This is a genomic window from Sedimentitalea sp. (assembly GCF_039973035.1).
In the GTDB taxonomy this organism is placed as follows: domain Bacteria; phylum Pseudomonadota; class Alphaproteobacteria; order Rhodobacterales; family Rhodobacteraceae; genus Sedimentitalea.
The window spans coordinates 1-56868 of the sequence record NZ_JBDWLR010000078.1 but is presented as its reverse complement, the minus strand read 5'-3'; the positions used below and the strand labels follow the sequence as shown (position 1 = coordinate 56868).

The 56868-nt window shown below is 58.3% G+C and carries 54 protein-coding genes (1 of these 54 only partly in view); 30 read left to right on the top strand and 24 right to left on the bottom strand.

The window, feature by feature from the left end; genetic code table 11:
- A protein-coding gene (locus tag ABJO75_RS18760) for an EthD family reductase (RefSeq protein ID WP_348124187.1) crosses the window boundary here: on the bottom strand, window positions 1-295 show its 5' portion. The gene continues 14 nt to the left of window position 1, outside the view; 295 of the gene's 309 nt are visible here — the first part of the coding sequence; the start codon lies at window positions 293-295; the stop codon falls past the left edge of the window.
- Window positions 296-618: 323 nt separating this feature from the next.
- Here ABJO75_RS18760 and ABJO75_RS18755 point away from each other — a divergent pair, with 323 nt between their 5' ends.
- The 7 genes from ABJO75_RS18755 (at window position 619) to ABJO75_RS18725 (ending at window position 8546) form a co-directional block, all read left to right on the top strand.
- Window positions 619-1644 (top strand): AraC family transcriptional regulator ligand-binding domain-containing protein, encoded by a 1026-nt coding sequence (locus ABJO75_RS18755; protein WP_348124185.1) that lies wholly within the window; start codon window positions 619-621, stop codon window positions 1642-1644.
- Window positions 1645-1826: 182 nt separating this feature from the next.
- Window positions 1827-2834: a type I glyceraldehyde-3-phosphate dehydrogenase gene (gap, locus tag ABJO75_RS18750; RefSeq protein WP_348124183.1), complete on the top strand. Its 1008-nt coding sequence runs from the start codon at window positions 1827-1829 to the stop codon at window positions 2832-2834.
- 392 nt (window positions 2835-3226) lie between these two features.
- Window positions 3227-4012 (top strand): sugar transferase, encoded by a 786-nt coding sequence (locus ABJO75_RS18745; protein ID WP_348124181.1) that lies wholly within the window; start codon window positions 3227-3229, stop codon window positions 4010-4012.
- A 93-nt stretch (window positions 4013-4105) separates the two neighbouring features.
- Window positions 4106-4339, top strand: a complete 234-nt coding sequence (locus ABJO75_RS18740; RefSeq protein WP_348124180.1) for a hypothetical protein — start codon at window positions 4106-4108, stop codon at window positions 4337-4339.
- A gap of 139 nt (window positions 4340-4478) precedes the next feature.
- A complete protein-coding gene (xylB, locus tag ABJO75_RS18735) occupies window positions 4479-5930 on the top strand; it encodes a xylulokinase (protein ID WP_348124178.1) in 1452 nt (483 codons plus the stop codon).
- Window positions 5927-7234: a xylose isomerase gene (gene xylA, locus ABJO75_RS18730; protein WP_348124176.1), complete on the top strand. Its 1308-nt coding sequence runs from the start codon at window positions 5927-5929 to the stop codon at window positions 7232-7234. Before xylB ends, xylA begins: the two co-directional genes overlap by 4 nt.
- Before the next feature lie 73 nt (window positions 7235-7307).
- Window positions 7308-8546: a cytochrome c peroxidase gene (locus ABJO75_RS18725; RefSeq protein ID WP_348124430.1), complete on the top strand. Its 1239-nt coding sequence runs from the start codon at window positions 7308-7310 to the stop codon at window positions 8544-8546.
- A 123-nt stretch (window positions 8547-8669) separates the two neighbouring features.
- Here the strand turns inward: ABJO75_RS18725 and ABJO75_RS18720 are convergent, their stop codons facing one another.
- Together ABJO75_RS18720 and ABJO75_RS18715 are read right to left on the bottom strand one after the other, a co-directional pair.
- Entirely contained in the window at window positions 8670-10205 is a 1536-nt protein-coding gene (locus ABJO75_RS18720; RefSeq protein WP_348124174.1) for a CRTAC1 family protein, read from the bottom strand.
- The gene (locus ABJO75_RS18715; protein WP_348124172.1) at window positions 10195-11400 is read right to left on the bottom strand and encodes an ROK family transcriptional regulator; all 1206 of its coding nucleotides are present in this window, start codon (window positions 11398-11400) and stop codon (window positions 10195-10197) included. The genes ABJO75_RS18720 and ABJO75_RS18715 overlap by 11 nt, the downstream gene beginning before the upstream one ends.
- Before the next feature lie 218 nt (window positions 11401-11618).
- Here ABJO75_RS18715 and xylF point away from each other — a divergent pair, with 218 nt between their 5' ends.
- From xylF to ABJO75_RS18695, 4 genes are all read left to right on the top strand, one after another.
- Window positions 11619-12647, top strand: coding sequence for a D-xylose ABC transporter substrate-binding protein (xylF, locus tag ABJO75_RS18710; RefSeq protein ID WP_348124170.1), 1029 nt, complete (start codon window positions 11619-11621; stop codon window positions 12645-12647).
- A gap of 78 nt (window positions 12648-12725) precedes the next feature.
- Entirely contained in the window at window positions 12726-14024 is a 1299-nt protein-coding gene (locus ABJO75_RS18705) for a sugar ABC transporter permease (protein ID WP_348124168.1), read from the top strand.
- Complete coding sequence (locus ABJO75_RS18700; RefSeq protein ID WP_348124166.1) at window positions 14024-14779, top strand: ATP-binding cassette domain-containing protein; 756 nt, start codon at window positions 14024-14026, stop codon at window positions 14777-14779. The genes ABJO75_RS18705 and ABJO75_RS18700 overlap by 1 nt, the downstream gene beginning before the upstream one ends.
- 20 nt (window positions 14780-14799) lie before the next feature.
- Window positions 14800-15750: an ROK family protein gene (locus ABJO75_RS18695; RefSeq protein WP_348124164.1), complete on the top strand. Its 951-nt coding sequence runs from the start codon at window positions 14800-14802 to the stop codon at window positions 15748-15750.
- A 22-nt stretch (window positions 15751-15772) separates the two neighbouring features.
- Here ABJO75_RS18695 and ABJO75_RS18690 read toward each other — a convergent pair whose 3' ends face one another.
- The 3 genes from ABJO75_RS18690 to ABJO75_RS18680 form a co-directional block, all read right to left on the bottom strand.
- Window positions 15773-20122 (bottom strand): translocation/assembly module TamB domain-containing protein, encoded by a 4350-nt coding sequence (locus ABJO75_RS18690; protein WP_348124162.1) that lies wholly within the window; start codon window positions 20120-20122, stop codon window positions 15773-15775.
- Window positions 20122-21924 (bottom strand): BamA/TamA family outer membrane protein, encoded by a 1803-nt coding sequence (locus tag ABJO75_RS18685; RefSeq protein WP_348124161.1) that lies wholly within the window; start codon window positions 21922-21924, stop codon window positions 20122-20124. The genes ABJO75_RS18690 and ABJO75_RS18685 overlap by 1 nt, the downstream gene beginning before the upstream one ends.
- A gap of 132 nt (window positions 21925-22056) precedes the next feature.
- Window positions 22057-23298, bottom strand: coding sequence for a urate hydroxylase PuuD (locus ABJO75_RS18680; protein WP_348124159.1), 1242 nt, complete (start codon window positions 23296-23298; stop codon window positions 22057-22059).
- Between the two features lie 96 nt (window positions 23299-23394).
- Here ABJO75_RS18680 and ABJO75_RS18675 point away from each other — a divergent pair, with 96 nt between their 5' ends.
- Window positions 23395-24327: a LysR family transcriptional regulator gene (locus tag ABJO75_RS18675; protein WP_348124158.1), complete on the top strand. Its 933-nt coding sequence runs from the start codon at window positions 23395-23397 to the stop codon at window positions 24325-24327.
- On the opposite strand, the gene uraH is transcribed toward ABJO75_RS18675, so the two are convergent.
- Window positions 24312-24665, bottom strand: a complete 354-nt coding sequence (gene uraH / locus ABJO75_RS18670) for a hydroxyisourate hydrolase (protein WP_348124157.1) — start codon at window positions 24663-24665, stop codon at window positions 24312-24314. The genes ABJO75_RS18675 and uraH overlap by 16 nt on opposite strands.
- Window positions 24666-24807: 142 nt before the next feature.
- On the opposite strand from uraH, the gene puuE reads away from it, so the two are divergent.
- The 4 genes from puuE to ABJO75_RS18650 are packed head-to-tail and all read left to right on the top strand — an operon-like array spanning window position 24808 to window position 28617.
- Window positions 24808-26220: an allantoinase PuuE gene (gene puuE / locus ABJO75_RS18665; protein ID WP_348124156.1), complete on the top strand. Its 1413-nt coding sequence runs from the start codon at window positions 24808-24810 to the stop codon at window positions 26218-26220.
- Complete coding sequence (locus ABJO75_RS18660) at window positions 26217-26717, top strand: ureidoglycolate lyase (protein WP_348124154.1); 501 nt, start codon at window positions 26217-26219, stop codon at window positions 26715-26717. Before puuE ends, ABJO75_RS18660 begins: the two co-directional genes overlap by 4 nt.
- 50 nt (window positions 26718-26767) lie before the next feature.
- The gene (locus ABJO75_RS18655; RefSeq protein ID WP_348124153.1) at window positions 26768-27169 is read left to right on the top strand and encodes a hypothetical protein; all 402 of its coding nucleotides are present in this window, start codon (window positions 26768-26770) and stop codon (window positions 27167-27169) included.
- Complete coding sequence (locus ABJO75_RS18650; protein ID WP_348124151.1) at window positions 27151-28617, top strand: nucleobase:cation symporter-2 family protein; 1467 nt, start codon at window positions 27151-27153, stop codon at window positions 28615-28617. The genes ABJO75_RS18655 and ABJO75_RS18650 overlap by 19 nt, the downstream gene beginning before the upstream one ends.
- Window positions 28618-28634: 17 nt before the next feature.
- On the opposite strand, the gene ABJO75_RS18645 is transcribed toward ABJO75_RS18650, so the two are convergent.
- The 3 genes from ABJO75_RS18645 to ABJO75_RS18635 all read right to left on the bottom strand — a co-directional run bounded on the left by ABJO75_RS18645 (window position 28635) and on the right by ABJO75_RS18635 (window position 30975).
- Window positions 28635-29630 carry a glyceraldehyde 3-phosphate dehydrogenase NAD-binding domain-containing protein gene (locus ABJO75_RS18645; RefSeq protein WP_348124149.1) on the bottom strand — a complete coding sequence of 332 codons (996 nt, stop codon included), beginning with the start codon at window positions 29628-29630 and terminating at the stop codon, window positions 28635-28637.
- 50 nt (window positions 29631-29680) lie between these two features.
- On the bottom strand, window positions 29681-30031 hold the full coding sequence (locus ABJO75_RS18640) for a hypothetical protein (protein ID WP_348124148.1): 351 nt from the start codon (window positions 30029-30031) through the stop codon (window positions 29681-29683).
- A gap of 110 nt (window positions 30032-30141) precedes the next feature.
- Window positions 30142-30975: a bifunctional allantoicase/(S)-ureidoglycine aminohydrolase gene (locus tag ABJO75_RS18635; RefSeq protein WP_348124146.1), complete on the bottom strand. Its 834-nt coding sequence runs from the start codon at window positions 30973-30975 to the stop codon at window positions 30142-30144.
- A gap of 213 nt (window positions 30976-31188) precedes the next feature.
- On the opposite strand from ABJO75_RS18635, the gene ABJO75_RS18630 reads away from it, so the two are divergent.
- Complete coding sequence (locus ABJO75_RS18630; RefSeq protein ID WP_348124144.1) at window positions 31189-31545, top strand: hypothetical protein; 357 nt, start codon at window positions 31189-31191, stop codon at window positions 31543-31545.
- A 9-nt stretch (window positions 31546-31554) separates the two neighbouring features.
- Entirely contained in the window at window positions 31555-32511 is a 957-nt protein-coding gene (locus ABJO75_RS18625) for a hypothetical protein (protein ID WP_348124142.1), read from the top strand.
- An 11-nt stretch (window positions 32512-32522) separates the two neighbouring features.
- Here ABJO75_RS18625 and ABJO75_RS18620 read toward each other — a convergent pair whose 3' ends face one another.
- From ABJO75_RS18620 to ABJO75_RS18610, 3 genes are all read right to left on the bottom strand, one after another.
- Window positions 32523-33230, bottom strand: a complete 708-nt coding sequence (locus tag ABJO75_RS18620) for an EI24 domain-containing protein (RefSeq protein ID WP_348124140.1) — start codon at window positions 33228-33230, stop codon at window positions 32523-32525.
- On the bottom strand, window positions 33227-33805 hold the full coding sequence (locus ABJO75_RS18615; protein WP_348124138.1) for a nitroreductase family protein: 579 nt from the start codon (window positions 33803-33805) through the stop codon (window positions 33227-33229). Before ABJO75_RS18615 ends, ABJO75_RS18620 begins: the two co-directional genes overlap by 4 nt.
- Window positions 33806-33883: 78 nt before the next feature.
- Window positions 33884-34999, bottom strand: a complete 1116-nt coding sequence (locus tag ABJO75_RS18610; protein WP_348124136.1) for a class II histone deacetylase — start codon at window positions 34997-34999, stop codon at window positions 33884-33886.
- 95 nt (window positions 35000-35094) lie between these two features.
- Between ABJO75_RS18610 and ABJO75_RS18605 the strand changes: the two genes are divergently transcribed.
- Complete coding sequence (locus tag ABJO75_RS18605) at window positions 35095-35388, top strand: DUF167 domain-containing protein (RefSeq protein ID WP_348124134.1); 294 nt, start codon at window positions 35095-35097, stop codon at window positions 35386-35388.
- Here the strand turns inward: ABJO75_RS18605 and ABJO75_RS18600 are convergent.
- Window positions 35358-35603, bottom strand: coding sequence for a hypothetical protein (locus ABJO75_RS18600; RefSeq protein WP_348124132.1), 246 nt, complete (start codon window positions 35601-35603; stop codon window positions 35358-35360). The genes ABJO75_RS18605 and ABJO75_RS18600 overlap by 31 nt on opposite strands.
- A 141-nt stretch (window positions 35604-35744) precedes the next feature.
- On the opposite strand from ABJO75_RS18600, the gene ABJO75_RS18595 reads away from it, so the two are divergent.
- Together ABJO75_RS18595 and ABJO75_RS18590 are read left to right on the top strand one after the other, a co-directional pair.
- Entirely contained in the window at window positions 35745-36449 is a 705-nt protein-coding gene (locus ABJO75_RS18595; RefSeq protein ID WP_348124130.1) for a M48 family metalloprotease, read from the top strand.
- A gap of 126 nt (window positions 36450-36575) precedes the next feature.
- Window positions 36576-36938 carry a YigZ family protein gene (locus tag ABJO75_RS18590; RefSeq protein WP_348124128.1) on the top strand — a complete coding sequence of 121 codons (363 nt, stop codon included), beginning with the start codon at window positions 36576-36578 and terminating at the stop codon, window positions 36936-36938.
- Window positions 36939-36962: 24 nt separating this feature from the next.
- Here the strand turns inward: ABJO75_RS18590 and ABJO75_RS18585 are convergent, their stop codons facing one another.
- Both ABJO75_RS18585 and rimO read right to left on the bottom strand, forming a co-directional pair.
- Window positions 36963-37211 carry a CDGSH iron-sulfur domain-containing protein gene (locus ABJO75_RS18585; protein WP_348124126.1) on the bottom strand — a complete coding sequence of 83 codons (249 nt, stop codon included), beginning with the start codon at window positions 37209-37211 and terminating at the stop codon, window positions 36963-36965.
- 83 nt (window positions 37212-37294) lie between these two features.
- Window positions 37295-38665, bottom strand: coding sequence for a 30S ribosomal protein S12 methylthiotransferase RimO (gene rimO, locus ABJO75_RS18580; protein ID WP_348124124.1), 1371 nt, complete (start codon window positions 38663-38665; stop codon window positions 37295-37297).
- A 100-nt stretch (window positions 38666-38765) separates the two neighbouring features.
- On the opposite strand from rimO, the gene ABJO75_RS18575 reads away from it, so the two are divergent.
- Window positions 38766-40733, top strand: a complete 1968-nt coding sequence (locus ABJO75_RS18575; protein WP_348124122.1) for an AsmA family protein — start codon at window positions 38766-38768, stop codon at window positions 40731-40733.
- A 70-nt stretch (window positions 40734-40803) separates the two neighbouring features.
- Here the strand turns inward: ABJO75_RS18575 and ABJO75_RS18570 are convergent, their stop codons facing one another.
- From ABJO75_RS18570 to ABJO75_RS18555, 4 genes are read right to left on the bottom strand one after another with little or no spacing between them, the layout of a single operon-like run.
- Window positions 40804-42300 carry a phosphomannomutase/phosphoglucomutase gene (locus tag ABJO75_RS18570; RefSeq protein ID WP_348124120.1) on the bottom strand — a complete coding sequence of 499 codons (1497 nt, stop codon included), beginning with the start codon at window positions 42298-42300 and terminating at the stop codon, window positions 40804-40806.
- Between the two features lie 21 nt (window positions 42301-42321).
- On the bottom strand, window positions 42322-43155 hold the full coding sequence (gene kdsA / locus ABJO75_RS18565; RefSeq protein ID WP_348124118.1) for a 3-deoxy-8-phosphooctulonate synthase: 834 nt from the start codon (window positions 43153-43155) through the stop codon (window positions 42322-42324).
- 2 nt (window positions 43156-43157) lie between these two features.
- Window positions 43158-44783: a capsule biosynthesis protein gene (locus ABJO75_RS18560; protein WP_348124116.1), complete on the bottom strand. Its 1626-nt coding sequence runs from the start codon at window positions 44781-44783 to the stop codon at window positions 43158-43160.
- Window positions 44761-45420, bottom strand: a complete 660-nt coding sequence (locus ABJO75_RS18555; RefSeq protein ID WP_348124114.1) for an ATP-binding cassette domain-containing protein — start codon at window positions 45418-45420, stop codon at window positions 44761-44763. Before ABJO75_RS18555 ends, ABJO75_RS18560 begins: the two co-directional genes overlap by 23 nt.
- 214 nt (window positions 45421-45634) lie before the next feature.
- Here ABJO75_RS18555 and ABJO75_RS18550 point away from each other — a divergent pair, with 214 nt between their 5' ends.
- The 3 genes from ABJO75_RS18550 (at window position 45635) to ABJO75_RS18540 (ending at window position 47712) form a co-directional block, all read left to right on the top strand.
- Window positions 45635-46249: a uracil-DNA glycosylase family protein gene (locus ABJO75_RS18550; protein ID WP_348124112.1), complete on the top strand. Its 615-nt coding sequence runs from the start codon at window positions 45635-45637 to the stop codon at window positions 46247-46249.
- Window positions 46246-47037, top strand: a complete 792-nt coding sequence (locus tag ABJO75_RS18545) for an SseB family protein (protein WP_348124110.1) — start codon at window positions 46246-46248, stop codon at window positions 47035-47037. The genes ABJO75_RS18550 and ABJO75_RS18545 overlap by 4 nt, the downstream gene beginning before the upstream one ends.
- A 156-nt stretch (window positions 47038-47193) precedes the next feature.
- On the top strand, window positions 47194-47712 hold the full coding sequence (locus tag ABJO75_RS18540) for a YHS domain-containing (seleno)protein (RefSeq protein ID WP_348124108.1): 519 nt from the start codon (window positions 47194-47196) through the stop codon (window positions 47710-47712).
- 217 nt (window positions 47713-47929) lie between these two features.
- On the opposite strand, the gene ABJO75_RS18535 is transcribed toward ABJO75_RS18540, so the two are convergent.
- Window positions 47930-48511, bottom strand: coding sequence for a GcrA family cell cycle regulator (locus ABJO75_RS18535; protein ID WP_348124106.1), 582 nt, complete (start codon window positions 48509-48511; stop codon window positions 47930-47932).
- 87 nt (window positions 48512-48598) lie between these two features.
- Entirely contained in the window at window positions 48599-49501 is a 903-nt protein-coding gene (locus ABJO75_RS18530; protein ID WP_348124104.1) for a DMT family transporter, read from the bottom strand.
- Window positions 49502-49745: 244 nt separating this feature from the next.
- Between ABJO75_RS18530 and ABJO75_RS18525 the strand changes: the two genes are divergently transcribed.
- Together ABJO75_RS18525 and ABJO75_RS18520 are read left to right on the top strand one after the other, a co-directional pair.
- Entirely contained in the window at window positions 49746-49976 is a 231-nt protein-coding gene (locus tag ABJO75_RS18525; RefSeq protein ID WP_348124102.1) for a hypothetical protein, read from the top strand.
- Window positions 49977-50681, top strand: coding sequence for a lipid A-modifier LpxR family protein (locus ABJO75_RS18520; RefSeq protein WP_348124428.1), 705 nt, complete (start codon window positions 49977-49979; stop codon window positions 50679-50681).
- On the opposite strand, the gene ABJO75_RS18515 is transcribed toward ABJO75_RS18520, so the two are convergent.
- On the bottom strand, window positions 50665-52179 hold the full coding sequence (locus ABJO75_RS18515; RefSeq protein ID WP_348124100.1) for an NAD(P)/FAD-dependent oxidoreductase: 1515 nt from the start codon (window positions 52177-52179) through the stop codon (window positions 50665-50667). The two genes, ABJO75_RS18520 and ABJO75_RS18515, sit on opposite strands and share 17 nt — an antisense overlap.
- A gap of 331 nt (window positions 52180-52510) precedes the next feature.
- On the opposite strand from ABJO75_RS18515, the gene ABJO75_RS18510 reads away from it, so the two are divergent.
- The 3 genes from ABJO75_RS18510 to ABJO75_RS18500 all read left to right on the top strand — a co-directional run bounded on the left by ABJO75_RS18510 (window position 52511) and on the right by ABJO75_RS18500 (window position 55996).
- The gene (locus ABJO75_RS18510) at window positions 52511-53686 is read left to right on the top strand and encodes an aspartate aminotransferase family protein (RefSeq protein WP_348124098.1); all 1176 of its coding nucleotides are present in this window, start codon (window positions 52511-52513) and stop codon (window positions 53684-53686) included.
- Between the two features lie 88 nt (window positions 53687-53774).
- Window positions 53775-54701: an ornithine carbamoyltransferase gene (gene argF, locus ABJO75_RS18505; RefSeq protein WP_348124096.1), complete on the top strand. Its 927-nt coding sequence runs from the start codon at window positions 53775-53777 to the stop codon at window positions 54699-54701.
- Window positions 54702-54805: 104 nt separating this feature from the next.
- Window positions 54806-55996, top strand: a complete 1191-nt coding sequence (locus ABJO75_RS18500; protein WP_348124094.1) for a hypothetical protein — start codon at window positions 54806-54808, stop codon at window positions 55994-55996.
- A gap of 106 nt (window positions 55997-56102) precedes the next feature.
- Here ABJO75_RS18500 and ABJO75_RS18495 read toward each other — a convergent pair.
- Window positions 56103-56868, bottom strand: a 766-nt coding sequence (locus tag ABJO75_RS18495; protein ID WP_348124092.1) for an FAD-binding protein, incomplete at its 5' end; no start/stop codon positions are given.

Genomic DNA, 56868 nt, shown 5'->3' with positions numbered 1-56868 from the left:
CACCGATCAGAATCTGTGGCTCTGCATTGGTGAAGTTTGGAATATCCGCCATCACCGGCGCAGAAGATTTCAAGGCCGCGCCCATCGCGTCCTGATCTGGAAAAACAATCGTGGCGATGGCGTAAATCGAGGGTGGCGTGTCGGGGCCACCGGCGTTGCCTTTGGTGACCAATGTGCGCTCAATATGCGGGCCCATATGTTCAGCGACAAGATTCATATGGGTCGATAGGTAATAGTCATAATCGAACTCTGTTCCGTCGGTGATCGGATACAGGACCTGCAGGGATACGGACATTGTGAACCTCCTCATGAATGTGCGTCTTCGTCGCGGCCATTAAGTGCGCAGGTAACCGATCTGTCAAAACCTGATTGAAGGCAGATCAGGATTTGCCAAGCCGATCGCCTTGTCCCGCACCCCCTTTTTTTGGAGGAGCCTGTCGGAAACATGCTAAAAACCTTGAGTCGACCAGCCCGTTCGCGCTTTAGTCGGGGGTAGGTTATTTGTTAGAGAGTATTTCATGAGAAACCCGTCATTGCAGTTTGATTCCAAACATTTCCGGACGGCAACGGTCGCGAACCACGGTATGCTGACGCTTGCCGACGCAGGACGTTAAGCGCGTGCCCGAGCAGCGTTTTCGACATGGTGCCGTTTATGTCAGATCACTGGCTGAATACCTTTTGGCCGAAGGCTATAGTCAGCGCGATGTTTTCACGGGGACAGCCTTTGATGCCGAGCTTCTGACCCAGGAAAAGCCGTTTGCCGAATTCCCTGATATAGCAGCGTTTTTCGAACATGCGGCCGCCCTGTCCGGTAATGATGTTCTTGGTTTCGAAAGAGGTATCCAGCGCGATATGCGGCGAACCGGCTTGCTCAGCTATGTCGGATTATCGTCGCCGACGGTGCGGGATTTCATCAAGAATTTTGCGCGATATCGCCGGGTGTTCACGGATGTTGTGGAGCTCGATGAAACCATACTGGATCGGGAAAGTGTACTGTCCTGGTACTTCCGCGTGCCAGCAAAGGTAGAGCGCCGCCAAATGGTCGAGTTCGGAGCGTCGGGGATCCTGTCTGGGCTTGAAAAGGCGGTGCAGCAGAAACTGAGATTGCGCAAGGCGTGTTTTCGGCATCTGCGAAAAACGAATATCGATGTGATCGAAGATTATCTGGGGTGTCGTGTCGAATTCGGAGCGCCGGACAATGCGTTTTTCTTTGAGCCGTCAGCTCTCGACCTGCCGCTGGCGACAGCAGATCACGAACTCTATTCGGTGCTGCGCCAATATGCCGAGGATGTTCTGGACCGCAAACGGCGGAACAGTTCGGCGTTGATCGTGGATGTCGAACGGGCGATCGCTGCACGGCTTGCGTCTGGTGAAGCCAATCAGGATCGCATCGCACGGGAAATGGGGTTCAGTTCGCGCACGCTCGCAAGACGATTGGAGCAAGAAGGAACGACGTTTTTTCGTACCCTTCAGGACCTGCGCGAGAGTCTTGCCATCAACTATCTCAAAAACAGCGATCTCGGACTGGGGGAAATCGCCTATCTACTGGGATATTCCAATCTGAGCAGTTTTACCGACGCATTCAAACGCTGGGTCGGGGAGAGTCCCGGACGATACAGGGCGACTGTAGCGGCGGATACCTGAACGCAGCGCCGGCACTCGACGGTTCGCGAGTTACATCGTTCGGCGATACCTGTGTCTTCGCGGCCATGTCACGGCCAGACCGGCAATTGGATCTGGTCAGGGCGGCATTCCGATGTTATTGCCCTGTTAGCGCTATCATGAATACCAACCATAGACGAACTCCGTCATGAAGGAGAAGAAACATGTCTGCGAAACTCGCAATCAACGGTTTCGGTCGTATCGGTCGCTGCGTTCTGAGGGCCTGGATTGAATCCGGTCGCACCGATGTTGAAATTGTTGCAATCAACGATCTGGCCCCGACCGAGGCCAATGCCCACCTTCTGCAATTTGATTCTGTTCATGGCCGCCTGAACGCGGATGTGACGGTCGAAGACGATGCATTGGTGATCAACGGCCACCGTATCCGCGTCACGCAAGAACGCAATCCGGCGGACCTGCCGTGGGATGATATCGATGTCGCGCTGGAATGCACCGGGGTGTTCACCAAACGGGACAAGGCGGCCGCCTATCTTGAGAACGGCTCGGGCCGAGTTCTGATTTCGGCACCGGGTGACGGCGCGGACAAGACCATCGTTTACGGCGTCAACCATCAGGGCCTCACCGCAGAAGACACGATCGTATCCAATGCATCCTGCACTACCAACTGTTTGGCTCCGGTGGCCCAGATTCTGGACGATGCGTTCGGCATACGCACCGGGTATATGACCACGATCCATTCCTACACCGGCGATCAGCCAACGCTCGATACCGCGCATCGCGACCTCTATCGCGCGCGTGCGGCGGCGCTGTCGATGATCCCGACTTCGACGGGGGCGGCACGGGCCGTCGGACTTGTTTTGCCACAACTCAAGGGCAAACTTGATGGATCGGCGATCCGTGTTCCAACGCCGAACGTGTCTGTTGTGGATCTCAGCTTTCTGCCTGACCGCGCGGCGACCGCTGACTCGGTGAACGATGCTATACGCGCGGCGGCGGCCTCTGGCCCGCTTCAAGGCGTTCTGGGTGTCAGCGACCTTCCGTTGGTTTCGTCAGACTTCAACCATAACCCGCTATCCTCGATACTGGCCACTGCGCAGACCCATGTAGGCGATGGCGGGATGGTGCGTGTTCTCAGCTGGTATGACAACGAGTGGGGTTTCTCCAACCGTATGCTGGATACAGCAAAAGCGATGCAGGCAACTCTGGCTTGACCTGATCGACTCTGCGGTGCGCGGCAAACTGCGCACCGCCCATGTCCCTGCAATTCAGGGACAATACGCCAGCCCTCCACTTTTTTGTTTCTGTTGAGTTCGTGAAAACGAACCAAATCTGCCCAATTTTAGACTTAAACAAAGTGTCTTTTATAAAAACCCGAGCGGATGTTGCTGTCAGTGATATCCACCCTCCCACGGCCCTTGTTTTGGACAATGAGTGTTTTGTTTTGCGTGTGAGTTAGGCTTGGTGAAAGATGCTCCTCACGGGGGCCGTTTTTCGCCGCTTAAGTCGTGGAGTATGTCGCGGCTTTTGGAGGGTTTGCTCGGGGGAGTTCATGGCGAAGTTTTCGCCGCAGTGACCGTGCAGTTTGCGGATGTTGGAGTAACGAATGCAAAACCGATTTGAGATGCCGATGGCGACAGCAGCATTGTTTAACGTCAAAGATCGCGCATTTTCCCTGAAAGATATTTTTATTCCTCCAGTTTCAGTATTCATGTCCGGCCCTGTTGCGAGCGGGGCAGGAGGCACCACAAGAGTGCCAAGCCGCCGGGTTTCACGCAGTGGGAATGCCTACCTGGCTTGGGGAAAGCGCGCGTTTGACGTGACGCTGGTGGTTCTGTCGGCGCCGGTTGTTTTGCCGTTTGTGTTGTTTTTCGCGTTGTTGCTTTGGATTGAAGGTGGAAATCCTTTTTACCGTCAAGCGCGTGTGGGTCGCGGTGGCAAGCAGTTTTCTATGCTCAAGCTGCGCAGCATGGTGACAGATGCCGATGCGCGTCTGGCCCGTGTCCTTGAGAGCGATCCGGATATGCGCGCAGAGTGGGAAACCACCCAGAAGCTGCGCAATGATCCCCGTATCACACCGCTTGGTGCTCTGCTTCGTCAGACCTCGCTGGACGAGTTGCCACAGCTTTGGAACGTTCTGATCGGTGAGATGAGCCTTGTTGGGCCGCGTCCGATGCTGCCCGAGCAACTGGCTCTGTACGGTGATGCGTCGGATTATGTTGCGCTGACGCCGGGCGTCACCGGCATCTGGCAGGTTTCCACTCGTAACGAGAGCCATTTTTCTCACCGTGCCACGATCGACGCAGAGTACCGCAAAGTCGTGTCGTTGAAGACAGATGTGTCCCTGCTGCTCAAGACAGTTAGCGTTGTGCTGCGTCGCACTGGTTGCTGATCTCTGGAAGCCCGCAAAACGCGTGACATGACATTTTTGTGATCGGCGGTCGGCCGGGTGGACCTGAAGATGTTCGCGCCTAGTTGATTTGGCATGAAACATTTGTTCCGCTCTGGCCTGCCGCCTCTGCTTTTCGTCCTGCTTGTCGCGGGCTGTGACACGTCCCAACAATCGCAATCGCGCCCCCAAAGCGCAGCGGATGCGCTCGCGGAATGTGTCGAACTCGGATTCGTCCCCGGCACTTGGGAGATGGAGCGCTGCCTGAAAGCTGACACCAGCGTTCAGCGCCTGGTGCTGGTGGATCAGGCAACTTACGGAACCTTCTGAATTTTTCCTTCGGATTCATTAATATGTTGCCCTGTCTCTGGGAGGGCAAACACAAATCTTGTGCACCCGTTTGCGGGTTTAGTTTGACACGAGAATTAAATCGGGAAACACTCCGACGCAGAGTTCTTGGGGGGAGCACATGTTTATCGGCCTTGATCTGGGCACGTCCGGAGTGCGTGCCTTGTTGGTGGATGATGCAGGCAAGGCGGTTCACTGCGCCGAGGCCGCATTAACCGTCGCGCATCCACATCCGGGCTGGAGTGAGCAGGACCCAGCAGACTGGGTCGCCGCCGCAACGGCAACATTGCGACAACTGCGAAACGACAAGCCGGATGAGATGGCGCGCCTACGGGGAATCGGGCTTTCGGGCCATATGCATGGGGCCACGTTGCTGGATGAACGCGGCGAAGTGCTTCGACCCTGCCTATTGTGGAACGACACGCGGAGCCATGAACAGGCTCAGCAGTTTGATGCGCTGCCCGGTATGCGCGAGATATCGGGCAATATCGTGTTTCCGGGTTTTACCGCGCCCAAGGTCGCTTGGGTTGCCGAGAATGAACCGGATGTGTTCGCGCAGGTTGCGAAAGTCCTGCTGCCCAAGGATTATCTTTCCTATTGGCTGACCGGGCGGATGGTGTCGGATATGTCTGACAGCGCCGGCACCTCGTGGCTCGATGTAGGCGCGCGCGCGTGGTCCCTGGAACTGCTGGCGGCAACGGGTATGCGGGCGGATCAAATGCCGGATCTGGTCGAAGGCAGCGACGTGGTCGGACCATTGCGGCCGGACCTTGCCACCGATCTCGGATTGCCCGAGGGCGTGCAGGTTATGGCGGGCGGTGGTGACAATGCTGCGTCGGCCTGCGGCGTCGGAGCATTGGCCGAAGGTGACGGGTTTGTTTCGCTGGGCACATCGGGTGTCCTGCTCGCAGCACGCGACGGGTTTGCCCCGCGCGCCGAAAGCGCCGTACATACCTTTTGCCACGCGATCCCCGATACCTGGTACCAGATGGGCGTGATTCTGGCGGCAACTGACAGCCTGAACTGGTTGTCGCGCGTCACAGGTGTGGGTGCCGCAGAGCTAACCCGCGAACTCGGCGATACGATCACAAAACCCGGCACGCTGCGGTTTCTGCCTTACCTGTCAGGAGAGCGTACGCCGCACAACGACAGCGCCGTGCGGGGCGCGTTTGTCGGGTTGGATATCGCCATGGACCGAACCGATATGACCCGTGCGGTTGTCGAAGGGGTCAGCTTTGCATTGCGCGACAGTCTCGAAGCGCTGCGCCTGACTGGAGCAAACCTGTCACGCGTGCTGGCGATCGGCGGTGGCGCGCGGTCGCGCCATTGGGTCGAGTTGCTTGCCACAGTTTTGAACATGCCGGTCGATTTGCCTGAACAGGGTGATTTCGGTGCGGCACTTGGTGCGGCAAGGCTGGCGATTTGTGGCGTGACAGGCGCCGCCCCATCGGATGTGATGACCAAACCCCCAATCGCCGAAACCATCGCGCCACGCGCTGATCTGCGTGCCGCCTATGATGATGCCTATGCCGCCTTTGCGGCGTCTTACCCAACACTGAAGGCCATGCCATGACCCAATCGTTTTTCGCCGACATCAAACCCGCCCGCTATGGAGGGTCTGACAGCACTGATCCTATGGCCTTTCACCACTATAACCCGGACGAGATCGTCATGGGCAAGCGGATGGAAGATCACCTGCGGTTTGCCGTTGCCTACTGGCACTCTTTTGCCTGGGAGGGCGGAGATCCATTCGGCGGGCAGACATTCGAGCGGCCCTGGCATCCACAAGACGATATGGGGCGTGCCAAGATCAAGGCGGATGCAGCGTTTGATATGTTCGATATCCTTGGGGTGCCCTATTTCTGCTGGCACGATGCCGATATCCGCCCCGAAGGCGCGACATTTGCCGACTCCTTGCGCAATTTCGAAGAGATCATCGACTATTTCGCGGAAAAAATGGAAAGCCGCAAAGTTGCCCTGTTATGGGGCACGGCCAATATGTTCAGCCATCGACGCTGGATGTCGGGGGCATCGACCAACCCGGATCCCAATGTCTTTGCATGGTCTGCGGCAACGGTGAAAACCTGCATGGACGCGACGCATCGTCTGGGTGGCCAGAACTATGTCTTGTGGGGCGGTCGCGAAGGGTATGAAACGCTGCTCAACACCGATCTGACCCGCGAGTTGGATCATATGGGCCGCTTTCTCAGCATGGTGGTCGATTACAAGCACAAGATCGGTTTTGAGGGCACGATCCTGGTCGAGCCCAAACCGCAGGAACCGTCCAAACATCAATATGACTACGATGCGGCGACCTGCATCGGGTTTCTGCGCAAATACGGTCTTGAGGGCGAGGTGAAACTGAACCTTGAGCAGGGACATGCCATTCTTGCGGGACATACGTTTGAACATGAAATCGCGGTGGCGGCATCCGAGGGTATGCTCGGCAGCATCGACATGAACCGAAACGATTATCAATCGGGCTGGGACACCGACCAGTTCCCCAACAATGTGCCCGAGGTTGCGCTGGCTTATTATCACATCCTGCAGGCAGGGGGCTTTGTCACTGGCGGCACCAATTTTGACGCCAAGCTGCGGCGGCAGTCATTGGATGCAGAGGATCTGATCGCCTCGCATGTCGGTGCGATGGATGTTTGTGCGCGCGGTATTAAGGCGGCGGCTGCGATGATCGAGGATGGCGGGCTTGATGCTGCATTGGCCGAGCGGTACGGCGGTTGGGATACGCACGCAGCGCAGGCCATGCTCGACAGCGATTTGGACACGATTTTTCAAACCGTGCAGTCTGGTGAAATCACCGCCGTGCCGCGTTCCGGGCGGCAGGAGAAATTGGAGAACTACGTTAACCGCTTTGTCTGATCGGCTTGCGAACGGGTTTTGCTGCGCTGCGGTTCTGATCGCAGTGTCGGCGGCCCCGGTGGGCGCAGGGCCGCTGCCAGAGGCCGATGCCCGCTTTGCCGATCACAGTCTGGAAGAAATCACGCTCGGACGTCTGCTTTACTATGATCCGATCCTCAGTGGCAGCAAGACAGTTTCCTGCGCCAGTTGCCATCATCCACGGTTTGCAACAGGCGACGGCGTATCGCTGGGCTTTGGTGATGGTGGTTTGGGCCTTGGTCCTGATCGTCGCATCGATCCGGACAACCCGCCAGAGCAACGTATTCCGCGCAATGCGCCTGCGCTGTTCAATCTGGGGGCGGAGGAATTCACGCGATTCTTTCACGATGGCCGACTTGAAGCGGACCCAACACGCCCATCGGGCCTACGCACGCCGTTGGGCGCGGATATGGAGCGCGGATTTGCTTCGGCACTCGCGGCGCAGGCCATGTTCCCAGTGCTTTCCGGTGACGAGATGGCAGGGCATTATTCGGAAAACGATGTGGCGCAGGCCGTTCGTCAGGGTGTGTTGACCGGCGAGGGCGGAGCATGGTCGATCTTGTCCGCTCGGGTCGAGGCGACCCCGCAGTATCGTAAACAGTTTGATGCGGTGATCGGAGAGAGGTCGATTGCCTTCGCAGATATCGCCAATGTGATTGCGGCGTTCATCGCGTTTGAATGGCGTGCTGATAACAGTCCGTTTGACGCCTTTCTGCGCGACGGCACTCCGCTGCCCGCAGCGGCAATGCGGGGGATGGACCTGTTCTATGGTGCGGCTGGCTGTTCTGCCTGTCATGCGGGACAGTTTCAGACCGATCACGATTTCCACGCCATCGCGATGCCGCAGATCGGACCGGGCAAGGCCGCGCGATTTGAGCGCCACAATCGCGATGTGGGACGGATGCGGGTGACGGGAAATGCGGAGGATGCCTATCGCTTTCGGACGCCATCCTTGCGCAACGTGACGCACACGGCGCCCTACGGTCATGCGGGCGCGTTCGCCACGCTGGACGCGGTTGTGCGACATCATCTTGATCCGATTGCAAGTCTTCGCCGCTTCGATGCGTCACAGATGGTGTTGCCGACGCCAGCGTTTGATACGGATCTCGCGGTGCTTGCTGACTTTGATGAAATCGCCAGAATTGCCGCTGCAAACGAATTGCCATCCCAATCGATGTCGGACGCGGATATCGCCGATCTGTTGGCATTTCTTGAAACTTTGACAGACCCCCAAAGTCTGTCAGGGCGACTTGGCGTTCCGAAAACGGTGCCAAGCGGACTAACGCTTGACTGACAAACGCGATGCGAGCGGCCATCGAGGCCCCTCGCATCGACGCCTTCGGCGTGCGCATGGTTGCGAACGATGTGCAAGAGTTCGTCACGATCCACCAGGCGCCAATGTAAGACACGCTTGGCGTCACTCTTGGGAGAGAGGGCGGGTCACGGTGTAGGTTGAGTAAGGCGTCGTGGACTGATCCGTCCAAGGAGACACGGCCCCATCGGGCCAGATCACGCGCAGCTGGGACTTTGCCGCTGATCCAAGGCCAAAGTGCTCGGCAACGTTGCTGCCGCCGGCGTGGCCACCGCCAATCGTTATCTCGCGCGCCTGTGTGACGCCATTTGCCCTGACTTCGACCCATGCGCCAACTGCATCTACGTTTGGTGCGGACTGTCGCAGGGAGATGGCGATCGCATTGCCGGGGTCACGGGTGATGTTCTGCCAAACCTCAAGAGGCGCGCGCCGATTGACGACAGCGACATCCAGCAACCCGTCGCGATTCAGATCGACCATGGCCGCTCCACGCCCACGATGCATGCTGGCAAGCCCGGCCTCTGCGCCCATTTCGAAGAATGACCCATCGGACTGTTGCACGAGCAGATTGTTGGGGTCTTCCATTGCGCTGTCGGGCATCTGTTCGACATTGCCTTTACTGATAAAAGCATCGTCGCGTCCGTTATTCTGGACGTCGCCGAATGCGACATGCCAACCGGTCGACGGGCGCCCATCACCGCCCAGATAGGGCCGGTGCGCCGTGGTTCCGAGCGCATAAGGCGCATCGGTGTATTCGGGCCGACTTTTGCCAACAGGGAATTGCAGACGCTGATCGCCCATCGATGTCAGAAACACCTCGGGCAGCCCGTCGCCAGTCAGGTCGCGCGACGCAATGCCCATGCCCCAGAGCTTGTATTCTTTCCATCCATCATCGGCATCATAAAGGCGAGGGGTATCCTCCATCGCCCACATCTGTTCCTGTCCGTCATCGACATAGTAGTGCCGGTCGTTGCTGATCCGCAGATCGGCGCGCCCGTTTCTCCCCCAATCGCTGAACAGCATCGAAAGCGGGCAGTGGCCGGGTGTCAGGGCGCGCGGGGCGGCATAGGTCGCACCCTCGGGCCGATACAGCAGCGTGTCATCGCAGGCGCGGAACGGGCCATCGGGATCGGACCGGTCGACATAATTGCCAAACGCTAGAGTTGGCAGGGATTGACCGGGCTCCCAAGTGGCGGAAAAGGCTGTGGTCCAGCGGTCAGCCGAGATAAATCCAATTGATTGAAAGGGAGAAAACGTGCAGTTTGGCCCCCCCTGCATCAACAGGTTTTCCCCCGCACGAAGAACCGCGAGATCAGTGAAGTCGTCGCTGTCGATATCCAGTGGGTAGGCCCCTGTCACAGATTTCAGCAACAAATGTTGCGGGGTTTCGCTCACAAAACGAATGGTCCCGCCGGGGTCTGACCGGTTAATCAGTAACGTGGCAGGTGCGCTGCCTCCCGCTGCGAACAGCTCGGGCAGGTCATCGCCATTGCAATCGAACACGGCCAAACCACCACCGACATAGTGTTCCCACCCACCTGAATAGATGTGCTCGGGGACATCGACCGCTTGGAAAAGCGGGTCGGCAGAGACGGGCAGGGTTGCGAGCGCCATCAGTAACGCGGAGATTTCACGCAGCATTGTCGCTCAGCCCGGCCAGCGCGAGATCCGTTACGTTGTCCAGTGCATAGGCGGCGGCGCCGCTTGCCCACATGAGATTGCCCCATTTGTGAATCACGACTTCTGGTGGAGATTTGTCGATCTGCACAATCGAGGTGCGGATCGCGGCGATCACATCATCGGCGAAGAGATGATCGAATTGCATTTGCTCGCCCGCGAGAATGATCAACTCGGGATCGAAAATATTGACCAAATTGGCGAGCCCCAAGGCAAACATTCGCCCGGCGCGGTCAACAATGCTGCGGGCCGTGCTGTCCCCGTCGCGTGCGGCATTCAACAGGGTTTCAATGCGGGTGGCGGGCGGTGCATTCGGGTCATCACCCGGAACGGTCATAGCCTCGCGCAAAAGCGCATAGTCGGCGACATAAGCTTCGAGGCATCCACGTTGTCCGCACCGGCAGAGCGCACCATCCAGCTGCACCTTGGTATGCCCGAATTCGGCGCCGCACCCGCGCGTGCCGCGGTAGAGTTGTCCGCCAATAACCAGCCCCATGCCGACGCCGCTCTCGATCGTTACGACGATGAAATCCGAATGGGACTGGCCGAGGCCAAAGGTTTTTTCCGCGACTGCGACGAGGTTGGCGTCGTTATCGATGAACACCGGGCGGCCCAGACGGCGTGTCAGGATCTCGCCGAAACCCACATTGCGTTCCGTCAGCGAGGGAGACCAATAGACGACCCCCGCGGCGGCCTGCACAATCCCGGCGATGCCGAGGCCCACGCCGGATATGTCATCTGTCGTCAGGCCCGCACGGCGCGCCAGATTCTCGACCGCGTCGGCAAAGACATCGGCCAGATGATCCGGAGCGAACGTTGCGGCCGGCATCTGTGTTTCCAGCTCGGCGAGTTGCTTACCCTCAAAGTCCAGCAGGACCAGAGACAGCTGCCGGTTCGAGACTTTTGCCCCGACAAGCGCATGGGCGCGGCCGCGAATCTTCAGGTCGACCCGTGGCCTGCCACGTCGCGCATCTGCGGCGGACTCTGGCCTCGCAATCTCTTCGATCAGGCCCGCGTGCAGCAGTTCTGCGGTGATCGTGGTGACGGTTGCGCGGCTCATCCCGGTTTGATTGGCCAGTTCGATGCGGGGCACACGACCGGACAATCTGATTTGCTTGAGCAGCCTGCGCCGACCATACTCTCTTGCTAAAACAACCATCTATGCTGCCATTCCTACCTGGGTCTGCCTGGGTCTGCCTGTACTGCGAGCGCCGTGATCGTCTGGTCTGCGTTTATGCGACAGCGCCCCGACAAGGTAATTTTTCCTAGCCTAGACAATTTAATTTGATTTTAAAATTAAAATACCGCACCATTTGACAGGTGGCTCGCGGACTCAGCCGATCAGCAAGATGCCACTACAGTTCTGGAGGAGGACACATGAGAATCTTTGCAGCCGCAACGGCGGTGATCACCGGGGCCGTCATCGGCACCGCAGCTTTTGCCGAGGATGCCGTTGTCGGCGTCAGCTGGTCGAATTTTCAGGAAGAACGGTGGAAGACCGATGAGGCGGCGATCAAGGCCGAGCTCGAAAAACATGGAGCGACATATATCTCGGCTGACGCGCAAAGTTCGTCGGCCAAACAATTGTCTGATGTCGAGAGCCTGATCGCACAGGGTGCGACCGCGCTGATCATATTGGCGCAGGACGCACAGGCGATTGGCCCGGCAGTACAGGCCGCTGCGGACGAAGGTATCCCGGTCGTCGGATATGACCGTCTGATCGAAGACCCGCGCGCGTTTTATCTGACCTTTGATAACGTCGAGGTTGGCCGGATGCAGGCGCGTGCCGTTTTCGAAGCCGCGCCAAGTGGTCGTTATGTCATGATCAAAGGCTCGCCAACCGATCCAAACGCGGACTTCTTGCGGGGTGGTCAGCAAGAGATCCTGCAAGCGGCAATTGACGCGGGCGATATCGAAATCGTGGGCGAGGCCTATACCGACGGCTGGCTTCCGGCGAACGCGCAGCGCAACATGGAGCAGATCCTGACCGCGACCGACAACGGTGTCGATGCAGTCGTCGCCTCCAACGACGGTACGGCTGGTGGTGTGGTTGCTGCACTGACCGCGCAAGGCATGGATGGCATTCCGGTCTCGGGACAGGATGGCGATCACGCGGCGCTGAACCGGGTCGCCAAAGGGACACAGACCGTTTCGGTCTGGAAGGATGCCCGCGATCTTGGTAGCGCCGCCGCCCGTATCGCTGTCTCGCTTGCCGATGGCACCCAGATGACCGGCATTCAGGATTCTGAGCTTTGGACATCGCCCGGCGGTACCGAGATGAATGCGGTATTCCTTGAGCCGCTGCCGATCACCAAAGACAACCTGCCCGCTGTTGTTGACGCCCAGTGGATCACCCAGGAAGCCCTGTGCCAGGGTGTTACAGACGGCCCCGCGCCCTGTAACTAAGGTACACCAACCACTCACGAGAACATTTCCCCTCCCGGTATTGCACCGGGGCGGGAACCCTTTGCTACAGGACAAGTCATGGCACAGCCCGAACCAGAACTGGCACCGGCACCGCCGCGCAAGAACTTCATCCAGCTGCTTGATATTGATCTGCGATTGCTGGGTATGGTCGGCGCGTTTGTGGTTCTCTGTATCGCGTTTGACGTGATGACAGGCGGGCGTTTCCTGACCCCGCGCAACATTTTCAACCTGACAATCCAGACTGTGTCGGTTGCAATCATGGCCACTGGGATGGTGTTCATTATTGTTACCCGGCATATCGACCTCAGCGTCGGCGCGCTTTTGGCGACCTGCTCTGCGGTGATGGCGATGACGCAGACGGACTGGTTGCCAAACGCACTGGGCCTTGGGCTGGGAAATCCGCTGATCCCTTGGGTGACGATTGCGTTCGGGTTGCTGGTTGGCACGCTGATCGGGGCGTTTCAGGGGTGGCTTGTGGGGTATCTCACGATTCCGGCCTTTATCGTGACGCTCGGTGGGTTGCTGATCTGGCGGAATGCCGGTTGGTATCTGACAAGCGGCAAGACAATTGGTCCGCTGAACCCGACGTTTGAAAAGTTCGGAGGCATCAATGGCACGCTTGGCGCGACCGGATCGTGGATCGTCGGTGGCCTTGCGCTGGCCGGTGCACTCTACGGGCTATACGCGGCGCGGCGGAACAAGACGCGGCATGGGTTTACAGTCAAACCGCTCTGGGCCGAAGGTGTCCTGGCGCTGATATGTACTGTGTCGATCCTTGGGTTTGTTGCGGTACTGAATGCCTATCAGGTCCCGACCCGGCGGCTGGAACGGATATTCGAAGAACAGGGGCAGGTAATGCCCGAAGGGTTCACCCAATCCTACGGCATTCCGATTTCGGTGCTGCTCCTGATCTTCATTGCGATCATCATGACGATCACGGCGCGGCGAACGCGCTTTGGTCGCTATATTTTCGCTACCGGTGGCAACCCGGATGCGGCTGAGTTGAGCGGCATCAACACCCGCTGGCTGACCGTCAAGGTGTTTGCGCTGATGGGTGCGCTTTGTGCGATTTCCGCGGTCGTGGCCTCGGCGCGTCTGACCAACCATTCCAACGATATTGGTACACTCGACGAATTGCGCGTCATTGCGGCGGCCGTCATTGGCGGCACCGCACTTGCCGGTGGCCTTGGAACCATTCATGGTGCGATCCTCGGCGCACTGATCATGCAATCGTTGCAGTCTGGCATGGCCATGGTGGGTGTTGATGCGCCGCTGCAGAATATCGTGGTTGGCGCGGTGCTCGTACTCGCGGTTCTGATCGACATCATCTATCGTAAACGAACCGGAGGCGCGTGATGACCGAGACACCCCTTGTCGAGATGCGCGACATCTGCATCAGCTTTGGCGGCGTTCATGCCGTCGATCATGTCAGCGTTGATCTCTTTCCCGGCGAAGTGGTCGGGCTGCTTGGTCACAATGGCGCAGGCAAGTCGACCCTGATCAAGATTCTTTCAGGTGCCTATCAGGCGGATTCGGGCGAGATCATGATCAAGGGCGAGCGGGCGCAGATCGGAAACCCGCGGGATGCACGCCGTTACAAGATCGAAACCATCTATCAAACGCTTGCACTGGCGGACAATCTGGATGCTTCCAGCAACCTGTTTCTGGGGCGCGAACTGGTGACGTCGCTGGGGCTGGTTGACGAAGACGCGATGGAGGCAGAGACCCGCAAGATCATGGCGCGGCTCAATCCAAATTTCCAGAAATTCAGCGATCCGGTTTCAGCCCTTTCAGGGGGTCAGCGGCAATCCGTGGCCATCGCGCGGGCGGTGTATTTCGATGCGCAGATCCTGATCATGGACGAACCCACTGCCGCCTTGGGGCCACATGAAACCCAGATGGTGGCCGAATTGATAAGCCAGCTGAAGGCAGAGGGCATCGGGATTTTTCTGATCAGCCACGACATTCACGACGTGATGAAACTGTGTGACCGGGCCAGCGTGATGAAAAACGGCAAGCTCGTCGGCACGGTTGATGTCGATGATGTGACGGACGATGATCTGCTGGGCATGATCATTCTGGGCAAGCAACCCGCTGCCGTTTCGGGGTAGGCGATGAACGAGGCGTGTAGATGACAGTACTCGTTGCGGATGTCGGGGGCACCAACACCCGTCTCGCGCTTGTTGACGACGTCAACGAGGTTCCGGCAGCGGCGCATTTTACCAATGATCTGTTCGACACATTTCCCGAATTGCTCGCGACCTATGCCAAGCGTCAAACGTTGCCGGATCTTGCTGGTTTTTGTATCGCCGTTGCCGGTCCGGTGACATCGGAAACCGCACGCCTGACCAATCGGGATTGGCACTTTGACAAGGTGGAAATCGCCGGGTTGCTCCCCGGTCTTGCGTCAGGTTCGGTGCGCCTGATCAATGATCTGGCGGCGCTCGGCTATGCTTTGCCTGCACTATCCGGCGCGCAGCTGGCCGAAATCAAGGCACCGTTGCCCGGTTCCGGGACGAGCGGTCAGGCGCTCGTCGTCGGGTTGGGAACCGGCGTAAATGTCTGCCTCGTAAAATCCACACATACCGCGAGCGTGGTGGTCGAGGCGGAATTGGGTCACGTGAGCCTGCCCAGCGGCGTGTCCGAGCCGTTGTCCGCTGTGATCGGGGCCGAGAGTGCGGCGTTCCCGTCGGTCGAAGAACTGTTTTCGGGGCGCGGCGTGTCGCGGTTGTTTCGCATTCTGTCCGAGGGCGAGGAAAGGTCTGGCCCCGATATTCTGGCTGACTATGAGGCGGGGATGGGCGGTGCCGTGGCCGAGACCGTCGATTTGCTCGCCGGTCTGTTGGGGCGGATGGCCCGCGAACTGGTCTATATGTACCAGCCCTTTGGCGGCATCCATTTTGCAGGCGGCGTCGCGCGGGGGATTCTGATCTCTGCGGCGCGCGCAAAATTTCTCGCGAGCTTTGACGTCCCCGGACGGTTTGCAGAGCATGGTGGTCGGGTGCCCGTTCGATTGATCACCGACGACGCAGCCGCCTTGACAGGAGCCGCGCAGGTGATTCTGAACGCCGCCAGCAAGTGACGTTTCGCCGAACCCTTGCTGATCAGTAGTCACGCTCAAAAAAGAGACCGATTCCCGTGTCGCCTTCGCGATCAACGGACCCTTTGACCGTCAGGCTGTCTGTCAGGTCGAAGTTGAGGTTGATCTCGGTATCACCCTCGGTGTTCACGGTGATGTCGGTATAGACCCCGTCGGCCAGATACTTGCCCGCCCCGAACTGTGCGTTGCCATCATCGTCAGAGCCGATGTCAAAGGTATCCACGCCCAACTCGTCGCGCGCTTTGGAGTTTACACCACCTCCTGCACCGCTCAGCGTTGCGAGTGATGCAGCCAATTGTGCGATCTTGATCGGAGAGAGTTCGGAATACTGGTTGCCAAAGAGCAGCATCGCCAAGGCTTCTTCGCTTGGCCGCTCTGGGTCAGATTCCACTTTAACCGTTGGCTTTGTGACGGGGCCAGAAATCTCAAGTGTCGCGTCGCCATCCGATGTCGTCGTCGTGGCGGCAAACTCCATATAAGGTTCAAGGTTGCCCTGAAGAGTGACGAGCCCCTTGGTGAGTTTGAGCCGCCGCCCTAGCAGTTCCAGATTACCTCGGATAAGATCAATGGAGCCTGAGGGAACCACCTTTGCGACGGTCCCCTGAACCAGAATGTTCCCACCCAACTCTGCCTGCAGGCCACGCCCGCGCACAAAAACCTTGTTTGCGGCGACAAGTCGGATGTCGAGTGCGATGTCCGGTCCGCCGCCGCTGTCTTTTGAGGTCTTGATCAGCCCTGCACGGCTACGCGTCGTCCGTTGGGCCGAGGTTTCACCGACAAAGCTGATGTCAGGAACCGGAGCCGCGCCCAGTGAACCCGACAACGAGTTGATGTCGATATTGGTTTCTCCGAACTGGATGTCTCCGGCCAAACGTCCGCTGCCTGTCAGGGCACCGGTAAAGGCGAGACGCCCATTGGCGGAAGATTCAAAGATCACATTGTCGGTCAGGATCAATTGTTGGATTTCGGTGATGATCGAGGCGTCAAAGGGCGGGGCCAGACTTACTGGTCCGGTGATGACCACTCTGCCGCCCGCGCGCGGTGCGGCAGTGACTGACAGGTTCGCGCTGCCGTTGGCTAATGTGATTTCTGCATCGAGATCATCAATGGCCTGGCTGACCGAGGGGATCGCAACCGTGGTGTTGTTGGTAGTGATGCGCCCGCTCAGCGACTCGGGTTTTGGCTCGCCTTTGAGTGCGAGATCGAAATTCGCAATGCCGCGCACAGAATTCGGTTTGATGAACCTGTCGGCAATTCCAAGCTGCAATTGCCCCGTTGCGGTGACATCGGAAACCAGTGTGGTCTGGTTGACGGTGCCGCCAATTTTCGCAGACAACGCACCCGGCCCGGTGGCGTCGGTGGCTATGGTCCAGATATCGGAATCACGCTTTGCGGTGCCTTTTGCCGTGACCTGTCCAGGGAAATCAGACACGAATCTTTCGACGCGGACGACTGTGGCGTCATAGGTCGCATCGATATTGCCGTCGGGCGCCATGCTCCCCGACAGCTTGGCAGTTGACCCGGAAGGACCCTTGGCATCGGTTGCAACCTGCCAAGTCTCGTCGGCACGATTTGCAGTACCGTTGATATTCAGCGAACCTGCCAGTTCGGGAACAAACCTCTCGAGCTTTGCTATCGTGGCATCGTAGCGTGCGTTGATGGTGCCATCCGGCGTCATGCTTCCCGCGAGATTAGCGACGGACCCGGCTGGTCCCTTGACGTCACTCGCGACTTTCCAGCTTTCGTCAACCCGCGATGCCGTTCCCTTGGCATTGATTGATCCGACAACCTGCGGAATGAACCGTTCGATCTTGGCAAAGGTGGCATCGTAGTTGGCCTTTAGGTCGCCCTCTGCGCTCATGCTTCCTGCGATGCGTGCAACCGAACCTGTGGGGCCTTTGACATCACTGGCAACCTGCCAGGCGTTTTCGACCCGTTGCGCCGAACCCTTGGCATTGATGGACCCGACGATTTGCGGAACGAACCTTTCAACGCGGGCGAACGTGGCGTCATAGCTTGCGTCGATTTCGCCCTCTGGAGTCATGGTGCCATTGAGCTGCGCAAACGAACCAGACGGTCCTTTTACGTCACTTGCAATTTCCCAAGCATTGTCGATGCGTTTCGCCGTGCCCTCGGCGGCGATTGATCCAACGAGTTGCGGAACAAAGCGTTCGACCTTGGCAAGTGTTGCGTCATAGCGTCCGTCAATCGCACCCTCCGGTGTCATGCTGCCTGCGAGCTCTATGATGGAACCGTCCGGTCCCTTGATGTCGCTGGTCACCTGCCAAAGATCATCCTCGCGTGTGGCCCGCCCTTCGGCGCGGATGGTGCCAACCAGTTGCGGTACGAAATTCTCGACGCCGCCGAGCACAGCATCATAGCTGAGGTCCACGGTTCCATCGGACGAAAGATTTCCGTCAAGATCGGCAAACGAATCTGCGGGACCGGTCACGCGAAGTTTTCCTCTGGCCGTTGATTCGGTCTGAACCATATCGCCTTTGATGATCACGGGTCCGCTCAGGTCTGGAACAATCCGCGCCAGATCATCTAGCTGTGCGTTGAATTCCAGGGTGGTATCGCCGCTGCGGACTTCTCCGGTTGCGTAAGCGGTCAGGGCGGTTCCATCCAGAGTGAAGCGCTGAATGTCCAATCCGTCTTCGTCGCGTTCGGCCTGCAACACAAGCGTCGACTGACCTGTGATCAATGGGTCAACCTGCGCGATGCCGCTCTTGAGGTCCTGCGCATCGACGTTCAGGTCAAAGTCGAACATACCGCTGAGCGGTGCTCCGGTGCCAGTTACGGTCGCGGTTACGGATCCACCCAGATCACGACCTGCGATGGCCGAGAACCGGGACAGGTCGGATGCGGTCAAGCCCGCCGTGCCATCAACGTTGAACCCGCTTTCCAATCCGTCGATTTCGGCCTCTACCGTCGCCGAATAGTCGGTGCCAGTCATCACGAAATCGCTGAGCGACAGCACAGAGCCTGTTTCGGCCGCAAAGCTCCCGTTCAGTTCAATATCCGTCCCGACGGCGTCATCAAGTGCGTCATCGGTGAAATCGATCCCTCGGATCGCCGCGTTGAGTTTGCCCGCAAACGACATCCCGTCAGTCTGATCCAGTTCGCCACCTGCGTTGATTTGACTGCGCGTGACAATCAGATCGGGCCGGTTGAGCTGATCAACGCTCAGGACAAGGTTCCATGCGTTGTCATTGTCCGCCTCGAACTCTGCAGACAGAACCGCCGCCTGAAGCGCGGTGCGAGGCTCGCCAATTGGCAGGACAACCTCGTCGCCTTCTGGTGGGGTAATGCGCCCTTGCAGGACGACACGTTCCAACTCCCCCGATCCGGCAATATTCAGTGCACCGTTCATCATGAGCGCGTCAGACAGCATGTCAAAGCGTTCGATCGCGATGCGCCCGTCGGGGTCGGATTGGCCCGACAGGTTCAGTTGTGTGTCCGCGCCAAAGAATTCGCGATACTGGGCCGCCAGCAGGGGCGTGACATCTCCGGCCAAGTTCGCGTCGAACGCAATACTTTGCTGTGCGTTGGTGCCGGCTTCGGGATCGGTCACACCTTGCAGGCGAACCTGCCCAGCCAACCGCTCGACCTCATCCGAAGCGAGGCCGATGTCGGCAGTGAAATCGCTGACCGGGCCTGCGCCCTTGGCGGTTAGCAGGATCGATGGTCGGTCGGGAATGGACAGCAGCTCGGATACAAGACCGTCATCATCTTCGGCCAGTGTCAGATCAACCGATATCTGGCTTGTTTTGTTCTCAAAACCGGCAATCAGGTCCAGCTTGTCAGTGTCCCGGTCAAGTCGGACAATGCCGAGATTTGTTTTCAGGCTGCCGTCTGCAAGGGTCAGCGCGCCCGTGACCGAGAGTTCTGCGGCGATGCCAATCAGAGGTTCACCAAGTTCGACCCGATCGATTTTCAATTCGCCGAGTTCGATGGAAACCGGCAACTCGGGCAGCTGGAAAGGGGTCGCTTCTGCGGCTGGCAAGGGCTCGGCGGACTCGGTGGGTTTGGGCTTGCGTGCGACGATGATTTCGCCCGCACTCAGCGTGTTGACCGAGAAACGCCCCCGGATGAGGGCGAGGCGATTCCAGTCAAGCAGCACGTTAGAGACCGTGAGCCAAATACCATCGTCATCAGAGACGGTCAGTTTCTTGATGCTCGCCTGCGAACTGAAAGCACCTTCCAGCCCGGTCACTTTGATATAGCGATTGTCGCCGGACAGATTGTTCTGCAGCAGGTCGACGAGAAAGCCGCCGCTCTCTTCCTCTTCTTGCGCATGGACCAGAGAAGAGCAGCAAGTCAGCGCAATCAGCGCATATGTTACGATCCGCATCAAAACGCCTGTCCAATACCAAGATAGAATTGAAGCCCGTCTCCGGTGGTGCCCTCAACCGGTAAGGCAAGGTCAAGTCGCAACGGACCCAATCCGCCCAGATCATATCGCACACCCAGACCTGCGCCTGACTGATAGGGTGAACCACTGGTCACGAATTGATCCTCTCCGACGGCCGCGATGTCAAAGAAACCGACCAGAGAAATGCTCTCGGTGATTCGGCCCCGGACTTCGGCCGAAACCCCGAGCAAAGAACGTCCGCCCGAAATGCCGCCGTTGGCCGGAACACCCAGTGATTGATAGGGTTGTCCGCGCACGGTGCCAGCACCCCCTGAATAGAAGAGAAACTCCGGAGACACATCTTGCAGGCTGGGTCCGATCAACGTGCCCAACTGAACACGCCCTGCCAGAACGATCGACGCGCTTGATGTCAGGCTCAGATAGCCGCGGGCGTCGAAATAGCCCGACAAACCGGATTCGGTGTCGGAAAAGCCGAGGTAGGGGGTCACGAAAGAATCAAGAAAGAAGCCTTTTGTGGCGCTGACCTTGCTATCGCGCCTGTCCCAGTTGACCCGTAGCGGGAAGGTCATCATGTAAAAGTCCCGCTCGCCAAAGACGTCGTCTGCACGACTTATCCCGGCGTTGACGCCAAGCTCTGCATACAATGTGTCCGAAAACACCCGGCGGACACCGCCACCCAGATAGAACCGGGTCAGCTGGTAGTGTTCCTGATTGTCCGTGCCGAGTTGTGCGAGGTAGAAAATGCTGTCATCCGGGCCGAGTTTTGCGGGCTGGTCCAGGCGGATCGAAATGCCACCATCAATATCCTCTTGACCGCCGATATTGCTGACGGTGCCCTGAATCTGGAACCGTTCTGCATTGCCAAACAAGTTGCGGTGCATCCAGCTGCCCGACAGTTCCATGCCTTGGCTCGACGAAAGGGAAGCGCCAAACGAAAAGCGGCGTGGAACCTGATCAATCACGACGGCTTCGAAATCCAGTGTTCCATCCGCGTTCGGTGTCTCGGCTTCGTCCAGTGTGACGGACGAGAACGACCCGGTGCGGCGCAGGCGTGTGCTGACCTTTTGCACTTTTTCCGGATCATAGACTTCACCAGACGGAAAACCCGCGATCTTGCTGATTGCTTCAGGGTTGACCGTCGAATCCTGTGGTATCGCGAGCTTGCCAAATAGCAGTTTCGGTCCCGGTGCCAGGGTGATGTCCGCATCCAGTACCGCTTGGCTGTTGTTTGCGACAATGCGCTGCTGACCCACTTGTGCCTTGGCGTATCCAGCGCTTCGCCATGACAGAACCCCGGCAGAGGCGGCATCGCGGATGGCTCCGGTCGTCGCGGTCTGACCTTTTGCAAAGCCTTCGGGAATCTCGGTGCCCGGGCTCAACGGGGCGACCTGTGCCTTGCCAAATGTGAACGCGCGCCCTGTTTGCACCGAAATCGCGACAGAGTTGACTGTGCTGGGCGGGTCCAGAACGGGGATATCGGCAGCCTCCCGCCCATTGACGAGGATGTTGATGACCGGGCTGAAATATCCCTCATCGTACAGAATCTGGATCAGGGTCGTATAATCCGACAGCGACGCGGCCACCAGTTCCTGTGAGGTATCCAACCCATTGGTTTCGGCGTTCATGATCGACGAGGCTGCGGTCAGCCGGTCGACAAGCTCGTCGGATGCGCCGGGAGCGGTCAGGTTGGTCGTCAAGGCCACTGCCAGACCGGGTGCCAGTGCGACACAGGCGGCAAGCAAAGTACGACTTAGGCCAGTCCTCCAACGGACGTTCTGCATGTAGAGTCTCCGGATCGTCAAATTGATTGACGCGGCTACCTCTATGCGACCTCCGCGCGTGCTCCGCCATTAACTATCATGTTCGTGCCCCAAGAAAACCTGAAACTGCGCGATAGACGCACAAGTCTACGATCAGTCCGTTGAACCCTTTTCGGCCATGCGAAACCATTTGACGATTGCGGCGCGATCTTCGGGCTCCATGAATGTCACATTGGCGGGTGGCATTGCGTGGGTGATGCCAGCCTGCAGATAGATTGCCTTGGCATTGCGGGCGATGTCGGCCTCTGTTTCCAACAGCACGCCCTTTGGTGGCCAGAGCAATCCTTCCCAGACCGGTTCGCGAGCATGGCACATCGAACAGCGGCCCATCACGACATCATGTGCATCCTCAAACCCCTCTGCCGCGACCATGCGGCTTTCGTAGGCTGTCAGGGGCAGCGCCTCGGCTGTTTCGACATCGTCGTACATCGGCGCGGTCGACAGCCAGATGATCATGATAAAGAGCAGCGCAGTTACCAGCCAGGTCCAGGTCGGGTTTCCGGCGCCGGCATGTTTGGTATTGAAATAGTGCCGGATTGTTACGCCCATCAAGAACACCAGTGATGCGATGATCCAGTTGTACTCTGTCGCGAACGCCAGTGGGTAGTGGTTCGATAGCATCAGGAAGATCACCGGCAGCGTCAGATAGTTGTTGTGGGTCGAGCGCAGCTTGGCGATCTTGCCGTACTTTGGATCAGGCGTGCGCCCGGCCTTAAGATCGGCAACCACGATCCGCTGGTTTGGCATGATGATAAAGAACACGTTTGCGGTCATGATTGTGGCGGTAAACGCGCCAAGGTGCAGCATCATCGCCCGCCCGGTGAAGATCTGGTTATAGCCCCAGCCCATGGCAACCAGCATCAGGAACAGCAGCACCATCAACAGCGTCGGGCGCTCTGCGAGTGCGGATTTGCAGAGAAAATCGTAGATGATCCAGCCGATCGTCAGCGACGCCGCAGAGATCAATATGCCTTGCCAGACTGCCAGATCCGCCTTGGCCGCGTCGATGAGGTAGAGTTCCGCCCCTGCCCAGTAGACGATCATCAAGAGCGCCGCGCCGCTCAACCAGGTCGAGTAACTCTGCCACTTGTGCCAAGTCAGGTGCTCGGGCATCCGAGCCGGGGCCACCAGATACTTGACCGTGTGATAGAACCCCCCTCCGTGCACTTCCCATTCCTCGCCATGAGCGCCATCGGGCAGGTCGTCGTTGGGCTTCAGCATCAGGTCGAGTGCGATGAAATAGAAGGACGCGCCGATCCAGGCCATGGCCGTGATGACATGCAGCCAGCGAACGGCAAACCCTGCCCAATCCCAGAATGCGGTATAGTCATACATGGTGCGTCTCCTGATTGTATTGCGAGCAGCCTATGCAAACCTGCGTTTGTTCGGTATTCCGATATATTACCAAGCTGTATCAAAAATTCTGGAACAATGTCCTATCTCGACAACATCAGAACCTTCGTCCGTGTCTATGAATTAGGCAGTATGTCTGCGGCTGGGCGGGATTTGCGTATTTCTCCGGCGGTTACGTCGGCGCGTATTTCGCAGTTGGAGGATCACCTGAATGTCCGGCTGTTTCAACGCACCACGCGCAATCTGACCGCGACCGAGCAAGGCAGGGCGTTTTACGACGGGGCCTGTCAGGTTCTGGATAGCGTCGAACAGGCCGAGGCGCAGGTGGTCAACCTGACGGAAAATCCGCGCGGGTCATTGTTTGTTGCAGCACCGCTTGGCGTTGGACGGCGGCTGGTTGCGCCACAGGTGCCGGAATTCCTGGACCAGTATCCTCAGATCGACATGCGGCTGCGGCTGACGGATCGGTCTGTGGATCTGACCACCGAAGGGCTGGATCTCGCGTTTTTCCTGGGACAGCCCGAAGACAGTAACCTACGCATTCGCAAGATCGCCGATTGTCAGCGGGTGATGGTCGCGGCGCCGTCCTATCTGGCGGCACGGGGCCACCCTGCATCGGGTTCTGATCTGGTGAAAGACAAGCATGAATGCCTGAACCTGCGGTTTCCCGGTGCTACGGAATTTCAATGGCGGCTGGTGACGCCGGACGGCCCGCAGCGCTTTGCGGTGACCGGGCGCTATGAGTGTGATGATGGGGATGTGCTGACGGATTGGGCGCTTGGCGGGCAGGGGATCGCGATGAAACCGGTGTTCGAGGTGGCCGAACACATCCGGTCAGGTGCGCTTGTGCCGGTGGCGCAATCCACGCCGCCGACACCGGTTCAGATGGCCTGCCTGTATACGCACCGACGCCATCAGGATCCCAAGACGCGGCTGTTCATGGAGTTCATTTCCGAGCGCGTTGGCGAGGCTGTCAAAAGTGCCGAGGCGCAGGTTCAGCTGCCGCGATAGGTGGAATAGCCGAACGGCGACAGCAGCAAGGGCACATGGTAATGCGCGGCTTCTGACATGCCGAATCGCAGGGGGATCACATCCAGAAAGCGGGGGGATTCCGGTGGTGTGCCCGAGGCATCGAGATAGGCACCGGCGTGAAAGACCAGCTCGTATTCGCCCAGGGCAAATTCGTTGGCTGGCAATATCTGCTCGTCCGTGCGCCCATCATCATTGGTTGTCAGCGTCTTCAAGTGCGTCCGCTCAGTCCCATCAAGACGAAAGAGCTCGATCCGGATGCCCTCGGCGGGGCAGCCCCGTGCGGTGTCCAGAACATGTGTGGTCAGATAGCCGGTCATCAAATGCCTCCTGTCGATGTCATGGGTGTGCCGCAAGCTGCGATTCTGTGCAAACCCGGCATCTTAGATAGTGTTGTTCGATTTTTTTGAAAAACACTGGCATTGTTCTGAATTACAAGGGGTCAAATTTTCGGAGGCTAGAATGACTCGATACGCGCGCGACATGATCGGCTACGGAGCAAACCCTCCGGACGCAAAATGGCCCGGCGGCGCAAAGATCGCCGTGCAGATCGTCATGAACTATGAAGAAGGCGGCGAAAACTGCGTCTTGCATGGCGATGCCGCATCCGAAGCGTTCCTGTCAGAGATCGTGGGCGCAGCACCTTGGCCCGGTCAACGGCACTGGAACATGGAATCGATCTATGAATATGGCGCGCGGGCGGGGTTCTGGCGCCTGCACCGGTTGATGAAGGATCTGCCAATTACAGTTTATGGTGTCGCCACCGCATTGGCGCGTTCCCCGGATCAGGTTGCAGCGATGAAATCTGCAGGCTGGGAAATCGCCAGCCATGGTCTGAAATGGGTCGAATACAAAGACGCGCCGATCGAGGCCGAGCGGGCAGATATGATTGAAGCCATTCGCCTGCACACGGAGGTCGTCGGCGAACGCCCGCGCGGCTGGTACACCGGGCGCTGTTCGGACAACACAGTGGCGTTGGCGGCGGAAGAAGGTGGATTTGACTATGTCGCCGATATCTATTCCGACGATCTACCCTATTGGTCCCGCTTTGGTGATCGCGATCAGCTGCTGGTGCCCTATACACTGGATTGCAACGATATGCGGTTTGCGACACCGCAAGGTTTCAATTCGGGCGATCAGTTCTTTGCCTATCTCAAGGACAGCTTTGATGCACTCTATGCCGAGGGCGCGGAGGGTGCGCCCAAGATGCTGTCGATTGGTTTGCACTGTCGCTTGATCGGGCGACCGGGCAGGGTCATGGCGCTGAAACGGTTCCTCGACTATGCTCGTGGCTTTGAGGATGTCTGGTTCGCCACCCGCCAACAGATCGCGCAGCATTGGGCAGAAACACATCCACCGGAGGATCGCCCGCGTCCGTCACAGATGGATCAAGCCGAATTTGTCGCCGCCTATGGAAGCGTGTTCGAACATTCGCCCTGGATCGCCGAACGCGCCCATGATCTGGAACTCGGTGCCGCGCATGACACGGCGGGCGGGCTTCACAATGCACTGGCGCGGATGTTCCGCTCGGCCAGCGAGGAGGAGAGACTTGGCGTGTTGAAGGCGCACCCGGATCTTGCGGGCAAGTTGGCGCAAGCGAACCGACTGACCGCCGAGAGCACGGCAGAACAGGCTGGCGCGGGGCTGGATTCCCTGACGGATGAAGAACGCGAAACCTTTACGCAATTGAACAACGCCTATGTGGAAAAGCACGGATTTCCCTTCATCATCGCGGTACGTGACAACAGCAAGGCGTCGATTAAAGAGGCGTTTGAGCGGCGCATAAACAATGATCGCCTGACGGAATTCGCCGAAGCCTGCAAACAGGTCGAACGTATTGCAGAACTACGCCTGCGCGATCTGCTGCCATCATGAGCCGAGATATCATTGTTCAACTGATCACCGCCGAGGCGTTCGCGCCGTTTGGAGACCTGATGGATTGTGCGGGCGAGCCCGACAAGATCATCAATCAGGGTCAGTGCGGGCGATATCACAACCGCGCCACGCTGGATTTTTCCGATGGTCGTGCAGGGATCAGCCTGTTCAACGCGAACCCGCGCGAATTGCCGTTGGTTCTGGACATGGTCGAGCGTCACCCCGATGGCAGCCAAGCCTTTGTACCCATGGCGCATGTGCCGTTTCTGGTCGTGGTTGCCCCGGATGAGGCGGGGAAACCCGGCACACCACTGGCATTTCGCACAGCTCCAGGGCAGGCGATCAATTACCACAAGGGTACATGGCACGGTGTTCTGACACCGCTGCGGGCACCTGGGTTGTTTGCTGTGGTGGACCGCATCGGTTCGGGCGAGAACCTTGAGGAACATTGGTTTTCCCAAAGCTACAGGATTCTCGACCAGAGTGGCGCCAGCTAATGCGCGTTTGATGGCCAGCACAGCGGCAAGTCTTGTCTCTTCGGAAATTCTTGAAACTGCTTCCCCGTTTTGCTGAGTTCCCGAAAAATGTGGTTTCGGTAGTCTTTCGGAATGCTGATCGAAACAACAACACAGGTGATCGTCAACGGACAATCCGGATGCGCTGTGCCCAACTTTGTTCAATTCGCAAGCATTTGCAGCGCAGAACAACAGATCAGATCGGGACAGGCGCAATACTTCGTGCATCTCAGTCTGACGGGCGCAAAATGGCTGCAATGACGTCCTTACCAATTCCAGATGGCGGCGAAGCAGCTCCCGCTGCTTCCATTGCAGCGACCGGAACGGTGCTGCGCAGTGGGCGAAATCATATCATGAACAAACTCGAAGCCGACACAAGAAGCGGCAAGACCCCCATGACCAATCGGAGAGAGACATGGCTGACACTTCCCTAGGAACCGCGGAACAACTTCGCGATCCAAATTATACTCCTGCCATATACAAGGCGATCCCGCTGGGGATTCAGCACGTATTGGCGATGTTCGTTTCCAATGTGACACCAGCCATTATCGTTGCCGGTGCCGCCGGTTTCGGGTTTGGTTCCAACTCACCGGATTTTCCGGAACTGTTGTATCTGATCCAGATGTCGATGTTGTTTGCAGGGATTGCGACCCTGTTGCAGACCATCACCATCGGGCCGATCGGCGCAGCGCTTCCGATTGTTCAGGGCACTTCGTTCGCGTTCATCCCGATCATGATACCGCTGGTTGCAGGCAAAGGTGTTGACGGGCTGGCCGCGCTGTATGGCGGCATCGTCATCGGTGGCATTTTCCATACGTTCCTCGGCACGTTCATTGGCAAGATCCGGTTTGCCCTGCCACCTTTGGTGACGGGCCTCGTGGTAACGATGATTGGGCTGGCGCTAGTCAAGGTCGGGATCGAATACGCCGCTGGTGGCGTTCCGGCCAAGGCCCGCAACCTGCCGGAGTATGGCAGCCTGCTCAACTGGTCGGCCGCTTTTGTGGTGATCATCGTCACGCTTGGGCTCAAGTTCTTTGCACGCGGTATGCTGGCGGTGTCTGCCGTTCTTATCGGGATCATCGTTGGCTATTTCTATGCCCTCCTGACCGGGATTCTGACATTCGAAGCAGTCAGCGGCAGCTGGAACAACGCAGCGGCATTCGCACTTCCACAACCTCTGAAATATGGGTTCGAGTTCAGCGCCGCAGCGGTCATCGGTTTCTGCCTGATGGCCTTTGTCTCGGCGGTTGAAACCGTGGGCGATGTTTCGGGGATCACCAAGGGTGGTGCCGGGCGCGAAGCGACAGACAAGGAAATCACCGGCGCGACCTATGCAGACGGCGTTGGATCGGCGCTGGCCGGCATCTTTGGCGGCTTTCCAAACACGTCCTTCAGCCAGAATGTCGGACTGATTGCCATGACCGGCGTGATGAGCCGCCACGTCGTCACCTTTGGCGCGCTTTTCCTGATTTTCTGTGGCCTCGTTCCAAAAGTCGGCGGATTGATCCGTACCATTCCCATCGAGGTGTTGGGCGGCGGGGTAATCGTCATGTTCGGCATGGTTGTTGCGGCGGGTATCTCGATGCTGTCAGACGTCAATTGGAACCGGCGCAACATGGTGATCTTTGCGGTTGCGATTTCCTTCGGTCTTGGCCTGCAACTCGAAGTGATGAACGTCGCTCCGGGGTCTGCCAACGCGCTGCAGAACCTGCCGGATTCGATGCGCATCCTTGGCGCGTCTGGTATCCTGCCCGCCGCGTTGATCGCGATTGTGCTGAATCTGATACTGCCCGAAGAACTGGCAGACGAGGCGACCGAAGAAGTCTCTGGCGGTATGGCCGGGCATGGTCACGGATCGCTCGCAAAAGACGATCACGTCTGAAAACCTGGGGTGGGGGGCTAACTTGCCTCCCGCCCCGCCATCAGCGCGGCGACATCCAGCATGCGCGCAGAAAACCCCCATTCATTGTCATACCAACCAAACACCCGTGCCTGCCGATCATTAACGATCCGGGTCTCGAGGCCTGCGATCACAAGTGACTCGGGTCGCGTGCGCAGGTCTGACGAAACCAGCGGATGATCGGTCCAGCCGAGCACGGGCTGCCCGGCAACCGACGCTTTTAGCGCCGTGTTGAATGCGGACTCGCTCATAGACTGCTGCATTGTGAGCACAAGATCGACAGCCGACACGCTGGCCGTCGGAACCCGCACCGCCGCGCCGCTAATCCGTCCCGCCAGATTGGGGAGAACGTCGTTGATCAACTGTGTTGCGCTTGAGGTGGTCGGAACCATTGACAATGCCCCACCTCTGCTGCGCGCCATGTCGCCGCGCGGGGCATCCACCATCGGCTGGCTGTTGGTATAGCAGTGGATCGTGGTCATATGCGCGGTCTCGATGCCGCAAAGCCCGTCCAGCAGTTTAAGCAGCGGCGCAAGCGCATTTGTCGTACAGGACGCGTTGGAAACGATGCGCGCGTCGCCGAGGCTGGCTTCGTTGGCGCCGAGCACAACCGTCACCTCGGCAGCAGGTGAGGGGCCCGAGATCAGAACCGAGCGTGCCCCAGCTTGCAATCCGCGGCGTGCGACATTGGATTCCCGCGCGATCCCGGTGCATTCCAACACAACGTCCACACCGGTGAGATCAAGCTGGGAAAGATCGGTTTGCTGGGTCAGCGGGATTTGATGCCCTGCGACTGACAGCATCTGGTCCTCTATGGCGACCTCAAAAGGCAGAGGGCCAAAGGTGCTGTCATACTGAAACAGATACCCCAGCATGTCAGCGGGAGCGATGTCATTGATCAGCGCAACCTGCACATCATTTTGGTCTGGCAGATTCAGAACCTGCCGGAGAATCGTGCGGCCGATGCGGCCGAATCCATTAATCGCGATACGCATGGATTTGATATTGCAGGCTTGCGGGCCAAGCTCAACCAGCAGCGTGCATCTCAGATGCTTTCGGCTGTCGCGCTACTGGGGCAGGCCATGTCGGCATGGTATTCTGCCGACGTATCCTGCCACAGTTTACCCGGAACAACCTTGCACCCTGTGGCCAGTTCGAGCGCCTTGACGGCCTGAGGGGTGCGAAGGGCGACGGGGCGGCCAAACGGGTTCAGATTGTTGTTGTCACGCCAGGCGACAAAGGCATTCGGACGTTGGGGGACAGTCGAGACCGTCCATGTACGTCCGAGGACCTGCACCTGTTTGACGTCCGGTTTTCCGGAGAGCTGGACATCTGCACAACCCGTCAGCGCCAGCATCATGCCGCAAAACAATCCTGTATAAGTGCCGGTTTTCATGGGTCAGACTCCGCCATTCGGTCACTGATCGCGGCCAGTTTGCACAATCGGCCGCGTCCTTGGACAACTTTGGCGCAATCTGCGGGCCGGGGCAACCGGGCAGGATGTGATCAGCGCTTGGAAAGTCGCAGCGGCATGTGGCGGTTCACATCCTTATAAAGCAGATAGCGGAACGGGCCCGGTCCGCCCGCATAACACGCTTGGGGGCAGAACGCGCGCAGCCACATGTAATCGCCGGCCTCGACCTCGACCCAATCCTGATTGAGCCGGTAGACCGCCTTGCCTTCAAGCACGTAAAGCCCGTGCTCCATAACATGGGTTTCAAGAAACGGAATAACGCCACCGGGCTGAAACGTAACGACGGTGACATGCATGTCATGGCGCATGTCCGCCGGGTCGACAAACCTTGTCGTCGCCCAACGTCCTTCGGTTCCGGGCATCTCGGTCGGGGAAACCTCGGTGTCGCTTGTTACAAGCGGTTCTGGCGCATCTATTCCGGGGGCGGGTTCATAAGCTTTGCGAATCCAGTGAAACCGCGCCTCTCCGCCCGCGTGATTGTGCAGGGTCCAGTTGCATCCTGCAGGCAGGAAGGCAAAGCCACCTGCGTTCATCACGTGTCGCTCCCCCTCGATCGTCAGGGTCAATGCGCCTTCGACGACAAAGAGGACACCCTCGGCTTCGGGATCGCTTTCGGGTGTATCGCTGCCGCCGCCTGCCGCAACTTCCATGATGTAATGCGAGAATGTTTCCGCAAATCCGGTCATCGGGCGCGCAATGACCCAAAGGCGGGTTGCCGACCAATGGGGCAGAAAGCTGGTCGTGATGTCGCGCATCGTCCCTTTCGGGATGACCGCATAGGCCTCGGTGAACATCGCACGGTCGGTCAACAGCTGCGTTTGTGGCGGGTGCCCACCGGTCGGGGCAAAATAATCTGGTTTGGGCATTCGGCTCCTCACTGAATGGCTCGGTCCAGAATGGAGCAGGTGGAGCGGCAAACCAACCGCGCAAGGCCAAGTAGGATATATCGTCTTTTTTTGAAGATTGACCGCAATAAGCCGGTTTCGCCGTAGACACCGCCTCATCAGCTTTGGCAAGATTGGCAGAGGCGTTGTTTCTCGTGCCTGAATCCGGAAGTCATAGAATAGGTTAGAGCATTCATGAGACATTTAACGACACTGATCGCGGCGTTGGCTATCGCGTTGGCCGCACCTGTCGGGGTGATGGCGAAACCGCTCAGCAAAATTCTGGCGGATTCCGGCCTCAGTCCGCAGGACTTCGAGCTGCTGACGGCCACGGAAAAGGAACTTTATACACCAACCGTTAAGCCCACCGGAACCAAGCTTGACTGGTCCAACCCCGAAACCGGCGCACGCGGAGAGGTCACGTTGGCGGCTGTGCGTGGCAATTGCGTGTTCATCGAACATGCCATCTATCCCAAGGACGCGACGAAACCGGTCGAATTGAAGCCGCAGATGTGCAAGGCCGCCGACGGGCGCTGGCTGCTCGCACCATAGGGGTTGGACGTGTTCCGTGTGATTGTGAGCCTGTTCGCTCTTGCTCTCGCCGCTCAGCTTGAGGCGCAGACCACAGAATGGCGGTTTCAGAGCTTTGATGACGGTTCGTTCTTTACCGGATCAATTGTCCCATCCGATGACAGGGACCTGATGTTTCTGTGTGGCGAGAGATCGCCTCAGGGGCTGACTGCGCTGCAGACCGGTAACATGGAGCCAGACATCACTCCGCGCGACAGCTTGCGACTCTACATGAGTGACAAGCTGATCGGGAGCCATGATGGCGTGACCCGAGAGCGGCAAGACGTTCTGCTTGTCGTCGGCGCCACCGGATACCGGTTTTCAGGTGTCAATTGGAACGACCTGTATTCAACCTGGGAGGTCGATCTGCCCGCGACAGACCCCGTCTTTTCCGTGATTGCCGAGCAGGCGAGCTTTGAAGTGCGCAGCAAAGCAGGCACGCGAGTCATCACGTCCAAGGGCTTTGGCAAGGCACATGCTGCATTGACCGAGCATTGCCAGTCGATGTTCACCGCGATTGGCCAGCCATGGGTTTCAGTCGCACCCGCGGTTGCGCCCAAGGTCTCGATGCGTCGGGTTGCCGAGGCCGCGATACAATCGGGCTGTGGTGGTCCTGCGACCATGGGGCCAAAGACCTTTTTCAGCGGCGAAATTGACGGCGACGGGACCGAAGATGTGGTCGTGTTCTGGCATGAAATCACCTGTAAAGGTGGTTATCCACGCCCATTCTGCGGCGCGTCTGCATGTTCGGCGCAGGTCTTTGTCAGCTCTGGCCATGCACGTGGCGAACGGCCAGAGGACCTGTTGGCGCAAGCGGTCTGGTTGCAACCTCTGAGCAATGGAAACATGGGGATTGTGACCGTCGGACGATTGGCGACCTGCCAGAACCGACCGAATTGCGAGTTCACCTGGTATTGGAACGGCCACGAAATCGTCCGGCTCGATTAGGGTCCTGTTCCCTAGTTTGCGACGCCTTCTGCGCGCGCCTGCACCTGATGAAAGATGTGGGTAAAGGTCGCGGCACCCAGTATCGGGATCACAAGGTTGACCAAAGGTATCGACAGCGGGATCGCCATCAAGGTTCCTGCCAGCCAGATCGTCGAGCTGTATTTTGCGCGCAGTTGTTTTGCGCGTGTGCGCCCGATCCGGCGCATAGCCGCGAGCATGAAATATTCACGGCCAAGCAGAAAGCCGTTTAACGCCCAGAAAATGAACGGCGCCATCGGCGCGAACATGACATAGAGCAGGAGTGCGAGGATGTTGGCGCCGATCAGCACTCCGAGAAAATTCACCGTGTCACGCAGCGCATCCCCAAAAGGTACGCCGGGAACCTTGGGCAAACCGGGATAGTGCTTGTCTTCAACCGCCTGTGCGACCTCGTCCAGAAACATCGAAGTGATCGCCGAGGCGACGGGAACCATCAGAAAAACCGACAAGACCATCATCAAGAGGATTGATGTCCAACTTGCCAGATCGCTGAGCCAGGTCACCTCTCCGACGAACGGCAAGGACGCATCGTCGCCCACCAGCGCGCCGATCAGCCAGACAAAGCCCGCGCTGGCCGCGATCAACAGCAGGATCGTCAGTGCCAGACCAAGCAGCAGGACCCGGCGAAAGCGTCGGTCGCCAAGTTGTCCAAGCGCAAGCGAGAACGATTGAAAGATCATGCGTCGCGCCATTCGATGATGCTGTCCAGATCAGGGCGGGGCCGCTCTGGTGGGGCGGATCGTTCGGTGCCGATGTGAATCAGACCGGCGATGGATTCGTTTGCCGCCAAATTCAGCCCGTCCTCGCAGAACGTGCGATCATGGCTGACCCAGCCACTCAGCCAGTTGGCACCCCAACCCGACGCCAATGCGGCGTTTAAGAGAGCGAGACAGACGGCACCGGTCGAATAGGTCTGCTCGATCGGTGGAATCTTGTCAGACGGTTTCTGTATTTCGATCACCGCCACCGCGAGGTGACCCTGATCGAACTGTCCCCGTGCCTTTTCGATGTCTTCGGGCGACTTGCCCAATGCCGCCCCACGCGCCGCAGCCAAATCCGCGAGCCGTGCCATGGCCGCGCCTTCGATCACGATAAAGCGCCAGGGTTCAAGTTTGCCATGATCCGGGGTGCGTGCTGCGGCGGTCAGGATCGGGCGCAGTTGTTCATGGGTCGGCACCGGCGGCATCAATGTCTTGGCCGGGCGGGACCTGCGGGACAGCATGAATTCCAGTGCGGCAGAATTGGGATCGGGCATTATCGGCACCTTGTCTTGTAAGCTGCGTGACATGTCGGCCTTCGGTCTCCGAGTTTCAACCCGAAAACCGAAGGTGTTTTAGTTGGATGGCGCGCGCAAGACATCCGCAGCATCGCGCACGATCTCGCGCAGAAAGGCATCAAACCGCGCCGATGGCTGGCGAATTGCAAAAGTTTCGGCCATCGGATCCGGTGCCGTGATTGCGCTGCCCGACAGCGCCTCGAGCGTGGCATGCCCACAGAATGGCACGTACATTTCTGAATAACCGCCCTCGTGCACCAGCACCAGTTTCCCGTCGCAAAGGTCGGCGGCGGCATCCTTGATGCGCTGCGTCATCTGCCGAAATGTATCGGCGGTCGCCAGCATTCGTGCCAATGGATCGCAGGCCGACGCATCAAAACCACAGGCCACGATGATCATGTCGGGCTGGAATGCATCAAGTGCGGGACGCACGATTTCATCCATGACCGCAAGATAGGCGGTGTGCCCTGCCCCGGCGGGCAGGGGGACGTTCATGTTGTATCCGTCACCGGCACCGCGCCCACGGTCAGTGATTGCGCCGGAATCGGTTGGATAGTTCCCTTCCTGATGGATTGAAATCGTCATTACATCATCGCGGTCGTAATAGATCGCTTCGGTCCCGTTGCCGTGATGCACGTCCCAATCCAGCACAGCGACCTTGCCCAACCCGTGGCGTGCCTTGGCCGTCTCTATCGCGATGGCGATATTGGCCAAGAGACAGAAGCCGTTGGGGAAATCCGGTAAACAGTGATGTCCCGGCGGACGCGACAAGGCATAGGCATTGTCGACGTCTCCGGTCAAAACTGCTTCGACCGCTGCAATCGACAATCCCGCCGAAAGGGTTGCGATCTCGAATCCGCCGGCGGCAAAGGGTGTGCGACGACCAAGTTCGCCTCCGCCTGCATCCGAAAGCCGCTTGAATTCGGTCAGATAGGAGTCGGGGTGGACGCGAAGCAGATCCTCCCAGTCAGCCGGGGCTGCGGTCTGTGCCGCAAGATCATTGGTCAACCCGGTCACGTCCATGAGGTTTTTCAGGCGCCGCTTGGTTTCCGGATTTTCAGGCAAGCCTCCGGTAACCTGCGGTTGGACCAACCCGCCCACGGGCAATGTGAAAACATAGTTTCCGCCCGCGTGCCAGAAACAGCGTTCGTCCCAGAAAAAGCCTGTTGTCATGCGATTTTCCCCAAACATTGGTTTGTCGTCAAATATCCCTGTCATCAGCGAAAAGTCTATGGCGCTTTCGCCGTCATCCGGCGCAGACTGCAGAGATGGCGCGCCCAAAGCTCAGAGACTTTCCCGATCTGTCCGATCTGGCCCGACCCGGCCAGCAATTTACCGTGCGAGTTACGCCCAAGGCGGCAAGCGCCCGTTTGACGCGCTCTGGTGATGATCTGCGTGCGGCTGTGACTGCGGCGCCGGAAAACGGCAAGGCGAATGCAGCTGTGCAGGCCCTTCTGGCAAAAGCGATGGGGGTTGCACCGTCAGAGCTGACCTTGGTGCGAGGTCAGACGTCGCGGATCAAGGTGTTTGCCTATTCGGGCTCAGGAATTTCGCGAAGCTGATAAATGCCCTCCGGCAGGTCAAGCGCTGCTGCTAGATCCCGTAACTGCTCGGGAGAAAGAGTGATTTTCTGCACGCGATCCGTGCGCGTATCCAGTTGCTCGAGCGTGACACACTCGGCAAAACTGTTGATCGTGATATCTTCCAGCAGCGGTGCTTCTCCCTCGTCCACAAGGGTGATCACGGTCGCGTCGAATTCATGCTCAATTGTAAACATACCTGCACCCTGACGCGCCTTCCGGGGGTTTGCAAGCATCCCGTGACAGAAGCTTGATCTCGTGCCTCTGGCGGTGCGATGCGGCTGTGCTAATGTCGGCACAGGAACCACACCGGCTTGCGTCAAAGGATCGCCTCAAACATGCGCTGCACTGTCTTGTTTTCCGCACTGGCCCTGTTTGTGGCCGCTTGTGATGTGTCGCTTCCGACATCACAGGCTCCGGTTGAAGAACCCAAATGGGTGCAGACCCCCGAAGAAGCCGCGCGCAGCTTTACCGAGGTGGTTCGCGCCGTAGAGCCTGTGGCCGAGCGGGAGTGTAGGCGGCGTGCGACCGTTGCCAATTGCGATTTCCTGATTGCGGTCGATCCGAACCCCCGGGCACAACCTAATGCGTTTCAAAGTGTGGATGTGCAGGGCAGGCCGGTCCTGACCTTTACTGCTTCGTTGATCGGCAGTGTTCACAACGCGGATGAAATGGCCTTTGTCATGGGGCACGAGGCGGCGCATCACATCGCCAATCACCTTGCGCGTCAACGTCAGAGTTCTGCAGATGCCGCCGAGGTTTTTGGCGGGCTTGCAACGTTGACCGGCGGTGGCACAAGTGACGTTGAGAAAGCCAAGGAACTGGGAGCTGTCGTGGGTGCGCGGGCCTATGCCAAGGAATTTGAATTGGAAGCCGATGAACTGGGCACCATCATAACCTGGCGCGCGGGGTATGATCCGATGGTTGGTGCGTTGTTTTTTACCCGAATTCCGGATCCGGGCGACAAGTTCTTGGGCACGCATCCCCCTAACAAGGCACGGATGGAAACGGTAGCGCGGACGGTGCGATCGCTGGGGGGCTGACGGAGAAGCCGGAAAGCGGCCCTAACTATTGGAACCGCACCGAAAACCTGTCAGAAAGAGCTTCGGTTTGACGTGCCGGAATGAATAAACGTCATTGAGCGTCCTAGAAGCGGGGCATCGCTAAACGTGCAGATTTTCAATGGAATTTTGACGGATCGCGGCAGCAAATATGCTGTTTCAGGTGGCCCGGTCACAAGCCGCGCAGACGCCCAAGAGCTTGTCAAATCACTGTGCAAGGACAGAAAGTTCGCCAAGGCCACCCACAATACATGGGGCGTGGTGCTCGAAGGCGAAGGACCGGTCAAGAATGACGACGGCGAAAGCGGCGCGGGAATGGTAATCCTGCGCATGCTTGAGCGTGCGGAACTGCGCAATCATATAGTTGTTGTAACACGTTGGTATGGTGGCAAGAAACTGGGCGGAGACCGGTTTCGGCGGGTTCAGGATGCCGTGCGCTATTACCTCGAAAACCGAGATGGTGCTGCCTGAGCTGAGGCGCCGCCGAACAGGCTGTCAGTCGGGAAGCTTTGAATGCGTCCCGTCGCAGAGTGGCTTGTTTCCGGTATGTTTGCAGCCGCAGAAAAAGGCCTTTTTGTTTGCCTCAGCCGTATATTTTAACGGTGCAAAGTTCGTATCCTTGTGGCTGCCATCGCAAAACGGTTGTTTCGCCGAACGCCCGCAGACGCACCAGAAATAGGTTTTTCCTTCTGCCACCTCTATCGGAAAAGGTGCTTTCTGGGCAACGATCGGGTCGTCGGACATGGCTGGGTCTCCCTGGCTGATGCCCAGTCAGGATACCGTGCGAAGCCTGTCAGGCAACACAAATGCAGCAATATTTGCTCGAACTAGCGCGCGAGCCGACCCCAGAGGTCATATTCACCGGCCTCGTCCACGGTGACCGGGACGATATCGCCGGGTTTCAGTGCTTCAAACCCTTCGTCGATGAACAGGTTGCCGTCGATTTCGGGGGCGTCCGCCATCGTACGGCAGGTGGCGGCGTCGTTGTCGACCTCGTCCACGATGACCTGAACTGTCTGACCGACTTTCGCGGCAAGCTTGGCCTCGGATATCGCCTGCGCCTTTTCCATGAAACGGTTCCAGCGATCCTGTTTCACCTCTTCTGGCACATGGTCAGGTAACGCGTTGCTCCGTGCGCCGGCGACGTTTTCGTATTGAAAACACCCAACCCGGTCGAGCTGTGCTTCGTCCATCCAGTCAAGCAAGGTTTGAAATTCCGCGTCGGTCTCGCCCGGATAGCCCACGATAAACGTGCTGCGCAGGGTGATGTCCGGGCAAATGCTGCGCCAGGCCGCGATTTCATCCAGCGTGCGGCTGGCAGCCGCCGGACGTGCCATACGTTTGAGGGTATCGGGATGGGCATGTTGAAACGGGATGTCGAGATAGGGTAGCACCCCGTTTTCCGGATCGGCCATCATCGGGATCAGATCGCGTACGAACGGGTAGGGATAGACATAGTGCAACCGGATCCATGCGCCGAGGCTGCCAAGATCGCGGGCCAGTGGGATGATCGGATGCTTAAAATCGCGGTCGCGAATGTCGGTGCCATAGGCCGATGTATCCTGCGAGATCACCAAGAGTTCACGCACACCGCTTTCCACCAGCTTTTCCGCCTCGCGCAACACCGCATGGGCGGGACGGCTGGCCAGTTTGCCGCGCATATCGGGGATGATGCAGAATTTGCACTTGTGATTACAGCCTTCGGAAATCTTGAGATAGCTGTAGTGGCGCGGGGTCAGTGAAACCCCGCTGGCGGGCAAAAGGTCGATAAAGGGGTCGGGATCCGGCGGCACAGCCACATGTACGGCGTCAAGCACCTGTTCGTATTGGTGCGGCCCGGTGACGGCCAGAATGCGCGGATGATGCTCGCGGATATAGTCCGGTTCAGCTCCAAGACAGCCAGTGACGATCACCTTGCCATTTTCGGTCAACGCCTCGCCAATGGCGTCCAGACTTTCAGCCTTGGCACTGTCGAGAAACCCACAGGTGTTTACGATCACCGCATCCGCGCCTGCATAGTCGGGCGAAATGCCGTAACCCTCGGCACGCAGCCGAGTCAGAATGCGTTCGCTATCCACCAGCGCCTTGGGACAGCCGAGACTGACCATGCCAACAGTTGGTTGGCCGGGGCGTGGCGCGTCTGTTAAACGCGCGCGGGGGGCGAGGTCGGGGCGCAGTTCGGGCGGATTGGTGCTCATCCTCGTGCGTATAGAGGCGAGGCGTTCCAATGCCTAGCCCTGACGATTGCACCGCGCTGCGCCGGTGTTAGACTCGCAGCAAGTGACGGAGGGTAACAGTATGCGCTGGATGTTTCGAATAGCGGGTGCGCTCGTGATTGCAGCAGTGATCGGGGTGGTCGCGCTGCTCATGTTGCCACACGACCGGATCGTGGGGATCGCGACCGAGAAAATCGAGGCAAGAACAGGCCGCGACCTGTCTGTTTCAGGTGACGTATCGCTTTCATTCTGGCCGGTTCTGGGTGTGAAAACCGGGCCGGTGACATTGGGCAACGCCGAATGGGCCGGAACGGAACCGATGCTGACTGCAAGTGGTCTGTCCATCGGCGTTTCTGCGGTCGAGTTGTTGACCGGTTCGGTCCGGGTGACCGGAATTGTCGCCGAAGATCCGGTCCTGCGGTTGCAGACGGCCCCAGACGGGCGAGCGAACTGGGTCTTTGATACGGTATCGGCGGACGCGACGGCCACGGTTAGTGGTGACTCTGTGGCGGCGCAGAGCGCGGATCGCGCCATCGCTCTGGATCTCCTTGAGCTTAGAAACGGCACACTGATTTACAGCGATGTCGACGCGGCACCTGTCACGCTTTCCGGCGTGGATCTGGAATTGAGATGGCCTGATCCCGATGGTCCGGCGGCACTCGCCGCAACCGTCACACCAGTCAGCGCGCCGATCGGGATCAATGCCGAATTTACCCATCCAACGGCTCTTATCGACGGGGCGGTCTCACCGGTCGCCTTGCAAGTTAAATTGCCGTCTGGAACGATGGATTTTAACGGGCGCGCCAATATCGCCGGTGAATTGGCCGGTCGCCTGAACCTGATAAGCAAGGACATCGACAAGAGCACGTCGGCACTGGGCCTCTCCTCCATCGAGCTCCCCGCAGGATGGGGGCCAGCTGTGGCTCTGACTGCAGAGGTGACATACACCACGGATGGGCGTCTGTCGGTGCGTGAAATGCGCAGCGAATTGGGTGAAAATCGGTTGAATGGCGTTGTGGACGTGGTCCTGGGCGACGTGCCGCAGGTCACCGCAAAACTATCGGCAGGATTGCTGACCTTTCCTGCAGCCGCTGCCGCGAGTTCGGCGGGTGCAAGTAGCGCATCCAGTGCGGCACCCGGTGGTGCGGGTGACGGATGGTCGCGCACCCCGATTGACGCAAGTGCTCTGGGTCTTGTGAACGGGTCAATCCGCCTGTCCGCCGAGGGCATCCAGACACCAGATCTGACAGTCGGGCAGGTGCAATTGCGGTTGGAGGTGGATCGGTCTCGCGGCGTCCTGCATCTGGAGGATGTTGCCGTGTTCAATGGCCGGTTGACCGGGCAGTTGGTGGCGAACAACCGGAGCGGGCTGTCGGTTGGCGGTGCCTTGACGGCGGCGGATATCGATATCCTGCAGGTCCAGCGCGACTTGCTTGGCATGGAGCGCGTAGAGGGCAAGGCCGCTGGCGAACTGGAGTTTCTCGGCGTGGGCCAGTCCGTTGATGCAATTATGCGATCGTTATCCGGCAAGGGTGGGCTGCGCGTGGGGCGCGGTGTGATCTTGGGTCTTGATCTCGACAGGCTGATGCGCGGTGACGCCGCCAGCGGGGGAACTACGGTGTTCGACAGTCTGGGCGCCAGTTTCACTATGCGCGAGGGGAACGTGTTCAACGAGGACCTGCTTTTGCAACTCAGCAACTATCGCGCCGATGGCAACGGGCGGATCGGGTTGGGGGCACGGGATATCGACTATACGTTTACGCCCATCGCCCTGCGTGCACGCTCGGGACAAGGGATTTCGTTGCCGATCCGGATCAAGGGGCCGTGGGGTGCACCCCGTATCTGGCCGGATCTTGAGGCTGCTGCCAAAGCCAATGCGGACGCACAGCTCGATGAAATCGAGGAAGAGGCCAAGGCCAAACTCCAACAAAAGCTGGCGGAGGAGCTTGATGTCCAGATCGAAGAGGGGCAGGACGCCGAAGAAGTGCTGAAAGACCGGCTGGAGGATGAAGCGAAGAACCAGCTGCTCAAACTGCTGGGTCGGAACTGAGCCAAAGCTTGAAAACCCTGCCAAAGGGCATTGATGCCTTCGGCAGGGTTTGACCGGTCTTCAGTAGACTTCAGATCGTCTGATCATAGTCTCCAACAGACGGCTCTGTACGGATCACCGCATCAAGATCGGCAAAGATCGCGCGCAGCTCTGCCTCGCTCTCAGGGCTTTCGCAAACCACCACCAGATTGGGGGTATTCGACGAGGCCCGCACAAGACCCCAAGCCCCGTTGTCAAGGATTAGGCGAGCGCCGTTGACGGTGACCACGTTGTCGATCTTGCGTCCGGCAATCGGTGTGCCCGCGTCTGCCATCTCGGTGAGTTTGGCGACAATTCGGTCCAGCACAGCGTATTTTTCAGTGTCAGGGCAGAACGGCGACATTGTCGGGGTCGAGAAAGTTTGCGGCAGCGCCTTGCGCAGGTCAGACATGGATTTGTCCGGATTGCGGTCCATCAGTTTGCAGATTTCAACGGCAACCCGCATTCCGCAATCATATCCCCTGCCGATGGGTTCGGCGAGAAAGTAATGGCCTGATTTTTCGAACCCGGCCAGCGCGTCAAGTTCCTTGACCCGCCGCTTCATGTGAGAATGGCCAGTCTTCCAGTAGTCGGCTTTGATCCCGTGTTTCTGCAACTCCGGGTCAGAGGCAAACAGGCCGGTTGATTTCACGTCGGCGACGAAGGTCGCACCGGGATAGAGCCGTGCCAGATCGCGGGCCATGATGACCCCCACCTTGTCGGCAAAGATTTCCTCGCCCTCGTCATCCACGACGCCGCAGCGGTCGCCATCGCCATCAAAGCCAAGCGCGAAATCCGCACCCGATGCTTTGACCGTGTCGGCCATGTCATGCAGCATTTCCATCGCTTCGGGGTTGGGATTGTAATGCGGGAATGTATAGTCGAGTTGGTTGTGGCTTGGCACGACCTCGACACCAAGGCGTTCGAACAGTTCAGGGGCAAAAGCGCTGGCCGTGCCATTGCCAGTGGCGCAAACCACCTTGAGCGGGCGGGACATCCGGAAATCGCCCACGAGATCGTCCAGATAGGCCTCGCGGACACCGTCGACGAATTCGTAGCTGCCGCCGGGCTTGGCCTCACCCAGACCGTTCAAAACGATGTCGCGCAGTTCGGCCATTTCGTCCGGTCCATGTGTCAAGGGGCGTTCAAAGCCCATCTTGACGCCCGTCCAGCCGTTGGGATTGTGGCTGGCCGTGACCATGGCTACAGCGGGCACATCCAGATGAAACTGGCTGAAATAGGCCATTGGCGAAAGGGCGGGGCCGATATCCTTGACGCGAATGCCCGCCTGCATCAGACCAAGGATCAACGCGTTCTTGATGCTCAGGGAATAGTCACGATAGTCGTTGCCAACGGCGATTTCTGGTTTGATCCCGCGCTTTTGCATCTGGGTACCGAGACCCAGACCAAGTGCGGTCATTCCCGGCAGATTGATCTCATCAGGGTATTTCCAGCGCGCGTCATATTCGCGAAACCCTGTGGGCGCGATCATTGCGTCGCGCAGAAATTCCCAAGTGTTGGGTGTCACCGTGGCGGCAGGCTTGGTCATGAAATTATTCCAGATGCAGGTTCAAATTGTCACTGGGTTTGCCTTAGCAATCCTGTCTAGCTGCATCAACGTGTCAATCAGCGCAGGCATCTGATTGAGGTAGATCATGTTGGGTCCGTCGCTTGGCGCGTTGTCAGGATCCTGGTGGGTTTCGATGAAAATTGCGGCAACGCCGATGGCAGCAGCAGCGCGGGCCATGACGGGGGCGAACTCTCGCTGTCCACCCGAACTGCCACCTTGGCCACCGGGTTGTTGGACACTATGGGTGGCATCCATCACCACGGGATAGCCGGTCTGGGCCATGATCGGCAGACTGCGCATGTCGGCCACCAGCGTGTTGTAGCCAAAAGTAACACCGCGCTCGGTCAACAGGATTCGTTTGTTGCCCGTGCTCTCGATCTTGTCGACAATATTGCCCATTTCCCAAGGAGCTAGGAACTGACCTTTCTTGACGTTGATCGCGGCGCCTGTGCTGCCGGCGGCCAGCAACATATCGGTCTGCCTGCAGAGAAAGGCGGGGATTTGCAGGATATCGGCGACCTCGGCTGCAGGGGCGCACTGGGCTTCGTTGTGAACATCGGTCAGAACCGAAACCCCGATTGCCGTCTTGATATCCGCCAGGATCTTGAGCCCGGCATCCATCCCCAGCCCCCGTTTGCCCGCGAGGCTGGTGCGGTTGGCCTTGTCGTAACTTGCCTTGAACACATATTGCGCTCCGGCGGCGTCGCAGGCCTCTTTCATGGTGCCGGCAATCATTTGCGCGTGGTCCGCGCTTTCGAGCTGGCAGGGCCCGGCAATGATCGTCAGCGGGCAATCGTTGCCAACAGTCAGCCCGGCAATGTCTATCTGGGTCATGATTAAGATGTTACCTGTTCTCGCAAGATGGATGCGGTGAGTGATATCATCAGATAGATGCCCGAGAAAATCAGGAATGCAAGGAGCGTGTTTTCAAAACCGCGGGGATAGCTGGGTTCCTGACTGGGTACGGGGTCAACCGAGACGGTCAGATATCGCACCTGCCGGTTGGCCTCCATCCGGGTCTGTTCCACTTGTTGCAGCGCTGATTGCAGCATCATGTCACGCGCGGCCAGATCGGCCTGCGCCATCTGGATATTCACCGAAAGCTGCGCAAGCGAGTTCTCGCCTTTGGATGCATCGATCATGCGGGCATTGAGCGAGGCGAGCAGGTTCTCGAGCCGCCGGATATCACCGCTGGTCCCGTCAACCTTGGCCTTGTTGGGGCGGGCATTGTCCATGAGAGCGGCAAGCTGCAACTGCTTTTCCTGCAACTGGATTTCGACGCTGTTGATCTGGCCACGCAGGCTCGCGATGACACCTTCTGGATCAAGCAGGGCGCCCTGTTGCTGCAATTCAACCAGTGCTTCTTGCGCCTTGCGCCGTTCTTCCTGCGCACCTTCAAAGCCCTCAACGGCGTCATTCATCTGATCGCCGCGCTTTTGCTGCGACAGATTGTTGACTCGATCTTCGGCATAGGAAATCAGCCGGGTCGAAAAATCGGTGCTGACGATCGGGTCCGGCGCGGATACCTCCATCCGGATCACGCCTTCGGTCGGATCATAGCCGATCTTTACGTATTTCTTGTAGGTTCGGTACGCCTCTTCATTGGTGGCGTCCGGGCTTAGCCTTTGGATCGGATCGATCCAGTCTTGGCTAAAGCGTTCCTTGAACCCCATATCGCGGTCCAGTCGCAGCATCGCGTCCTTGGATTGCAGATAGGATTGTACTGCGATCGAATCCTGGGTCGTCGCAAACTGGGTGCCTGACAACAGCCCGCCAAGTCCCGATCCACCGGAGTTGTCTGCTTTCAGGATCAGAAACTCTGAATTGGACGCGTAGATTGGTGTGGCGAGCTTGAAATAGTACAGACCGGCGAGAATGGTTGGCAACAACACGAAAAAACTCAGCCGAGTCAGCAGAAACATAAGCTTGCGCCGACGGCGGCGCATCATGTCGCGCTGGATTTGGCCTATTTCATGGTTGCGACGCTCTGCCGGGCTAAGTTCGACCGAAGGCAACGAAGGATGAACGCCGGGCACTGTCTGCGGCAGCTGCACGCGTGGTGAGGTGTCATCTTTTTCTGAGTCTTCTGCCTTTGGTACAACGAGTTCGAGCATGTTCGAGCGTTTGAACGGATCAATCCCGTTCTGGCGCAACAGGCGCACGGCGTCGTGGTCCGACGATGCGGACAGATTGTGTTTCTGGGCGACGCGACGCGCCATGCGAAGCTGCCGCCCGGTCAACCCTTCAGCCTTGATCGCTTCTATTTCCGCCTCGGCGGTGGTGGGCGGTAATTCGCCGCCTTCGGGCATTGCCGCGTCACTTTGGGACAGCGATGCGTCATTGGCTGCGGCCTCGGCGAGATCTGGCGGCGGCAGATCGTCAGGGTTTACCGGGGCTGCCCCAGTTGCATCGGCGGTGGCCCGCCGGATGCGAAATTTGTTAGCCTTGGGTTTCGTAGTCATAAAGCTGTTTCGCCTCTTCCAAGGTTTCAAACATGTGCAGTCGTCCATCCATCAGCACGGCGGCTGAGCGCGCGAACTGTTCCAGGATCGCCGGTTGGTGCGAGACGATAACGATCGTCGTGGTGGCCAGTCGTTCTTGCAGAATGGCACCGGCCTTCTTGTTGAACTCTACATCTGTGCTGCCCGGCATGCCTTCGTCGATCAGATAGATGTCGAAATCAAGGGCCAGCATCAGCGCAAAGGAAAGACGCGCGCGCATCCCCGATGAATAGGTTCCGAGTGGTTGCTCGAAGTATTCGCCCAGATTGCAAAGCCATCGACAGTAGGATTCGACATAGTCCGGATCGATCCCATAGATTTTGGCGATGTAGCGACAGTTCTCTAGCGCGGACACTCGTTTCTCGACGCCGCCCATGAAACCAAGCGGGAACGAGATCCTGCAGCCGCGCCGAATTTCACCTTCATCCGGTTTTTCCAGCCCGGCCATCATATTGATCAGCGTCGTCTTGCCGGTGCCATTGGGTGCGAGAATGCCGAGCGAGTTCCCTAGATCGACGCGAAACGATGCCTGATCCAGGATCACCTTGCGACGGGTGCCGGTCCAGAAAGATTTGCTGACGTTGTCGAACTCTAGCATCGGTTTCTTGTTTGTTGTCGCGACATGGATGGTGCGTCGTGTGAATTGTGCCTGCGCTCATCTCGGTATCAGACGAGTCTTAAGGATATATATGTGCGAGTTTGGCCGTTTTATGTCGAAGAGTGAAATAATTATCCATGATTCACTCTGTCTCATGCCGCGGGTTTGACCATGGACGGTTGACAATTGCGCGTTCAGATTGCCCCGATGGCCCATGACCAAGCGCACCGGATCCGAAAAAAGCATATCGCCTTTGATCAAGAGAATCGAGGGATGTACGCTCTGTTCCGACCGATTTGCCGCCACCGCCACAGCGCATCAGCCTCGTCCCGTGGTGTGGTTCAGACCCGGCGCGCGGATGCTGATCGCCGGTCAAGCGCCGGGCTTGCGGGTGCATGAGTCTGGCCGCCCGTTCACCGACCCGTCGGGTGACCGGCTGCGCGACTGGCTGGGAATAGACGCGGAGACATTTTACGATCGCGACAAAGTGGCGGTGGTGCCGATGGCTTTCTGTTTTCCAGGATACAATGCACGCAACGCTGATCTGCCGCCGCCACCTATTTGCGCGCAGACCTGGCGCGACGACGTGATGGAAGAGCTACGCGAGGTGCGGCTGACAATTCTTGTGGGAGGGCACGCGCAGAAATGGCATCTGGCGACGCGGCAGCCGGTCACGCGTGTCGTTGAAGGTTGGCGGGACCATGCGCCGCGGGTGTTCCCCTTGCCTCATCCGTCCTGGCGCAATACCGCATGGCTGAAAAAGAACCCATGGTTTGAATCCGACCTGCTGCCGGTGCTGCGCAGCCGGGTACAGGAGGTGCTGAAATGACCGAGACAACTCCGCTGGACGCTGCCCATGCTGCAATGGAGGCCGCGCCCGATGATGACGCTGCGCGGCTTCGGTTTTACGAGCGGCTGGGTGACAATGAACTGTTTCTGCTGCTCACCGAAGAGGCACAGGGCGATGCGTTGTCGCCCGAAGTATTCGAAGTGGCGGATGGGCAATTCGTTCTCGCCTTTGACCGCGAGTCCCGGCTAGCACTATTTACTGGTCAGCCTGCACCCTATGCGGCGCTGTCAGGGAGGATTCTGTCGCAGATGTTGGCGGGGCAGGGGGTTGGAATGGGCCTCAACCTTGATGTGGCGCCTTCTTCGATCCTGATACCGGCCGATGCATTGGCGTGGCTGTCCGAAACGCTGAGGCACGCACCGGACGAGATCACGTCGCGGATTTCGGAGATCTCGGTTCCGTCCGGATTGCCCGAGGCAGTGATCTCTGCGCTGGATACTAAGCTCGCCACAGCATCGGGGTATGCGCAGGCCGCATATCTGGTGGGCGTGGTTTATGAGAACGGTGCGCGCGGGCATCTGTTAGGATTTGTCGGAGCACGGCCCGCCACACAGACCGCATTGGCCAAGGCTGCGGGCGAAGCGTTGACATTTTCGGGCAACGAGGCCGGATCGATCGACGTCGCGTTTTTTGATGAGGCGGATCGGATCACGGCCAAGCTCGACCGCTTTGGGCTACGATTTGACCTGCCTAAACCGCCGGAACCGGAGGTCGTCGGAAACATTGCGCCGGGAAGCGATCCGGATAAACCACCAATCCTGAGGTAGTTTCGCTGCGCTCTGAAACATTTCACCGGTTTCCGGTCACGCCTAATCCGGTTTTCTCACACCCACGCGAGCAGGGCTGCGCATCCTCAAATTTATCGCATAGGTATATGCCACGCGGATGGCATTGGGCCGGCGCTACCTATGAGAGGATTTGCGATGAAACGTTTCGCCTTGGCCATTGTCGCCGCGACAACTTTGGCGCTTCCGGCGTTTGCCGGTGAACAATATGTGGACGGTACCGGATTTGCGGTATCCGGATACGACGTGGTTGCCTATCGGGATCTGACCCAAAATCCAGTTGGCAGTGCGCAGCCCGCAGGCGTGCCGGGGCGGGCAGACATCACGGCGGATTACAACGGTGCAACCTTTGCGTTCTCGAGCGAGGAGAACCGCGATCTGTTCCTTTCGGACCCTGAAAAATTTGCGCCGCAGTATGACGGGCATTGTGCATATGGTGTCAGCAAGGGCGGCAAGGTGCCGGGTAACCCGAACCTGTGGCGGATCGTTGACGACAAGCTTTACCTGAACATCACCAAGAACGTGGTTGGGTTCTGGGAAGAGGACATTCCGGGCAATCTCACCCTTGCCAATGGCAACTGGCCCGAGATCGAACCGACGGATGCATCTGAGAATCCGATTCCCAATTTCACGTCCTCGGCACCGGCCAGCAACTGATCGGAACAAGAAACGGTAACCGTTCAAAAACCTGCCCCGGTTATGCGGGGCAGGTTCAAACATTTCATTTCAAACTTTTTTTGACGGCAGGCAGAAGGCGTGCCTGAAACAAACTCTTCAGGTACAGGCGAACTCATCGAAGAGTTCTAAATTGGTGCCTGCCCTTGGCGCCTTGGTTGCGAACGCCGCACCGTTGCGCGGCGACCGCATCGCCTGATTATCTACGACGGTCGCGCCGGGCGCTCATCGGTTGAAACGCGACGCCGACATGCGCCTCGCAATAGGGTTTGCCCGCCTGAACAGGCAGACCGCAGAACCAGAAATCTTCGGTCGCAGGGTCGCCGACCGGCCATTTGCACGTCCGTTCGGTCAGTTCCATCAGGCTGATCTTCTTGGATTTCTTTTCGACTTCATTGACCTTGGCCAATGCTTCGGGGCTGATTTCATTGGCCGACGGCTGCGGTGGCAGCGGCTGTCCGGCAGGAATGATCTGCTTGCGTGCGGGCACAACAGGTTTGGCTTCGGTCGAAGGTTCGGGCACTGGCCTCGCCGCTTCGGTCTTGGGCATCGGGCGCGGCTTTGGCTCGGGCTTGGGCGCGGCGGCGGCGGGCTTGGGCTTGGCCTCGGGTTTGGTGGCGGCAGCGGCACCAGAGTTGCGATTGGACAGACCAAGGCGATGCACCTTGCCGATCACCGCGTTACGGGTCACACCGCCAAGTTCTTTTGCGATCTGGCTGGCCGACTGGCCTTCCCCCCACATTTTCTTGAGCGTCTCGACGCGCTCGTCAGTCCAGGACATGGGCTACCTTTCCAGCTAAAAAGCGGCCCCTGTTACAGGCCGCTTTTGATGTCTCACGGGTCTCTATTCTAATCACTGTGGCCCGAGTTACAAGGCATCTTGCGCGGCAGAGGGTTTGATACGCGCTTCACGCAGGGCCAGTAACAGCGCGCCGGCGATGATCGTGGCGGCGCCGATCAACGAAATCGTATCGGGGACCACCCCAAAACCGGCAAAATCATAGATGGCAGCCATGATCAGCGTGGCATAGCTGAAGGGCGCGACAAAGCTGGCATCGGCCCGCGCCATGGCGTTGACAAATAGGGTCTGTGCGCAGGCCATCAGACCGCCCAACGCGGCAAGGGCTGCCCATTGCGGGCCAGTTGGGGGTGTCCAGACCGGCAGCACCGCTAGGGTGGCGATTCCAAGGCCGATCATGTTGTTGATCAACAGGATCTGAAAGATCGGTTCGCGACCTGAAAGCTTCTTGATGAAAATCAGCTCCATTCCCATCACCACGGCGGCGGCGAGGGCGAGCAAGGCTGCGGGTTGAAAGCTGTCGGGCGTCGGGCGGAGCAGGATCATTGCGCCGACAAGGGCAATCCCTGCGGCGCTCCATCGCACGGGGCCGACGCGTTCGCCCAAAAGCGGTATCGCCAAGACCATCGCAAAGACCGGATTCAGAAAGGAAATCGCAGTGGCATCCGCCAACGGAATGTAGGCGACCGAGGCGAACATCAACGTCACACCGAGCCAGCCAAATGAAGTCCTGCCGATGTGCAGCCGCCAATGTGGGCGGCCGAGCGGGGGGCGAACGATCATCGCGATGCTTGTGAGCGCGGCAAAGGCAAACAGGAACCGCCCATGGCTGATCTGCAGAACCGGAAGTGCCGCTCCCAAAGTGTCTGTTCCCAGAGCCTTGGCAAGCAACGTCGTTGCCGCGATAAATGCGGTCGCGATCAGGATCAGCAGCGCTGCGAGCGCAGGATTTTCTGTCTTTGCGACGAACATGGGGCAGCCATGGCGACATATGCGGCAAGGCGCAAGTCCAAACAAGATCGACCTTAGCAGATCATTTCAGAGCTCAAAATGCATGGCAAATCCGCGGGTACCACTCGCAGGCAAGGGATAGCCTGCGGTCATGTCGGATCGGGGACACAGTACATCTTTTTTACTGGAACGGGCCTTGTGCCACAATTTATCACTCAATAGGCGTTTAACTTATTCAGCACTCGAGCAGGGGAGTATTCTCCAAATGACCTATTCCATTGCAGCCCTGACAGGCATCGCGTTACTGGCTGCCGGTCCCGTGCTGGCCCAGGCCGAAATCAATTCCGATACGTCGCGCAAGTTGCTAGGATTTGGCTGGTTGTTCACGGATGATATCTTTGGCGATAACGCGGATCGCTGGCGCACTGGATCAGTTGCCCTTTCGTGGATACTGGGACGGGAATGGGACGGAAATTTGCCCACAGCCATTGGCTAACTGCTCGAAATTCGTGTCGATATTTCCGCGATCTCTCCAGAAGATATTGCCGACCCGGCCCCGGATGATCGTGACTATGCAGGAATCCTTGAGATCGGATTGCATACGCATTTCAGCCGCAATTCTCTGGATTATTCGATCGGGGCGGGGGTGGTTGCGACAGGCCCTCAGACCGGTATTGCGCATTTGCAAACCATCTTTCACGAAGCGATTGGCAGCACGCCGGTGTCTGACAGTCTAATGGACAATCAGGTCAAGAATGATTTTTATCCCGTTATCGTAGCGGAAGCCGCGCGGGAGTATGATCTGTCTCCGGCTGTCATGCTTCGCCCATTTGCCGAGGCTCGGATCGGAGACGAAAGCCTGGCCCGTATCGGTGTGGACATGACCATCGGGTCGGTCGGTCGCTCTGAACTACTGGTGCGTGACAAGACCACCGGCCATCGGTATCGCGCTATGTCGACTGGGCCAACCGGGTTCAGTTTTGTGGCCGGGGCTGATGTGGCCTATGTCGTCGACAGCGTATATTTGCCCGACAGTGGGGATATGGGGCTGGAAAGAGACCGTTACCGGGTGCGCGGGGGCGGTATGTGGCAGGGCGAGCGTGCCTCTCTGTTCTATGGCTTGACCTATCTTGGACGAGAATTCAGCGGTCAGTCCCATGGTCAAGTTGTCGGATCGCTAAACTTCAAGATGCGTTTCTGATCTCGCCCCGACGATATACCAGCGTGCCATCCTCGAGATCGGCAACAGGCAGTGTCTCGCGATCGTCGAAATAGTCCTGCGTCATCACCCAAGGCTGCCGATCACCCTGTTTGGGCATGATATCCAGTCCGCGCAGGATATATCCTGCGTTGAAATTCTCTGGATCAACCCATGGGCGCGCGGGCATGTCGATGTCCTCGCTGCGCAGCGCTGGAACCACTGATGTGGCCTGACGTTCCTGCATATGGGCAATCAGGCGGCACACGTAGGTTGACACCAGGTCGGCGCGCAACGTCCAACTGGACCGCAGATAGCCAAACACCATGGCCAAGTTTGGCAACCCGGTCAGCATCACGCCACGGTGGGTCCAGCTTTGCGAGATATCGACAGGCGCGCCGTCCACGGTAAAGGCGATGTCGCCGAGCGCATTCAACACCAGCCCCGTCGCGGGTACGATGATGTCCGCCTCAAGCCTGTCGCCAGACTCCAGTTTCAGCCCCTCCGCTGTAAAGCGGGTTATGGTATCGGTGACAACAGACGCCTTTCCGGACCGAATGGCCACAAACAGGTCACCGTCTGGAATGACCGCAAGCCGCTGCCGCCAAGGGCGGTACGTCGGGGTGAAATGGGTCGCAACATCATAGTCCGCACCCAGATAGGTTTGCGCCGCACCGATCAGATCTGCGGCAAGCGCATCCGGTTCTTCAATGGAACGGCGCGCGACAATCTGCTGCTCATGCAGGAATTTGCGGCGCAAAACTTCGTGCTCCCACTCTTCGGGCAGGTCGAGCGCGCGCAGGGTTTCGATAAACTCGTCCGTGGCGGGGCGCGGATAAAAGTATGTTGGCGATCGCTGAAGCATGGTCACATGCGAGGCGGTCTTGGCCAGTGCCGGGATCAAGGTCGCCGCCGTCGCGCCCGAGCCGATCACAATAACCCGCTTGCCCGCATGATCCAGATCGTCAGGCCAGTTCTGCGGATGAATGATCGGGCCAGCAAAATCGGCCATTCCGGGCCATTCTGGCTGATACCCTTCCGAGTGACGGTAATAGCCCGAACACATCCAGAGAAACCGGCAGCTCAAGGTTTGCGTTCCTTCCGAATGCGTTACCGTCACATTCCAGACGCTTGCGCCGCTGTCCCACTCAGCCCGTTCGACGGTATGGCCAAACCGAATATGTGGCCGCAGTTCGTTTTCGTCGATCGCCTCTTCGAGATATGCGAGAATCTCTTCGGCGGTTGCAATGGGAACGCTGGTCCAGGGTTTCCATTTGAAACCGAACGTAAACAGGTCGCTGTCAGACCGGATTCCGGGGAAGGTATGAGTGCGCCAGGTGCCGCCGAAATCCGGCTTGCTGTCCAGCACGGCAAACCGCTGATCGGGCATGGTTTTGGTCAGGTGATAGGCTGCGTCGATCCCGGAAATCCCTGCCCCGATCACAAGAACGTCGAAATCGGGGGTGATTTTTGACGCTGACGTGGTGGTTGGCTGTGACATGCAAGGCTCCCTGAGAATGCTCTCTGGGACTATGACAGAAATCTCTGAACCGAGGAACGCCTCTGTATGGGCGGGCGGGAACAGAGGCTGCAGCATTCAACGCAGCTCCGGGTTCCCTGAAAATGGGGCTAGGCAAGTGCGGTTTCCTTCGGTATCACGCATTTCATGATCAAACGCACACATATCCTTCGTTTGCGACGCCGACGCGCCACCGCGTAACCGGCCCAATTGATCCTGCGCCCATCTGTGGCGTGCCCTTCCTACAAAATCGTTGACGAAACCGCCCAAAATGAGTCACTCACAGGGCCTCTTGCCTGAAAAGGATGATCCGATGATCCCGTCCGTTCTGCCAACCTATAACCGTGCACCGCTCAGCTTTGTGAAAGGCGAAGGCAGCTGGCTGATCGAGGCGGACGGGCGACGCTTTCTCGACCTTGGAGCCGGGATTGCCGTGAACGCTCTGGGTCATGCGCATCCTGCGCTGGTTAAGGCTGTTACCGATCAGGCGCAGACGCTGTGGCACGTCTCCAACCTCTACCAGATTCCACAGCAGCAGGCGCTGGCTGACAAGCTGGTCGCCGCGACCTTTGCCGATACGGTATTCTTTACCAATTCGGGTACCGAATCCTGTGAACTGGCCATCAAAATGGCGCGGAAATACTGGTCTGACAAAGGTCAGCCTGACAAGACCGATATCATAAGCTTTGAAGGCTCTTTCCACGGGCGCTCCTCGGCAGGCATCGCTGCGGCGGGTTCCGAGAAAATGACCAAGGGATTTGGACCGCTGTTGCCGGGCTTTGTGCATCTGCCGTGGGGCGACATGGATGCTCTGCGCGGCGCGATCACCGATACCGTTGGCGCGATCCTGATAGAACCGGTCCAGGGTGAGGGCGGCATTCGCCCGTTGCAGGATGCGCAGATGAAAGAACTTCGCGCGCTATGCGACGCGCATGACCGCCTGCTGATCCTCGACGAGGTACAATGCGGTGTTGGTCGGACCGGTCGACTGTTCGCGCATGAATGGTCAGGTATAGACCCGGACATCATGATGGTTGCCAAGGGCATCGGCGGTGGGTTTCCCCTCGGCGCCGTGCTGGCAACGGAAAAGGCCGCGGCAGGTATGACCGCCGGCACCCATGGGTCGACCTATGGTGGCAACCCGCTGGCCTGTGCTGTTGGTTGCGCGGTCATGGATATCGTCGCCGAGCCTGATTTCCTTGCCGAGGTCAACCGCAAGGCCGGCCAACTTCGCCAGGCGCTTGAAGGTTTGGTCGCTGCGCATCCCGACACATTCGAGGCGGTGCGGGGTACGGGCCTCATGCTTGGCCTGAAATGCAAGGCAACCAACCTCGATGTGGTCAATGCGGCCTATGATGCAGAACTGATCACCGTGCCCGCGGCCGATAACGTCATCCGCCTTCTGCCCCCGCTCACCATCAGCGCGGAGGAGATCTCCGAAGCTGTTGCGCGGCTTGATCGCGCCGCGACAAATCTCGAATCTGCTTGATTTTCAACTTTGCAAAATACTCCGGGGGTGTGGGGGCTGGCCCCCATCCGGTTCCCGTTCAATCCTACCCAAGAAAAAAGACACTGATATGAACCATTTTCTAGATATTCACAAAACCGATTCAGCTTCTCTGCGGCAGATGATCGACAGCGCCGGCCAGATGAAACAGGCGCGGCTTGGTCGACCAAAAGGCACACCTGATGATGAATTGCCGCTCGCCGGGCATATGGTCGCGCTTATATTCGAAAAACCGTCGACCCGTACCCGTGTCAGCTTTGATGTCGGCGTGCGCCAGATGGGCGGCGAAACAATGGTGCTGTCGGGCAATGATATGCAGCTTGGACATGGTGAGACCATCGCCGATACCGCCCGCGTCCTCAGCCGGTATGTCGATATGATCATGATCCGGACGTTCGATGAATCCGTTCTGATCGAAATGGCTGAATACGCCGATGTGCCTGTGATCAACGGCCTGACCGACCGCACACACCCTTGCCAGATCATGGCGGATATCATGACCTACGAAGAGCATCGCGGCCCGATCGCGGGTAAAAAGGTGGTCTGGACAGGGGACGGCAATAATGTCTGCGCTTCGTTCCTGCATGCGGCAGGCCTGTTCGGATTCGATCTCACCTTTACCGGCCCAGCTCAGCTGGATCCGGAAGAGGAATTTGTCGGTTTCGCGCGCAAGCACGGCTCGACCGTCACCATCGAACGCGACGCGCGCGTGGCGGTGCAGGGCGCTGATCTGGTTGTCGCCGATACATGGGTGTCGATGCATGATGCACAGTCCGCCCGCGAACGTCGCCATAACCTGCTGCGGCCATATCAGGTCAACACGGCGTTGATGGAGCACGCGAAACCTGACGCGCTTTTCATGCATTGCTTGCCTGCTCACCGCGAGGAAGAGGTCACATCCGAGGTCATGGATGGTCCGAATTCGGTGATTTTTGACGAGGCTGAAAACCGTCTGCATGCGCAAAAGGCCGTGATGCGCTGGTGCCTCGGAGTCTGAACGGGCAACAAGCGTGTTGTGTGACCAAGTTCATAGACCTGAAACCGTGGTCGATCTAACCTCTCATGTGACGCATCCGAAATGGTGCATTTCAGGAGACAGGCATGGCCACGGTGAATCACACGTTCAAATTCGAGAAAAAGTTCAAGGTTAAGGGGACTGCTGACCTGACGCCATCGCTGGACGTCAAGCTGGATTGCGCATTTCCGCTGGACGGGACCGAGGTCGCGCTGGCCAAAAAGATCGAAAAGAACTTTGCCAAGCAATATGAAAAATTGATCAACGGCCAACTGGCACATTTCGAAAAATGGTTGAAGGAAAAGCAGCAGAAGATCGACGAAGCCAAGGCCCTGCACAAGGCGATCAAGAAAATGACGCCCAAGACCGAGGGTGACTTCAAGAAACTTGGTGGCGAGCTTAACAAGTTGGACAAATTAAGAGATTACGTTTCGAAACTTGAGACCGATTTCGAGGACCTGTCCAAGAACTGGGCGCAGAACGTAATCGACCAACAGGCCGAGATCGCCATCATGATGGCAAAGAAACAAGCCGGCGCAAAACTGCTGAAGGACAAAAAGACCCGGATGGTTCTGGGCAAAGTGATCAAAGGCGTATTGATCGTGTCTGCCATTGCGGTGGGTGTAGTTGCCCTCGTTGCTAGCGCCGGGACAGCAGCGCCGCTGGTGTTGGGCCTGGGAATCGCCGCGGCATCCCTCAGCGGAATCGGCGGGATTGTCGGCTTTGCCAAGACAGTGGCACGAGACAACGATCTGGAGCAGAAGGTCATCAAAAATGTCGAAGGCGATCTGAAACAGATTTCTTCCGCGCTGGACCCATTGGGCAGCAGTTCTATCGGCAAACACGTGCTCGAACTTGAAACGATCGTAAAGCAACGGAATTCCGAACTGGCGACGCTGAAGATGGAGCTGAAGAAAACCATCGTCATGCTGGACTCTCAGATCAAGGCAGGACGTGATCTGGCCGCAAATAAGAGCGCTCAGGAATTGTTCAACAACAAGGAATTTCAGAAGCGGGCGTCAGAGTTTGCAGATCTGCGTAAGGATGCTGCTGGCATCGGCAAGAAAATCGAGAAAGCGAGCGCGGTTGCGGCAAGAGGCGAACGGCTGTGCAAGGAGTTAAGGGAACTGGGCGTCAAGATTGACGAGTTCTCGAAATACTACAAATCCAGTTCGGTTGGCGGCAATCTCAAGTCCTATTTCAGCAGTGTCGACGGCTATGTTGATCTGGCGAAGTCACTCGGTGCGTTCCGTCCCGGTGCAAGCCTCGCGGGATAGCGCTGCGCCGACTGCGTCACTAGACGAAAAAAGCCCCCGCTGTTGGCGGGGGCTTTGTCATTGTATCTGACCTACCCGCGCAGGGCAGGGCACCCATATCGGTGCTTCAGAGTTTCTCGGTGAGTTCTGGAACAGCGGTGAAGAGGTCGGCGACAAGACCGAAGTCCGCGACCTGAAAGATCGGTGCCTCTTCGTCCTTGTTGATCGCGACGATGATCTTGCTGTCCTTCATGCCGGCGAGGTGCTGGATCGCACCAGATATGCCGACAGCGACGTACAGATCGGGCGCGACGACCTTGCCGGTCTGCCCGACCTGCCAATCGTTCGGTGCATAGCCCGAGTCGACCGCGGCGCGCGAGGCACCCACGGCGGCGCCCAGCTTGTCCGCCAGTTTCTCGATCAGCGCAAAGTCCTCTTCCGAGCCAACGCCACGGCCACCGGAGACAACCACGCCTGCGCTGGTCAGTTCGGGGCGATCGCTTTCGGCAACCTTGTCTTCGACCCATTCCGACAGGCCGGGATTTTCGGCGGCAGAAATGGTTTCGACCGAGGCCGATCCACCGTCACCGGCGGCATCAAAGGTTGACGTCCGGATGGTCACGACCTTTTTCGCGTCGGCGGATTTTACCGTCTGGATCGCGTTGCCGGCATAGATCGGGCGCTCGAACGTGTCGGCATCGACAACGCCGGAGACATCCGAAATCACCATCACGTCAAGCAGGGCCGCAACGCGTGGCATTAAGTTCTTGGCATCAGTTGTGGCCGGGGCGACGACATGATCGTAGTCGCCAGCCAGCGACACGATCAGTGCAGCCGTCGATTCCGCGAGGCGGTGGCCCAATGATGCATCCTCGGCGACCAGCACCTTGGAC

Bases quoted from the DNA above. Each gene is read 5' to 3' on its own strand.
- ABJO75_RS18530 (WP_348124104.1), bottom strand. From the start codon at position 49,501: ATGTTCGTCGCAAAGACAGAAAATCCTGCGCTCGCAGCGCTGCTGATC.
- rimO (WP_348124124.1), bottom strand. From the start codon at position 38,665: ATGAGCACCAATCCGCCCGAACTGCGCCCCGACCTCGCCCCCCGCGCG.
- ABJO75_RS18540 (WP_348124108.1), top strand. From the start codon at position 47,194: ATGAAACGTTTCGCCTTGGCCATTGTCGCCGCGACAACTTTGGCGCTT.
- ABJO75_RS18635 (WP_348124146.1), bottom strand. From the start codon at position 30,975: ATGCCCAAACCAGATTATTTTGCCCCGACCGGTGGGCACCCGCCACAA.
- ABJO75_RS18685 (WP_348124161.1), bottom strand. From the start codon at position 21,924: ATGCAGAACGTCCGTTGGAGGACTGGCCTAAGTCGTACTTTGCTTGCC.
- ABJO75_RS18595 (WP_348124130.1), top strand. From the start codon at position 35,745: ATGCGCTGCACTGTCTTGTTTTCCGCACTGGCCCTGTTTGTGGCCGCT.
- ABJO75_RS18640 (WP_348124148.1), bottom strand. From the start codon at position 30,031: ATGAAAACCGGCACTTATACAGGATTGTTTTGCGGCATGATGCTGGCG.
- ABJO75_RS18680 (WP_348124159.1), bottom strand. From the start codon at position 23,298: ATGTATGACTATACCGCATTCTGGGATTGGGCAGGGTTTGCCGTTCGC.
- xylB (WP_348124178.1), top strand. From the start codon at position 4,479: ATGTTTATCGGCCTTGATCTGGGCACGTCCGGAGTGCGTGCCTTGTTG.
- ABJO75_RS18620 (WP_348124140.1), bottom strand. From the start codon at position 33,230: ATGATCTTTCAATCGTTCTCGCTTGCGCTTGGACAACTTGGCGACCGA.
- xylF (WP_348124170.1), top strand. From the start codon at position 11,619: ATGAGAATCTTTGCAGCCGCAACGGCGGTGATCACCGGGGCCGTCATC.
- puuE (WP_348124156.1), top strand. From the start codon at position 24,808: ATGACTCGATACGCGCGCGACATGATCGGCTACGGAGCAAACCCTCCG.
- ABJO75_RS18645 (WP_348124149.1), bottom strand. From the start codon at position 29,630: ATGCGTATCGCGATTAATGGATTCGGCCGCATCGGCCGCACGATTCTC.
- ABJO75_RS18510 (WP_348124098.1), top strand. From the start codon at position 52,511: ATGATCCCGTCCGTTCTGCCAACCTATAACCGTGCACCGCTCAGCTTT.
- ABJO75_RS18585 (WP_348124126.1), bottom strand. From the start codon at position 37,211: ATGTCCGACGACCCGATCGTTGCCCAGAAAGCACCTTTTCCGATAGAG.
- ABJO75_RS18700 (WP_348124166.1), top strand. From the start codon at position 14,024: ATGACCGAGACACCCCTTGTCGAGATGCGCGACATCTGCATCAGCTTT.
- ABJO75_RS18550 (WP_348124112.1), top strand. From the start codon at position 45,635: ATGACCAAGCGCACCGGATCCGAAAAAAGCATATCGCCTTTGATCAAG.
- ABJO75_RS18535 (WP_348124106.1), bottom strand. From the start codon at position 48,511: ATGTCCTGGACTGACGAGCGCGTCGAGACGCTCAAGAAAATGTGGGGG.
- ABJO75_RS18545 (WP_348124110.1), top strand. From the start codon at position 46,246: ATGACCGAGACAACTCCGCTGGACGCTGCCCATGCTGCAATGGAGGCC.
- gap (WP_348124183.1), top strand. From the start codon at position 1,827: ATGTCTGCGAAACTCGCAATCAACGGTTTCGGTCGTATCGGTCGCTGC.
- argF (WP_348124096.1), top strand. From the start codon at position 53,775: ATGAACCATTTTCTAGATATTCACAAAACCGATTCAGCTTCTCTGCGG.
- ABJO75_RS18675 (WP_348124158.1), top strand. From the start codon at position 23,395: ATGTCCTATCTCGACAACATCAGAACCTTCGTCCGTGTCTATGAATTA.
- ABJO75_RS18515 (WP_348124100.1), bottom strand. From the start codon at position 52,179: ATGTCACAGCCAACCACCACGTCAGCGTCAAAAATCACCCCCGATTTC.
- ABJO75_RS18600 (WP_348124132.1), bottom strand. From the start codon at position 35,603: ATGTTTACAATTGAGCATGAATTCGACGCGACCGTGATCACCCTTGTG.
- ABJO75_RS18740 (WP_348124180.1), top strand. From the start codon at position 4,106: ATGAAACATTTGTTCCGCTCTGGCCTGCCGCCTCTGCTTTTCGTCCTG.
- ABJO75_RS18610 (WP_348124136.1), bottom strand. From the start codon at position 34,999: ATGACAACAGGCTTTTTCTGGGACGAACGCTGTTTCTGGCACGCGGGC.
- ABJO75_RS18650 (WP_348124151.1), top strand. From the start codon at position 27,151: ATGGCTGACACTTCCCTAGGAACCGCGGAACAACTTCGCGATCCAAAT.
- ABJO75_RS18500 (WP_348124094.1), top strand. From the start codon at position 54,806: ATGGCCACGGTGAATCACACGTTCAAATTCGAGAAAAAGTTCAAGGTT.
- kdsA (WP_348124118.1), bottom strand. From the start codon at position 43,155: ATGACCCAGATAGACATTGCCGGGCTGACTGTTGGCAACGATTGCCCG.
- ABJO75_RS18525 (WP_348124102.1), top strand. From the start codon at position 49,746: ATGACCTATTCCATTGCAGCCCTGACAGGCATCGCGTTACTGGCTGCC.
- ABJO75_RS18615 (WP_348124138.1), bottom strand. From the start codon at position 33,805: ATGCCCGATCCCAATTCTGCCGCACTGGAATTCATGCTGTCCCGCAGG.
- ABJO75_RS18705 (WP_348124168.1), top strand. From the start codon at position 12,726: ATGGCACAGCCCGAACCAGAACTGGCACCGGCACCGCCGCGCAAGAAC.
- ABJO75_RS18555 (WP_348124114.1), bottom strand. From the start codon at position 45,420: ATGCTAGAGTTCGACAACGTCAGCAAATCTTTCTGGACCGGCACCCGT.
- ABJO75_RS18695 (WP_348124164.1), top strand. From the start codon at position 14,800: ATGACAGTACTCGTTGCGGATGTCGGGGGCACCAACACCCGTCTCGCG.
- xylA (WP_348124176.1), top strand. From the start codon at position 5,927: ATGACCCAATCGTTTTTCGCCGACATCAAACCCGCCCGCTATGGAGGG.
- ABJO75_RS18720 (WP_348124174.1), bottom strand. From the start codon at position 10,205: ATGCTGCGTGAAATCTCCGCGTTACTGATGGCGCTCGCAACCCTGCCC.
- ABJO75_RS18660 (WP_348124154.1), top strand. From the start codon at position 26,217: ATGAGCCGAGATATCATTGTTCAACTGATCACCGCCGAGGCGTTCGCG.
- ABJO75_RS18715 (WP_348124172.1), bottom strand. From the start codon at position 11,400: ATGGTTGTTTTAGCAAGAGAGTATGGTCGGCGCAGGCTGCTCAAGCAA.
- ABJO75_RS18605 (WP_348124134.1), top strand. From the start codon at position 35,095: ATGGCGCGCCCAAAGCTCAGAGACTTTCCCGATCTGTCCGATCTGGCC.
- ABJO75_RS18745 (WP_348124181.1), top strand. From the start codon at position 3,227: ATGCAAAACCGATTTGAGATGCCGATGGCGACAGCAGCATTGTTTAAC.
- ABJO75_RS18560 (WP_348124116.1), bottom strand. From the start codon at position 44,783: ATGACTACGAAACCCAAGGCTAACAAATTTCGCATCCGGCGGGCCACC.
- ABJO75_RS18690 (WP_348124162.1), bottom strand. From the start codon at position 20,122: ATGCGGATCGTAACATATGCGCTGATTGCGCTGACTTGCTGCTCTTCT.
- uraH (WP_348124157.1), bottom strand. From the start codon at position 24,665: ATGACCGGCTATCTGACCACACATGTTCTGGACACCGCACGGGGCTGC.
- ABJO75_RS18630 (WP_348124144.1), top strand. From the start codon at position 31,189: ATGAGACATTTAACGACACTGATCGCGGCGTTGGCTATCGCGTTGGCC.
- ABJO75_RS18575 (WP_348124122.1), top strand. From the start codon at position 38,766: ATGCGCTGGATGTTTCGAATAGCGGGTGCGCTCGTGATTGCAGCAGTG.
- ABJO75_RS18570 (WP_348124120.1), bottom strand. From the start codon at position 42,300: ATGACCAAGCCTGCCGCCACGGTGACACCCAACACTTGGGAATTTCTG.